Annotated in this window: 49 protein-coding genes, 1 tRNA gene and 2 other RNA genes (1 of these 52 only partly in view); 31 read left to right on the forward strand and 21 right to left on the reverse strand. The window is 70.2% G+C overall.

What is annotated here, in order from left to right; translation table 11 throughout:
• The first annotated feature begins 64 nt into the window (after positions 1-64).
• From AC0IY0_RS00015 to AC0IY0_RS00030, 4 genes are all read left to right on the forward strand, one after another.
• Positions 65-141 (forward strand) — tRNA-Met (locus AC0IY0_RS00015).
• Between the two features lie 759 nt (positions 142-900).
• A complete protein-coding gene (locus AC0IY0_RS00020) occupies positions 901-2,844 on the forward strand; it encodes an autotransporter assembly complex protein TamA (protein ID WP_471763011.1) in 1,944 nt (647 codons plus the stop codon).
• Between the two features lie 168 nt (positions 2,845-3,012).
• The gene (locus AC0IY0_RS00025) at positions 3,013-7,299 is read left to right on the forward strand and encodes a translocation/assembly module TamB domain-containing protein (RefSeq protein WP_471763012.1); all 4,287 of its coding nucleotides are present in this window, start codon (positions 3,013-3,015) and stop codon (positions 7,297-7,299) included.
• A gap of 429 nt (positions 7,300-7,728) precedes the next feature.
• A complete protein-coding gene (locus tag AC0IY0_RS00030; protein ID WP_471762736.1) occupies positions 7,729-8,046 on the forward strand; it encodes an HPr family phosphocarrier protein in 318 nt (105 codons plus the stop codon).
• Positions 8,047-8,055: 9 nt separating this feature from the next.
• Here AC0IY0_RS00030 and AC0IY0_RS00035 read toward each other — a convergent pair whose 3' ends face one another.
• The 4 genes from AC0IY0_RS00035 to AC0IY0_RS00050 all read right to left on the reverse strand — a co-directional run bounded on the left by AC0IY0_RS00035 (position 8,056) and on the right by AC0IY0_RS00050 (position 12,107).
• Positions 8,056-8,763 carry an endonuclease III domain-containing protein gene (locus AC0IY0_RS00035; protein WP_471762737.1) on the reverse strand — a complete coding sequence of 236 codons (708 nt, stop codon included), beginning with the start codon at positions 8,761-8,763 and terminating at the stop codon, positions 8,056-8,058.
• Positions 8,764-8,820: 57 nt separating this feature from the next.
• Positions 8,821-9,333, reverse strand: coding sequence for a hypothetical protein (locus tag AC0IY0_RS00040; protein ID WP_471762738.1), 513 nt, complete (start codon positions 9,331-9,333; stop codon positions 8,821-8,823).
• A 103-nt stretch (positions 9,334-9,436) separates the two neighbouring features.
• Entirely contained in the window at positions 9,437-10,525 is a 1,089-nt protein-coding gene (locus AC0IY0_RS00045) for a CobW family GTP-binding protein (RefSeq protein WP_471762739.1), read from the reverse strand.
• Positions 10,526-10,589: 64 nt separating this feature from the next.
• Positions 10,590-12,107, reverse strand: coding sequence for a D-alanyl-D-alanine carboxypeptidase family protein (locus AC0IY0_RS00050; RefSeq protein WP_147907481.1), 1,518 nt, complete (start codon positions 12,105-12,107; stop codon positions 10,590-10,592).
• 254 nt (positions 12,108-12,361) lie between these two features.
• Between AC0IY0_RS00050 and queE the strand changes: the two genes are divergently transcribed.
• Positions 12,362-12,994: a 7-carboxy-7-deazaguanine synthase gene (gene queE, locus AC0IY0_RS00055; protein WP_471762741.1), complete on the forward strand. Its 633-nt coding sequence runs from the start codon at positions 12,362-12,364 to the stop codon at positions 12,992-12,994.
• A gap of 146 nt (positions 12,995-13,140) precedes the next feature.
• Here queE and AC0IY0_RS00060 read toward each other — a convergent pair whose 3' ends face one another.
• From AC0IY0_RS00060 to fumC, 4 genes are all read right to left on the reverse strand, one after another.
• A complete protein-coding gene (locus tag AC0IY0_RS00060) occupies positions 13,141-13,758 on the reverse strand; it encodes a ParB-like protein (protein ID WP_471762742.1) in 618 nt (205 codons plus the stop codon).
• An 81-nt stretch (positions 13,759-13,839) separates the two neighbouring features.
• The gene (locus AC0IY0_RS00065; RefSeq protein WP_471762743.1) at positions 13,840-14,070 is read right to left on the reverse strand and encodes a ribbon-helix-helix domain-containing protein; all 231 of its coding nucleotides are present in this window, start codon (positions 14,068-14,070) and stop codon (positions 13,840-13,842) included.
• A gap of 25 nt (positions 14,071-14,095) precedes the next feature.
• Complete coding sequence (locus tag AC0IY0_RS00070) at positions 14,096-14,299, reverse strand: DUF4169 family protein (RefSeq protein ID WP_471762745.1); 204 nt, start codon at positions 14,297-14,299, stop codon at positions 14,096-14,098.
• Positions 14,300-14,407: 108 nt separating this feature from the next.
• Positions 14,408-15,823 (reverse strand): class II fumarate hydratase, encoded by a 1,416-nt coding sequence (fumC, locus tag AC0IY0_RS00075; protein WP_471762747.1) that lies wholly within the window; start codon positions 15,821-15,823, stop codon positions 14,408-14,410.
• Positions 15,824-15,944: 121 nt separating this feature from the next.
• Here fumC and AC0IY0_RS00080 point away from each other — a divergent pair, with 121 nt between their 5' ends.
• Entirely contained in the window at positions 15,945-17,351 is a 1,407-nt protein-coding gene (locus AC0IY0_RS00080) for a cytochrome P450 (protein ID WP_471762748.1), read from the forward strand.
• 574 nt (positions 17,352-17,925) lie between these two features.
• Here the strand turns inward: AC0IY0_RS00080 and AC0IY0_RS00085 are convergent.
• The 3 genes from AC0IY0_RS00085 to ssrA form a co-directional block, all read right to left on the reverse strand.
• A complete protein-coding gene (locus AC0IY0_RS00085; RefSeq protein ID WP_471762749.1) occupies positions 17,926-18,111 on the reverse strand; it encodes a hypothetical protein in 186 nt (61 codons plus the stop codon).
• Between the two features lie 37 nt (positions 18,112-18,148).
• A complete protein-coding gene (locus tag AC0IY0_RS00090) occupies positions 18,149-18,763 on the reverse strand; it encodes an SspB family protein (protein WP_147907472.1) in 615 nt (204 codons plus the stop codon).
• A 66-nt stretch (positions 18,764-18,829) separates the two neighbouring features.
• Positions 18,830-19,211: a transfer-messenger RNA gene (gene ssrA, locus AC0IY0_RS00095) on the reverse strand.
• Here ssrA and AC0IY0_RS00100 point away from each other — a divergent pair.
• The 7 genes from AC0IY0_RS00100 (at position 19,203) to AC0IY0_RS00130 (ending at position 25,865) form a co-directional block, all read left to right on the forward strand.
• Positions 19,203-20,048 (forward strand): CPBP family intramembrane glutamic endopeptidase, encoded by an 846-nt coding sequence (locus AC0IY0_RS00100; RefSeq protein WP_187278422.1) that lies wholly within the window; start codon positions 19,203-19,205, stop codon positions 20,046-20,048. The two genes, ssrA and AC0IY0_RS00100, sit on opposite strands and share 9 nt — an antisense overlap.
• A gap of 92 nt (positions 20,049-20,140) precedes the next feature.
• Positions 20,141-20,935, forward strand: a complete 795-nt coding sequence (locus AC0IY0_RS00105; protein ID WP_461231845.1) for a thymidylate synthase — start codon at positions 20,141-20,143, stop codon at positions 20,933-20,935.
• Positions 20,932-21,423: a dihydrofolate reductase gene (locus AC0IY0_RS00110; protein ID WP_147939379.1), complete on the forward strand. Its 492-nt coding sequence runs from the start codon at positions 20,932-20,934 to the stop codon at positions 21,421-21,423. Before AC0IY0_RS00105 ends, AC0IY0_RS00110 begins: the two co-directional genes overlap by 4 nt.
• A 292-nt stretch (positions 21,424-21,715) precedes the next feature.
• The gene (gene hflK, locus AC0IY0_RS00115) at positions 21,716-22,909 is read left to right on the forward strand and encodes an FtsH protease activity modulator HflK (protein ID WP_471762750.1); all 1,194 of its coding nucleotides are present in this window, start codon (positions 21,716-21,718) and stop codon (positions 22,907-22,909) included.
• A complete protein-coding gene (hflC, locus tag AC0IY0_RS00120; RefSeq protein ID WP_147857461.1) occupies positions 22,906-23,859 on the forward strand; it encodes a protease modulator HflC in 954 nt (317 codons plus the stop codon). The genes hflK and hflC overlap by 4 nt, the downstream gene beginning before the upstream one ends.
• 107 nt (positions 23,860-23,966) lie before the next feature.
• The gene (locus AC0IY0_RS00125) at positions 23,967-25,517 is read left to right on the forward strand and encodes a Do family serine endopeptidase (RefSeq protein ID WP_187193716.1); all 1,551 of its coding nucleotides are present in this window, start codon (positions 23,967-23,969) and stop codon (positions 25,515-25,517) included.
• Between the two features lie 183 nt (positions 25,518-25,700).
• Positions 25,701-25,865: a hypothetical protein gene (locus AC0IY0_RS00130; protein WP_471762752.1), complete on the forward strand. Its 165-nt coding sequence runs from the start codon at positions 25,701-25,703 to the stop codon at positions 25,863-25,865.
• Positions 25,866-25,935: 70 nt separating this feature from the next.
• On the opposite strand, the gene serB is transcribed toward AC0IY0_RS00130, so the two are convergent.
• Positions 25,936-26,829, reverse strand: coding sequence for a phosphoserine phosphatase SerB (gene serB / locus AC0IY0_RS00135; RefSeq protein ID WP_471762753.1), 894 nt, complete (start codon positions 26,827-26,829; stop codon positions 25,936-25,938).
• A gap of 26 nt (positions 26,830-26,855) precedes the next feature.
• On the opposite strand from serB, the gene miaA reads away from it, so the two are divergent.
• The 5 genes from miaA (at position 26,856) to AC0IY0_RS00160 (ending at position 34,859) form a co-directional block, all read left to right on the forward strand.
• Positions 26,856-27,758, forward strand: a complete 903-nt coding sequence (gene miaA, locus AC0IY0_RS00140) for a tRNA (adenosine(37)-N6)-dimethylallyltransferase MiaA (protein WP_471763013.1) — start codon at positions 26,856-26,858, stop codon at positions 27,756-27,758.
• A gap of 157 nt (positions 27,759-27,915) precedes the next feature.
• Entirely contained in the window at positions 27,916-29,274 is a 1,359-nt protein-coding gene (locus AC0IY0_RS00145) for a hypothetical protein (protein WP_471762754.1), read from the forward strand.
• On the forward strand, positions 29,238-30,806 hold the full coding sequence (locus AC0IY0_RS00150; protein WP_471762755.1) for a hypothetical protein: 1,569 nt from the start codon (positions 29,238-29,240) through the stop codon (positions 30,804-30,806). Before AC0IY0_RS00145 ends, AC0IY0_RS00150 begins: the two co-directional genes overlap by 37 nt.
• Positions 30,803-31,291 carry a hypothetical protein gene (locus AC0IY0_RS00155; protein WP_147939376.1) on the forward strand — a complete coding sequence of 163 codons (489 nt, stop codon included), beginning with the start codon at positions 30,803-30,805 and terminating at the stop codon, positions 31,289-31,291. Before AC0IY0_RS00150 ends, AC0IY0_RS00155 begins: the two co-directional genes overlap by 4 nt.
• Before the next feature lie 4 nt (positions 31,292-31,295).
• On the forward strand, positions 31,296-34,859 hold the full coding sequence (locus tag AC0IY0_RS00160; protein WP_471762756.1) for a tubulin-like doman-containing protein: 3,564 nt from the start codon (positions 31,296-31,298) through the stop codon (positions 34,857-34,859).
• 154 nt (positions 34,860-35,013) lie between these two features.
• Here the strand turns inward: AC0IY0_RS00160 and AC0IY0_RS00165 are convergent, their stop codons facing one another.
• A complete protein-coding gene (locus AC0IY0_RS00165) occupies positions 35,014-35,919 on the reverse strand; it encodes a DUF6925 family protein (protein WP_471762757.1) in 906 nt (301 codons plus the stop codon).
• Positions 35,920-36,185: 266 nt separating this feature from the next.
• Here AC0IY0_RS00165 and rfbC point away from each other — a divergent pair, with 266 nt between their 5' ends.
• From rfbC to rfbA, 4 genes are all read left to right on the forward strand, one after another.
• A complete protein-coding gene (gene rfbC / locus AC0IY0_RS00170; protein WP_471762759.1) occupies positions 36,186-36,737 on the forward strand; it encodes a dTDP-4-dehydrorhamnose 3,5-epimerase in 552 nt (183 codons plus the stop codon).
• 109 nt (positions 36,738-36,846) lie between these two features.
• Positions 36,847-37,896, forward strand: coding sequence for a dTDP-glucose 4,6-dehydratase (gene rfbB, locus AC0IY0_RS00175; RefSeq protein ID WP_471762760.1), 1,050 nt, complete (start codon positions 36,847-36,849; stop codon positions 37,894-37,896).
• Entirely contained in the window at positions 37,896-38,801 is a 906-nt protein-coding gene (rfbD, locus tag AC0IY0_RS00180) for a dTDP-4-dehydrorhamnose reductase (protein ID WP_471762761.1), read from the forward strand. The genes rfbB and rfbD overlap by 1 nt, the downstream gene beginning before the upstream one ends.
• Positions 38,798-39,688, forward strand: a complete 891-nt coding sequence (rfbA, locus tag AC0IY0_RS00185; RefSeq protein ID WP_419830321.1) for a glucose-1-phosphate thymidylyltransferase RfbA — start codon at positions 38,798-38,800, stop codon at positions 39,686-39,688. The genes rfbD and rfbA overlap by 4 nt, the downstream gene beginning before the upstream one ends.
• 59 nt (positions 39,689-39,747) lie before the next feature.
• Here rfbA and AC0IY0_RS00190 read toward each other — a convergent pair whose 3' ends face one another.
• Entirely contained in the window at positions 39,748-40,014 is a 267-nt protein-coding gene (locus AC0IY0_RS00190; RefSeq protein ID WP_147907458.1) for a hypothetical protein, read from the reverse strand.
• Between the two features lie 160 nt (positions 40,015-40,174).
• Between AC0IY0_RS00190 and AC0IY0_RS00195 the strand changes: the two genes are divergently transcribed.
• The 4 genes from AC0IY0_RS00195 to AC0IY0_RS00210 all read left to right on the forward strand — a co-directional run bounded on the left by AC0IY0_RS00195 (position 40,175) and on the right by AC0IY0_RS00210 (position 44,805).
• A complete protein-coding gene (locus tag AC0IY0_RS00195) occupies positions 40,175-41,272 on the forward strand; it encodes an OpgC family protein (RefSeq protein WP_147907457.1) in 1,098 nt (365 codons plus the stop codon).
• Positions 41,233-42,117, forward strand: coding sequence for an SGNH/GDSL hydrolase family protein (locus AC0IY0_RS00200; RefSeq protein ID WP_471762762.1), 885 nt, complete (start codon positions 41,233-41,235; stop codon positions 42,115-42,117). Before AC0IY0_RS00195 ends, AC0IY0_RS00200 begins: the two co-directional genes overlap by 40 nt.
• Before the next feature lie 190 nt (positions 42,118-42,307).
• Positions 42,308-43,663 (forward strand): lipopolysaccharide biosynthesis protein, encoded by a 1,356-nt coding sequence (locus AC0IY0_RS00205; protein ID WP_471762764.1) that lies wholly within the window; start codon positions 42,308-42,310, stop codon positions 43,661-43,663.
• Positions 43,660-44,805, forward strand: coding sequence for a GNAT family N-acetyltransferase (locus AC0IY0_RS00210; protein ID WP_471762765.1), 1,146 nt, complete (start codon positions 43,660-43,662; stop codon positions 44,803-44,805). The genes AC0IY0_RS00205 and AC0IY0_RS00210 overlap by 4 nt, the downstream gene beginning before the upstream one ends.
• A gap of 56 nt (positions 44,806-44,861) precedes the next feature.
• Here the strand turns inward: AC0IY0_RS00210 and AC0IY0_RS00215 are convergent, their stop codons facing one another.
• On the reverse strand, positions 44,862-45,146 hold the full coding sequence (locus AC0IY0_RS00215; RefSeq protein ID WP_147939368.1) for a hypothetical protein: 285 nt from the start codon (positions 45,144-45,146) through the stop codon (positions 44,862-44,864).
• Between the two features lie 173 nt (positions 45,147-45,319).
• On the opposite strand from AC0IY0_RS00215, the gene AC0IY0_RS00220 reads away from it, so the two are divergent.
• The gene (locus AC0IY0_RS00220) at positions 45,320-45,574 is read left to right on the forward strand and encodes a hypothetical protein (protein WP_419830316.1); all 255 of its coding nucleotides are present in this window, start codon (positions 45,320-45,322) and stop codon (positions 45,572-45,574) included.
• A gap of 13 nt (positions 45,575-45,587) precedes the next feature.
• Here the strand turns inward: AC0IY0_RS00220 and AC0IY0_RS00225 are convergent, their stop codons facing one another.
• The 6 genes from AC0IY0_RS00225 to AC0IY0_RS00250 all read right to left on the reverse strand — a co-directional run bounded on the left by AC0IY0_RS00225 (position 45,588) and on the right by AC0IY0_RS00250 (position 54,129).
• Complete coding sequence (locus AC0IY0_RS00225; RefSeq protein WP_461231841.1) at positions 45,588-47,918, reverse strand: PAS domain-containing sensor histidine kinase; 2,331 nt, start codon at positions 47,916-47,918, stop codon at positions 45,588-45,590.
• A gap of 179 nt (positions 47,919-48,097) precedes the next feature.
• Complete coding sequence (gene pepN, locus AC0IY0_RS00230) at positions 48,098-50,719, reverse strand: aminopeptidase N (RefSeq protein ID WP_471762767.1); 2,622 nt, start codon at positions 50,717-50,719, stop codon at positions 48,098-48,100.
• A gap of 93 nt (positions 50,720-50,812) precedes the next feature.
• Positions 50,813-52,018 carry an MFS transporter gene (locus AC0IY0_RS00235; RefSeq protein ID WP_471762768.1) on the reverse strand — a complete coding sequence of 402 codons (1,206 nt, stop codon included), beginning with the start codon at positions 52,016-52,018 and terminating at the stop codon, positions 50,813-50,815.
• Positions 52,019-52,022: 4 nt separating this feature from the next.
• Positions 52,023-53,318, reverse strand: a complete 1,296-nt coding sequence (locus AC0IY0_RS00240; RefSeq protein ID WP_471762769.1) for an arsenic transporter — start codon at positions 53,316-53,318, stop codon at positions 52,023-52,025.
• 27 nt (positions 53,319-53,345) lie between these two features.
• Positions 53,346-53,786: an arsenate reductase (glutaredoxin) gene (gene arsC, locus AC0IY0_RS00245; RefSeq protein WP_471762770.1), complete on the reverse strand. Its 441-nt coding sequence runs from the start codon at positions 53,784-53,786 to the stop codon at positions 53,346-53,348.
• Positions 53,779-54,129, reverse strand: a complete 351-nt coding sequence (locus AC0IY0_RS00250) for an ArsR/SmtB family transcription factor (RefSeq protein ID WP_147907448.1) — start codon at positions 54,127-54,129, stop codon at positions 53,779-53,781. The genes arsC and AC0IY0_RS00250 overlap by 8 nt, the downstream gene beginning before the upstream one ends.
• A 50-nt stretch (positions 54,130-54,179) precedes the next feature.
• Between AC0IY0_RS00250 and arsH the strand changes: the two genes are divergently transcribed.
• From arsH to rsmH, 4 genes are all read left to right on the forward strand, one after another.
• Positions 54,180-54,926: an arsenical resistance protein ArsH gene (gene arsH / locus AC0IY0_RS00255; protein ID WP_471762772.1), complete on the forward strand. Its 747-nt coding sequence runs from the start codon at positions 54,180-54,182 to the stop codon at positions 54,924-54,926.
• A gap of 129 nt (positions 54,927-55,055) precedes the next feature.
• Positions 55,056-55,496, forward strand: coding sequence for a VOC family protein (locus tag AC0IY0_RS00260; protein ID WP_147907446.1), 441 nt, complete (start codon positions 55,056-55,058; stop codon positions 55,494-55,496).
• A gap of 52 nt (positions 55,497-55,548) precedes the next feature.
• Positions 55,549-55,947: RNase P RNA component class A (rnpB, locus tag AC0IY0_RS00265), an RNA gene on the forward strand.
• A gap of 404 nt (positions 55,948-56,351) precedes the next feature.
• Positions 56,352-56,860: the 5' end (the start) of a 16S rRNA (cytosine(1402)-N(4))-methyltransferase RsmH gene (rsmH, locus tag AC0IY0_RS00270; RefSeq protein WP_471762773.1), read on the forward strand. 559 nt of this gene lie beyond the right edge of the window; only the first 509 of its 1,068 coding nucleotides appear in the window; the start codon lies at positions 56,352-56,354; its stop codon lies beyond the right edge, outside the window.

A 56,860-nucleotide genomic window follows, 5' to 3' on the forward strand; every position in this document is an offset into this window, starting at 1 on the left:
ACCACGACGGCCCCGGAGCGCGCCCAGCGGCGCCAGCCAGACCGGATCAGCCGCACACACTTGGCGCGGGGTGGAGCAGCCCGGTAGCTCGTCAGGCTCATAACCTGAAGGTCACAGGTTCAAATCCTGTCCCCGCAACCAAACACACACAGACACGATCACCACGATCCAGCCAAACAGCCGGTCCGCTCACGCGGACCGGCTGTTTCGTGTCTCCCCATTAAATCCCTAACCCATTTCCGATCGTCGCCAGAGTTTCCAGTGCTCGACTTCGCGCGCCTTTCCGGGGAAGGGGAGGGTAGGCGGCGTCCGGGCGATCCCTGAATCAGGCCGATACGATCCTGATCGTTTAGACCTGTGCGCCAACCAGGCGATCGAGGGTGCCCGGTCGGGCGTATCGATGCCGGCCTCGCCTGACTGCCGTCCGGGCTCATCCGCGACAACGTGGCTCCGGGATTGACGGTCAGGGAGCTGCAGGCTCCCTCGTTCCATGTTCTAGAAAATCACGCACTCACAGGCCCCGGTCCCCGGCGACCGCTGTTGTGCGTGCAAATGACGGTCATCGGGATTGCTCGGGGCAATGCCGCAGGATCGGCCGCGATGCAGGTTGGCCTACATTGCCCGCCTACGTAACCAGCGACCTTAAATCCTGCCGCGGCGCCTATGCCATGATGCGACAAACTTCATCCCCGGTCGATCGCTGAGCTGTCATTGGCCTCGGGTCGCAGGACCGTTAAGGAGGATTGGGGTACGCTGCATGGCGTGTAGGGGGGAGTTCAATGGACTTTACAGCGAGCGGCACGGCCAACCGTCATCGGGGCTGAAGAGCGCGCTTTGCGCCTGTCCGCTCGCCTGAGTCAATTGAGCTCCACCGGTGCGCGCAATGCGCTGCCGCGGTTGATGCTTGCCGCGGCGATGGCCGTGCCGCTCGGCGCGGGGCTTGCCGAGCCGGCGCACGCCTTCGACCTCTTCGGTCTGTTCGGCTCGGAGCCCGAGCCGCCGGCGCCGAGTGCGACGGCGCTGCCCTATGCGGTCCGCATCACGGGGACGGACGATTCCGACGTCCTTCAGGCACTTCAGGACATCTCGACCCTGTATCGGCTGCGGCAGGACCCGCCGCCGGACGGGGAGGGGCTGCTGCGCCGGGCCGAGGTGGACCTGCCCAAGCTCGCCGACGTGCTCTCCGGCTACGGCTATTATCAAGGCGCGGCGGCAATCCGGATCGATTCGGTTCCGGTGGCGGGGCAGGCTGGAGCTGCGGCCGCCGTCGGAGCCGCCGAACGTTGGCGCAACCGCGGCCTCGTGCCGGTGCGGATCACGATCGATCTCGGGCCACGCTACACGTTGCGCCGGATCACGGTGCGGGATCGTGCGGGCCGACTGTTCCCGGAGGATGTGCTGCCGCCGCGGATCACCCGGGTCGACGACGATGTTCCGGCTCGGTCGGCGACGGTGCTGGCCCGCGAGGCCCGGATCGTCGACCAGTTCCGGGCGCAAGGACACCCCTTCGCGAAGGTGGTGGCGCGCGATCCGGTGGTGGACGACACCGCCCACGTCATGGATGTGACCTTCACGATGGAGCCCGGTCCCGTCGCCGGGCTGGGGCCGGTGACGGTCAATGGGGCGCCTGGGATCGACCCGGCGACGATCCGATCCTTCATCTATGCGGAGCCTGGGGACCCGTATTCGCCCCAGGCCGTGGCCGCGATCCGCCGGTCGCTGACGCGCGTCGAGGCGATCGGCGCGGCGCGGATCCGCGAAGGTACGGCGCTCGACGCCGACGGAAACCTGCCGCTCTTCGCAGAATTGAGCGAGCGCGAGCGCAATCTCGTCGGCATTTCCGCACGGTATTCCACCGTCGATGGCCCCGGCGTGCGCGCCTACTACGCCAACCGCAACCTGTTCGGCGGCGGTGAGACGTTCCGGCTCGATGCCGACATCTACTATCTCGGGTTGGGCAACGACCCGTTCGCGACCCAGCGCAAGATCGCCGGGATCGGCACCAACGGATTGGGCGGGCGCCTGTCGGCGACCTACGTTCAGCCTGCCCTCGGCGGCACGCGCAACGACTTCCTGGCCAACGCTTTCATCACGCGCGAGGTGCAGCAAAGCTACCTGGTGGATGGCGGCGGGGTCTCGGCCGCGATCCGGCACCGGTTCTCGGATACCTTCTCGGCGCAGATCGGGCTGGACGCGCAGGCCGGTCGCTCGAAGGACGCGCTCGGCACGGTCAATTACCGGCTGATCGGCGTACCGGCCTCGGTGACCTACGATTCCACCGACAGCCTGCTCGATCCGACCAAGGGGTTCCGGGCGATCGCGTCGCTGGCCGCCTATCCCGGGGCGATCTCCTCGCCCGGGATCGTCGTCGCGAAGGCGCAGGGCTCGACCTACTATTCGTTGGACGACGAATCCCGCTACATCCTCGCCGGGCGGATCGGCTTCGGCTCGGTTTCGGGTGCGCCGCTCGGGGACATCCCGGACAATTTCCGGTTCTTCGCGGGCGGCGGCGGTTCGGTGCGGGGCTATCCGTACCGGACGCTCGGACCGATCGGTCCGTTCAACCTGCCGATCGGCGGCCGCAGCCTGCTGGAGGCGTCGCTCGAGGCGCGGATCAAGATCACCGACACGATCGGAGTGGTGCCGTTCTTCGATGCAGGCACCGCCTTCGCCTCGGCCGTGCCGGATTTCGATGAGAAGATCCGGAAATCGGTGGGCATCGGGCTGCGCTACTACACCGGCATCGGCCCGATCCGCGCCGATCTCGCCTTCCCGCTCGATCCCTACATGGGCGGCCATGTCCGCCCGGCCGTTCTGTATCTCAGCCTGGGGCAGGCGTTCTGAATGGCTGGTTTTTTCGGGAGACTGAGCAAGATCGCCATCTGGCCCAACACATCACCGGGCGTGGCGCGGGTCCCCTCTGCCGTGCCGGAAAGGGGAAGCTTCGCAGCCGTTCCGAACCGGGTCTCGTGCGTTGCGCCCCTCGGCATTGAAAAAGCTATCGCGCTCGCGCTGACCTGCCTTCTCCTCCTCGCCACCCTCTCGCTGACGATCATTACACCGACCCGCGCGGACGACGGCGAGAAGACCGTGCTCGGCGGGTTGCTCTCCCGGGCGCTCTCGACACCGTCCTCGCGCGTGGCGATCGGGGCGGTGGACGGTGCGCTGTCCTCGGACGCCACAATCCGCGACGTGGCGGTGAGCGACCGCGACGGCGTGTGGTTGAAGCTCGACCGGGCCCGGATCGTCTGGCGGCGCCTCGCGCTGCTGTCGGGCCGACTCGAGGTGGACAGCCTGGAGATCGGGCGGATCGACGTGCTGCGCCGGCCGATCCCCGGCCCGACCCCGCCGGAGGCCAAGCCGGACGGGAAGCTGCTGCCGGACCTGCCCGTGAAGGTCGAGATCAAGGGCTTCAAGCTGGCCGAGCTGGTGCTGGGCGAGCCCGTGGCCGGTCAGCCGGCCCGGCTCTCGGCGGAGGGCAAGGCGCGGCTCGGCGCGGCCAGCGAAGGGCTCGACCTGCAGGCCCGGGCCCAGCGTCTCGACGCGGCCGGACGCTTCCTGCTGTCCCTCGTCTACGTGCCGCAGGGCGACCGTTTGGAGCTGAAGGCCAACCTGGTCGAGCCGGCCGGCGGACTGTTATCCAAGGCGGCCAACGTTCCCGGCACGCCTCCGATCGACTTCGACCTCGCGGGCACCGGCACGCTGGATGCCTGGAACGCCCATCTCGATTTCACCGCCGGCCCGGATATCGGCGCGAAGGGCGGCGCCAAGATCTCCCGAATCGGCGCCGAGCGGCGGCTCGCCCTGGATCTCGCCGCGCGCATCGAGGGCCTCGTGCCCGGTCCAGCCGCATCGGTCTTCGCTGGCACGACCAAGCTCGACGGCGGCTTCGCCTTCGCGGATAGCGGCGCCTTCCGGATCGACCGGCTGGAGCTGACCTCGCGGACCGCGCGGCTGGCTGCCAGCGGCAGCCTGACCAAAGACCGGATCGCCGACCTGACGCTCCAGGCCCGCGCCCTGCCCACCGAGGGCGCGGTCACCAAGGCCGGCGAGGCCGAGATCGGCGCGTTGGTGTTCGACGGCAGCGTGAAGGGGCCACTCGCCGCGCCGACTGTGCGGGGTACCCTCGAGGCGGCCGGCCTCCGCAGCCGGGATTCCGCGCTCGACCGGATCGAGGCGCGCCTCGGGATCGATCCCCAGGGCGACCCGTCCGCCCAGCATTTTTCCATCACGGCGGACGGCAAGATCGACGGCCTGCGGTTGGCGGACCCGGCCCTGCGTCGCGCTCTCGGCAGCCGCGCGCAACTGACCCTGCGGGCGGCCTCCGGGCCGGACGGGGTGATCGACGTGTCGAGCCTCCGGATCGAATCCGACACCGCCAAGGCGAACTACGCCGGACGGGTCGGACAGAACACGCTGACCGGCACCCTCGACGCCGCGCTGCCGGACCTGGCGATGTTCTCCGGCCTCGCCGGGCGCGGGCTCGCCGGGAGCGTCGATGCCAAGGCGCGCCTCAGCGGCGACCCGGCCCGGAAGGCGCTGGCGGCAGACCTGACCGTCACCAGCGCCGGCCTTGCCACCGGCATCGCGGCGGCCGACCGCGCGCTCGGCCGCGCGCCGACGCTGCAAGGGCGGGTGTCGCAATCCTATGACGGCTACGGATTCGATCATCTGCGCCTGGAGGGCTCGGGCGTGACCGCGACCCTGCAGGGCGAGGCGACCTCGGCCAGCGCGGATGTCACCGGGCGGATCGACCTCAAGAGCCTCGCCGACCTAGACGGACGCCTGACCGGGCGCGCCGGTATCGACGCGCGCATGACCGGCTCCCTCGAGCATCCCCAACTCGCCGCGAACGTCACGGCGCCGGCCGCGACCGCGGACGGCAAGCCGATCCGCGACCTGCGGGCCGAAGCCATCCTCTCCGACGCCCTGCTGGCGCCGGACGGTACGCTGACGCTGTCCGGCGACGTCGCCGGCAAGGCGCTGCGCGGCGGCGCCCACGTGGCGAGGACGGGGCCCGACTGGGTGCTCGACCGGCTTGACCTCAACCTCGGCTCGGTGGCCGTCTCGGGCAACACCATCGTGGCGGCCGAGACCTGGCTGTCGGCCGGTACGCTATCCGTGAAGGCGGCCAATCTCGCCGACATCTCCCCGCTCGCCCCGGAGCCCGTGGCCGGCCAGCTCGATGCCACGGTCACCCTCTCCCGGGACGGCGGCCGCCAAGATGCCGCGATCCGGGCGACCGGTGCCGCGCTGCGCTACGGCGCCTATGGCCTCAATCGCCTCGACGCCGACCTGAGGGGCCGCGACCTGCGCGCCCATCCCGTCCTCGACGGACGCCTGGACGCCGACCGGCTCCTCGCCGCCAGCCAACAGATCGATACGGTCCGGCTCGCCGCGATCGGCAGCCCGACGGGCAGCGACGTGACGCTCACCGCCAAGGCGCGTGGCTTCAACCTCGACGGCGCAGTCCGGGTCGTGCCGGACGACGACATCCGCATCGAGATTCAGCGCCTCTCGGCTGCCCGCGGCGGCGACCGCTTCGCCCTGACCGGGCCGGCCTCCGTGACCTTGCGCGACGGCGGCGCGGTGATCGACGGGTTGTCGATCGCGGCGGGCACGGGCCGGGTCACGGTCTCGGGCCGGGCCGGGCGGGATCTCGACCTGAAGGTGGCGATCCGCGCGCTGCCCCTGTCGTTGGCCCGGATCGCCGCGCCCGACCTCGCCCTCTCCGGCACGGTGGACGGCGATGCGGACCTCCGCGGCCCCGCGGCGAGCCCGGAGGGTCATTACGCGCTCACCGTCTCCAAGCTTGTGGCACCCCAGTCCCGGCAGGCCGGCCTGCCGCCGGTCGATGCCAGCGCCAAGGGTGCCCTGTCGGACGGGCAGGCCAGCCTCGACGGCCGGATCACGGCCGGGCGCGGCGTCGCCCTGACGGTGGCGGGCTCGCTGCCCGTGGAGACCGGAGGCCCGCTGAACCTGCGCGCCCGCGGCACCCTGGACGCGTCCCTTGCCAACACGCTGCTGAGCACCGGCGGGCAGAGCGTCACAGGGCGGGTCGCCATCGATGGCGGCGTCACCGGCACCCTGGCGGCGCCCAAGGCCCAGGGTTCGGCGGTGCTGAGCGGCGGCAGTTTCACCGACCCGGTCAACGGCATCCGGCTGACCGCGATCGACGGGCGCGTGACCGGCCGCGGCGACAGCCTCGTGGTCGAGAGCCTGACGGCGTCCGCCCGGAACGGCGGCCGCCTCTCGGTCACAGGGCGGGTCGCCCTAGAGCCGGATTTCCCCGGCCAGTTCCATATCACCGCCGACAAGGCGGAGCTGGTCTCCAGCCCGCTGATGAATGCGGTGTCGAGCGTCGATCTCACCCTGGCCGGCCCGCTGGCCCGGACGCCGCGGATCGCCGGCCGGATCGACATCGTGTCGATCGACGTGGCCGTGCCCGATCGGCTGCCCTCAACGGTGAAGCCCCTGCCGGGCGTGCGCCACGTCAACACGCCGCCCGACGTCCGGGCGCGGCTGGCGCTGCGGGCCGACCGCAAGGCGGCCGTCACACCCGGCAAACGGCAGAAGAAACCCGCCGTGCCGTTCGATGCCACCCTCGACGTGCGCATCGAGGCGCCGAGCCGGATCTTCGTGCGCGGGCGCGGCATCGATGCAGAGCTCGGCGGATCGCTCCGGGTCACCGGCACGTCGCGCGCGCCGAACGCAGTCGGTGGCTTCGGCATGCGCCGCGGGGTGTTCCAACTGGTGGGGCAGCGTCTTGATTTCAGCCGCGGCAACCTGACCTTCGCGGGCAGCCTGACCACGCCGGAACTCGATTTCGCCGCCGAGACCAAGGCCGGCGACGTCACCGCCCGGGTTGCGGTGAGCGGCTACGCGGACGCGCCGCAATTCAGCCTGACCTCCGATCCGGTCCTGCCCCAGGACGAGATCCTGTCGCGCCTGCTGTTCAAGAAGGCCGCGGGCGGCCTGTCGCCGTTCCAGGCACTCCAGCTCGCGCAGGCCGTGGCGCAGCTCTCGGGCGGCGCGGCCGGGCCGGACGTGTTCGAGCAGGCCCGTAAGAGCCTCGGACTCGACAGCCTCGACGTTTCCACGGGCGCCAGCGGCGGCCCGGCGCTCGGCGCCTCGCGCTACATTTCGGACCGCGTCTCCGTCGGTGTGAAGGCGGGCGCCAAGCCCGCCGACACCGCAGTTGGCGTCGATTTCGACGTGACGCGCCGGATCAAGCTGAAGGGCGAGGCGGGGAGCGATGGGCGCACCAGTCTGGGTGTCGGTGCGGAATACGAGTGGTAGGAGCGGGGCGTTCCTTGCTCCTCCGCTTGAAGCGACTGGCGTGCCGTCGATGATGGGCGCAATGCCTCACCCGTTTGCGGGCTGACGGATCCACGGATCGAGCTGGGCGATACGTGCGCAGGACCAAGCGAGGCTCCGTTCTCCAGTGCGGAAGAGGCGGCACGTCGCATCCTCTGAAAGCCGATATGGGAACATCGGAGTCCGCAAAGGCGGAGGGGGGTGCGGACCTCCGGGTTCGCTTCTCCTGCGTGACCGATCGATCAATGACCGGATCACCGTCCACTACATCACGGTGTGCCCTCACCTTCAAAACCCACACCCCTTCAAACACCTCGGGCGAAGATTTGTTGGCCGGGCGCGACAAGTCTGCTTAGGTGTCGAAGTAAGCCGCGCGGTCAGCCGCGGTTCGGGTGGGAAACGCGAAGGGCGATGGACGAGCTTTTCGAGGCGGATGACGATCCGGAGGTCCCGGAGGGCGGCTTCCTGCGGATGCTGCCGATCATCAACCGACGCGGCCTCCACGCCCGCGCCTCGGCGAAGTTCGTGCAGACCGTGGAGCGCTTCGACGCTGTGGTGACCGTCACCCGGGCGGGCGAGACCGTTGGCGGGCGGTCGATCATGGGCCTGCTGACGCTGGGCGCCGCCATGGGCACCCGCATCGCCGTTACGGCGGTCGGCCCGGATGCGCAGACCTGCCTCGACGCCATCGAGGCCCTGCTGGCCAACCGGTTTGGCGAGGACGAGTAGGAGGCCCGCTCAGGTCTCCCGGCCGGGCCACGTGCACAGGTCCGAGACCGGGCAGCGCGGGCAGGCGGGCTTGCGGGCCGTGCAGGTGTCGCGCCCGTGCCGGAACAGCCAGACATGGGCGCCGTCCTTGAACCGCTCCGGCACCGCAAGGGCGAGGCCGTCGGCCACCGCGTCCACCGTGCCGCCAGGGGACAGCGGGATCCGGTTCGAGACCCGGAACACATGGGTGTCTACCGCGACCACCGGTTCGTGGAACGCGAAATTCGCCGTCACCTCGGCGCTCTTGCGGCCGATGCCGGGCAAGCGGCGCATCTCGGCCGCGCTGCGCGGAACCGTGCCGCCGTAGGTCTCGATCAGGGTCGCCGACAGCTTGACGATGTTGCGCGCCTTAGACGGCCCGAGCCCGACCGGCCGGATGATGTCGGTGATCTCCCCCTCGCCCAGTGCCCGCATCTCCGCCGGATCCTTGGCCAGGGCGAACAGCGCGTCGGCGATGCGCGCGACCGTTGGGCCGGTGGATTGGGCCGAGAGCAGCACGGTGACCAGAAGCCGGAACGGATCGGTGTCGTCGAACCCCGCCTTCGGGTCCGGATCGGCCGCGGCGAAGCGCGCCATCACGGCCTCGACCCGCTCAGGTGTTCCGGGGGATGCGGGCGCCGCGGGGCCCTTGGTCCGGCGGGGTTTGGGCCGGAGGCCGTGGAGTGTGTCGCGCGCCATGGGAACCAGCTAGGGTCGCGATGGCCGGACCGACACGCGGCGGATTGACGGCCCCGCTCAGCCCCGCGCCCGGCGCCAGGCCACCGGGCCGGCGCCGAAGTTGAGCATGCCGACCGCGATCGCATCGACACGGCGCAGCAGTGCAAGCCGCAGCACCCCGCTCCGGGCGGTGAGGCGGCCGGCCAACCCGATCCGCGCGGGCTCGGATGGTGCGGTGGCGGCCGGAGCGCGATCGTCGAAGACCGGTACGGAAACGGCCTGGGGCGCCCAGCCAGCGGGCCGTACGCCGAGGAGGCGGTCGGCCGGGATCGTCCGCGTAAGGCGCGCACGTTCCGCAGGCCGAACCGGCGCCGCGACGAGGCCGCCACCGCGGACCGGACGGCCGAGAGTTGCCAAGCGGGTGCGGATCGCACGATCCACCACCTCTGCGGCATCGTGCGGCGCGAGGGGGCCAGCCTGCGCGTCCCGGCTCCAGGCCAGGGCGAGGCCGGGATGCGGCCGCTCCGAAGCGGGCTCCCGCTCCGCCGTCCCGGTGAGGCCGCCCTGTATCACGGTGAAGCGTTGCGCCATCGCCTGTTCCGATCCTTCGACCAACCGTCCCGTTTCGGGACGCGGGGGCGCCCCGAAGGCGCCGTTCGGGTCGATGGCTTCAAGGACGGTGCCGCCCGGCGGATCAGCCCCCCGGGATCGCCAGCGGGTTGTCGGTGAGCGCGGCGGCGTCGGGCGCGTCCACCCGCGGCCGGCCCAGGAACGCGTCCCAAAGCCGCTGGACGAAGGCCGGGTCGAGGTCGCGCAGGATCAGCACGAGCCGTGAAGTATGGTCGGGGTCGGGCCAGGCCGGCAGGGTCAGGGGGGCGTGGAACACGTGCTGGACCCCGTGCACCACGATCGGGTGCTCCGGGTCGTCGGCCAGCGCCACGATGCCCTTAAGCCGGAGCAGCTTCGGGCCGTGGCCGGAGCGCAGCAGGTCCATAAACATCTCGAAGGCCGGGCGCGGCACCGGCGCGGCGCTGGTCAGGCACACGGCCTGGATCGCCGCATCGTGGCGGTTCACGTCGGCCTGGTGCGGGAGCTCAAGGGCCGCGTCGCCGAGCCAGGCGCGCACGTCCGCGCCCTTGCCGTCGAGGCCGAACAGCCCGCCCAGCAAGTCCTCGGCCGGCGCGTCCGGGGGCAGGATCGGGGCCGCCGGGTTCAGGGCCGCGAGCCGCGCCCGGATCGACGCGGTGTCGCCGGCGATATCCGCCTTGGTCAGGACGATGCGGTCGGCCACCGCGGCCTGGCGCACGGCCTCCGGGTGGGCGTCGAGGGAGGCGGCACCGGTCGCCGCATCCACCACCGTCACCACCGCCTGCAGGCGGTACCGCAGCACCAGGTATGGGTGATAGATCAGCGCGTGCAGGATCGGCGCAGGATCGGCGAGGCCGGTGGTCTCGATTACAACCCGGCGAAACGGTGTGATCCGCCCGTTGTCGCGCTTGCGCAGCAGGTCCTCGAGGGTGGCGATCAGGTCGCCCCGCACCGTGCAGCACAGGCAGCCGGCGCCGAGCAGGACCATGTCCTCGTCGATGGACTCGATCAGCAGATGGTCGAGCCCGATCTCGCCGAACTCGTTGACGATCACCACCGTGTCGGCGAGTGCCGGATCGCGCAGCAGCCGGTTCAGCAGCGTGGTCTTGCCGGCTCCCAGGAAGCCGGTGAGCACGGTGAGTGGGATGGGCTCCGGGCGGCGCGGATCCGAGACGGGCGAGGCGGTCGATGACATGGCCGCCGAGATGGGGTTTTTAGGGTCCGGAGGCAACGCGTCGGCGTGCGATGCCGGGCTGCCGCTACTCCTCGGCGGCGGCCTTCTTGCCCTGAGGCTTCTTCACCTCGGCCTTCCGGGCCTCGGGCTTGGCCGACGACCGCTGGGCTGCGGGCTTGGCGGGGGACTTGGCGGCGGGCTTCGAGAGGCCCTTGCCGGGCTTGGCCTCCGGCATGCCCGGTGTCTCGACGGACGTGTAGGCGCTGGCGTTGCGCGGCAGGCCGTGGGCCGGCTTCGCGGCGACCTTCGAGGCTGGCTTGGCCGCGGCCTTAGCGGCGCTCGCCGCCTTGGCCTGCTCCAGCCGGGTCTCGCGGGCCTGCTTGGCGGCCTGCAGCGCGGCCTCGCGCTTGGCCTTGGCGGCTTCCAGCTTGGCGGCGCGCGTGTTGGCGGCTGCGGATTTCTGGGCGTTCTCCTGGGCCTCCAGGATCTGCTGGCCCTCCGCCGGGTTGCGGCCGACCCAGACCGCGATCGGCTGGAGCGGTGCCCGCGGCGGCAGCGTCCGGGCGCGCAAGGCCGGGCTGGAGAAGGCCGCCATGGCGAGGGCGGGGGAATTGGCTGCGGAACCGCCGATGAGCTGCGCCGCCGAGCCCGGAGCGCTGACCGCGCCGGCGCCGTCGTCGATCGCGGGGGGCTTCTTGCCGCCGCAGACGTAGGGGCGGATGTCCGGCGGCGCGCCGAGCGCGGAGGCCGGCAAGGCATCGAGGGTCGGGCTGGTCCAGCCGGCGCTCTGGGTGAAGGCGTAGTCGAACAGGTCGGCAGCCTTCACGTCGCGCTCGCGGGGGCTCGGCTGGCCCATCACGATGGTGATGACCCGGCGGCCGTTGCGCGAGGCGGTCGCCACCACGTTGAAGCCGCCCGAGCAGATGAAGCCGGTCTTCATGCCGTCGGCGCCGGGATAGCGGCCGAGCAAGCCGTTGTGGTTCGCCATGACGGCGCGGCCGAACTGGATCGCCGAGATCGAGAACAAGTCGTGGGAATCCGGGAAGTCGCGGATCAGCGCCCGGGCCAACACCGCCATGTCGCGGGCCGAGGTCCACTGGCGCGGGTCGGGCAGGCCGTTGGGATTGGTCCAGCGGCTGTCGCGCATGCCGATCCGCTGCGCGGTCTCGTTCATCTGGTCGGCGAAGCCTTCGACCGAGCCGCCGAGCGTCTCGCCGATGGCGTAGGCCACGTCGTTGGCCGACTTGACCATGATGATCTTGAGGGCGTTGTCGAGGGTCAGCTGCGTGCCCGGCTTGAAGCCCATCTTGGAGGGCGGCTCGGAGGCCGCCGCCGCCGAGATCGTGACCATCGAGTCGAGTGAGACCTTGCCCTGCCGCACCAGATCCAGGGCGACGTAGGTGGTCATCAGCTTGGTGATCGAGGCCGGGTACCAGGGATCGGTCGGCGCCTGGGCGTAGATCACTTTGCCGGAATCGACATCGACCACAAGGATCGGGGCAGTGACCGCATTGGCGGCCTGGATCCCGATCAGGCTCGTGCCGAGAAGACCCGTCAACGCCGCGAGTCCGACGGTTACGCGCCGGAGGAGAGAAGAGGACATTCGAGCCCGACTCGTCAGAGGATCGCCAGGGTCGGCGCCGAGGCACCGGACGTCCGGCCGGCAGGCCGGGATTCTCGCGGCCCGGACCGCTGGAGGCGATCGTCGTGCTGCATCACGGCATGAACGTCGCTACCGTGGCAAGAGCAAGGCGAGACGCGACCGCGGGTCTGCCTGGCCCGGCGGTTAGTGGTCCGCGGGCCGTCCGCCGCTTATGTGCGGGATGGCGGTGAGGCGAGAAGAGTTCGGGAACAGCGGTGGCTTACGCGGTCAAGGAAATCTTCCACACCCTGCAGGGGGAGGGCGCCCAGGCGGGACGCGCCGCGGTGTTCTGCCGATTCGCCGGCTGCAATCTGTGGTCGGGTCGGGAGGCGGATCGCGCAGCCGCGGCCTGCCGGTTCTGCGACACCGACTTCGTCGGGTTGGACGGGGAGGGCGGCGGACGCTTCGCCGACGCGGCGGCGCTGGCCGGCGCCATCGCGCGGACCTGGTCCGGGGGGCCGGAGAGCCGCTACGTCGTGTTTACCGGCGGCGAGCCGCTGCTCCAGCTCGACACGCCCCTGATCGAGGCCGTGCACGCCGAAGGCTTCGAGATCGCCATCGAGACCAACGGCACGCTGCCCGCCCCCCCGGGCATCGACTGGATCTGCGTCAGCCCCAAGGGCGCCAATCCCCTGGCGCAGAAGACCGGGCACGAATTGAAGCTCGTCTATCCCCAGGCCGACGCCGACCCGGCGGATTTCGTCGGCCTCGCCTTCCGGCACCGCTTCCTGCAGCCGATGGACGGCCCGGAGCAGCGCGCCAGCACCCAGGCCGCCATCGCGTATTGCCGTCAGGACGCCCGCTGGCGCCTGTCCTTGCAGACGCACAAAATCATCGGGATACCGTAGGGAGGCCGGACGCGCCGTTCGCCACGCCGACCGTCGGGCCTGCCTTGGCTGAACAGGGCCATGATCTCCCTTTCCGAGCCGATACCAAGAGGAGTGGCGCTGTGGCCGACGCCCCATGCGGCGCGATCCGGGCTGCGCTCAACGCATCACCCCTCCGAGGGGCCGCACCAGCCGGGCAGGTAGCCGGCGTCCTTGGACTTGGCCAGCGCCATCGCCTTCTCCAGCGCCTCGGAGAAGTCGGCCTCGATGCGCTTCTCCTTGATGTTGCGGCGTAAAAAGTCCGCCCACAGGAACTCACTGAACGGCGTCGTGTCCTTGGCGAAGCCGCCCGCCCGGCGCAGCTCGCCTGCGAGGCTGCGGAACGGATCGTCGACGAGGTCCCCGATCGCCTTCGGGATGGCCTTGAAATCCTGGCGGACACCCGCGGCGTCGTAGGGGTAGACCCAGGATTTGTGGTCGCAGACCGTCCAGAACGCATCCTTCTCCAGGTGGTGCAGGTCGGCCAGCACCGTGACTAGCACGCTCTCGACGCCCTCTTCCTGCAGGGCCCGGGAGAGATGGTGGTGGTCCACCACGTAGTGGCGCTTCTTCGGGCCGAGCACAGTCGGGATCATGTGCGCCCCGAGGAACGCCTTCTTCTTGTCGCCGTCGTAGCTGCGCCAGCGCCGCCGCTTCTCCTCGACCTCCCGGTAGCCCACCGTCATCTGCGTCGGGCGCAAATCGGCGATCGAAATCGGCTTCAGAAGCGGCTCGCGGACGGGCATGACCTGGGCTTTCTGCGTTGTTCTGTCGCGCAGATCACACAGACGGTCGTGCAGCGGAAGTGCGACGCGGCCGGATCACGCTCACGATTTGCCGAGCGGTCCGGCGTGCACAGCGTCCAGCACGAACACCCTGATCGCCGAGGACAGGTTCTGGCCGCCGCGCCCGGCATCGATCGTCCCGACGAGCGCCTGGACCGACTGGCCGCGCGCCTCCGCAACCTCCCGCAACGCCGCCCAGAACGGATCCTCCAGGGATACGCTGGTGCGGTGCCCGGCTATCACCACGGAGCGCTTGCTGATGCCGGCGCTCACGCCGGGTCGGTCACGAACGAGGCAGTCATGCGGTCGCGTCCGGATCCGGCTCCGCGCGCTCGAGCCGGTGGCCCTCGTGGCGGTCGGTCTCGAGGGCCTTGCGCCGCTGCTGCAGGGTCTTGGCCTTCTTCGGCCGCCCGAAGGCGATCCGGTTCTCCTCGGCCTTGGCATCCTCAGCCGCGCGGGCCTTGGCTCTGCGGACCTGGCGCAGGTTGATGATCTCGGCCACGGACCGCCTCCCAGTTCTTGGTCGGGGGCAGGGCCCCCAAGTCACCGGGGCTCCGTCCCGGACCCCACGAGGTCCCGGACCTTGTGGGGTCCGGGATGTGTCAGCGACTCAATCGGCGCTGGGGGCCAGCATCGTCTCCGGCCGAACGACGCGCTCGAACTCCGCCTCGGTGACGTAGCCGAGACGCAACGCCTCCTCCTTGAGGGTGGTGCCGTTCTTGTGCGCGGTCTTGGCGATCTCGGCGGCCTTGTCGTAGCCGATCGACGGGGCGAGGGCGGTCACCAGCATGAGCGAGCGGCTCATCAGGTCGGCGATCTTGTCCTCGTTGGCCTTGATGCCGACCACGCAATTGTCGGTGAAGCTCACCGCGGCGTCGGCCAGCAACCGGATCGATTGCAGCACCGCGTTGGCGATCACCGGCTTGAACACGTTCAGCTCGAAATTGCCCTGCGAGCCGGCGAAGCTCACCGTGGTGGCGTTGCCGACGACCTGGCAGCAGACCATGGTCAGCGCCTCGCACTGCGTGGGGTTGACCTTGCCGGGCATGATCGAGGAGCCGGGCTCGTTCTCGGGCAGCGACAGCTCGCCGAGGCCGGAGCGCGGGCCGGAGCCGAGCAGGCGGATGTCCTGGGCGATCTTGAACAAGCCGGCAGCCAGCGCCGCCAGCGCGCCCTGCGTGAACACCAGCGCGTCGTGGGTCGCGAGCGCCTCGAACTTGTTGTCGGCGCTGGTGAATTCCAAGCCGGTCAGCGCCGCGACCTGAGCGGCGAATTTCTCCGCGAAGTCGGGATGCGCGTTGAGGCCGGTTCCGACCGCGGTGCCGCCCTGGGCGAGCGCCAGCACGCCGGGCAACGTCGCGGCGACGCGCGAGCCACCGAGCGCCACCTGGGCTGCGTAGCCCGAGAATTCCTGGCCGAGGGAAACCGGGGTCGCGTCCTGCAGGTGGGTCCGGCCGATCTTCACGATCGATGCGAACGCCTGCGCCTTGGCGTCGAGCGCCGTGTGCAGGTGCGTGAGCGCCGGCATCAGCCGGCCACTGATCTCCCGGGCCACGGCGATGTGCATGGCGGTCGGGAAGGTGTCGTTCGAGGATTGGCCGCGGTTGACATGATCGTTCGGGTGGATCGGCGTCTTGCCGCCGCGCTGGCCCCCCAGGGCCTCGTTGGCGAGGCTTGCGATGACCTCGTTGGCGTTCATGTTGGACTGGGTGCCCGAGCCGGTCTGCCAGACCACGAGCGGGAATTCCGCGTCGTATTGGCCGGCCACCACCTCGGCGGCGGCCGCCGCGATGGCGTCGGCGAGCTTCGGCTCCAGGGCGCCGAGGTCCTTGTTCACCAGCGCGGCGGCCTGCTTCACAAGGCCCAGGGCGTGGACCAGCGGGGCCGGCATGCGCTCGGTCCCGATCTTGAAGTTCTGGATCGAGCGCTGCGTCTGCGCGCCCCAGTACCGGTGGGCCGGGACCTCGATCGGCCCGAAGGTGTCGGACTCGGTGCGGGTGGCGGTTCCGGTCTCGGTGGGCGACATCGTGGCCTCTACGTTTGGTGCAGTGCGGTGCCTACTTAAATGAGGCGCGGATGAATCGCGATGCCGGTTTTCCCCGGCGCCGGACAAGAGTGGGGCTCTGTTCCCGCCGGATAAGGAGCCGATGAGCGCGACGATCGACCGAACCGACCGCGATCTGGCCGAGGGCGCGTCCGCCCGGTTCCGCCCGCCCGTGCCGCGCCCGCTGCGCGAGCCGCTGGGCCTGTTCGACTTCCTCCGGGCCGCCCGCAAGAACCCGATCACGACTTGGATGGAGGTGCACTTCAAGGAGCCGATCGTGGCCGCCGATGGCGCCATGGGCCGGATCACCGTGGTGAGCGACCCGGCTTTGATTCGCTACCTGCTGGTCGAGAATGTCGAGGGTTACCGCAAGGACGATCTGCAGCGCCGGGTGCTGGCGCCGGGCCTGGGCAACGGGCTTCTGAGCGCCGAGGGCGACGAGTGGCGGCTCCAGCGCCGGACGCTTGCCCCAATCTTCAACGCCCGCACGGTGCAGGGCTTTTCCGACGCGATGAACGCGGCCGGGGCCAAACTGGGGCGCCGCCTCGCCCGCCGGGGCGGCAAGCCCGTCGACGTGGCGCTGGAGATGACCCGCGTCACCCTCGACGTGCTGGAGCGGACGATCTTCACGCAAGGCCTGCCGGGCGATCCGGACGCGCTGGGGCGCGCCATCACCCGGTTCCTCGAGGCGGTCGGGCCGATCGATCCGCTCGACGTGTTCGGCGTGCCCGACTTCGTGCCGCGCATCGGCCGCCTGCGGGCACGGCCGGCCGGGCGCTTCTTCGCCGAGGTGGTCGACGAACTCATCGCCCGGCGCAAGGTGCTGATGGGGAAGGACGAGGCCCCCCGCGACCTGCTTACCCTCCTGCTCGCCGCGCAGGATCCCGAGACCGGCAACGGCCTTTCGGACCTCGCCGTGAAGGCCAACATCGTCACCTTCATCGCGGCCGGCCACGAGACCACGGCCAATTCGCTGACCTGGGCACTCTACTGCCTGTCGCAGGATCCCGCCGCGCAGGCTCGGGTGGAGGCCGAGGTCGACGCGGCGGGCGCGGACGATTTCGCCGTGGAGCAGCTGCCCTACACGCGGGCGGTGATCGAAGAGGCGATGCGCCTGTTCCCGCCGGTGCCGTTCCTCAGCCGGCAGGCAACCCGGGACGACCGGCTCGGCCGGATCAAGATTCCGCGCGGCTCGCTCGTGATGGTGGCGCCCTGGGTACTCCACCGCCATCAGACGCTGTGGCAGAATCCGGAGGCGTTCATCCCGGAGCGCTTCCTACCCGAGAACCGCGACGCGATCCCGCGCTTCGCCTACTTGCCCTTCGGGGCCGGCCCGCGGGTCTGCATCGGCCAGAGCTTCTCCATCCAGGAAGCCGTGATCGTGCTGGCCCACGTGGTCCGGGCTGTGCGCTTCCACCTGCCGGCGGACCACCCGCCGGTCAGCCCACTTCACCGTGTGACGCTGCGGCCTGAGCACGGCCTGCGGATGGAGGCCGAGCTGCGGCGTTGAATGGGTTGCCGGGGTACCCGGTAATTCGCACCTTCTGGGTCGGCCGGAGCGAGCCCTCCCGATGTCCAACACCGCAGCGCTCGCTACGCTGGACTACGCCGGGCAGGTCGCCCGCGTCCTGCGGTCCAACACCAAGACGGAGAAGTTCGTAGCGGAGCAGTCGAAACTTCAGGCCGAGACCCTGAAGGTCGGTCGGGGTCGCATGCTTACCCCGCTTTCGATCGGCTTCGCCGGCATGGCCGCGTTCTTCGGGCCGGTGCCGCTTTCGTCAAACTGCTCGGCCTGTGATGACTGCCTCGTAAGGAGACGGACTGGCCCGAGTGCTTCGCCATATCGGACTGATTTTTGGGCGTATGCTTCAATCGCCCCAGCGTGCCTCAAGCCGGCGTGTGTTGCAATCATAGATGCGCGCAGCCACGAAGAGCCCCCCAGACCAAGCGCCGACATGGCGACGGCGATCGTTAGGATTTGAAAGGCGTAGCTCTGGGGCATCCCGCTACGCGTCTGGGCGCACGAATAACCGGATCGCGATCCGCCAGATCAAATGTCGGATGGGAGACGCGAACAGGAAAGCTTAGCCGCTATTGACGAAGACATCTGCGGGATGCTGAACCAGCGGACTGATGAACGTCGTTCCGAGCGTGAGGAGCGCCGTAGCGTCGAAGACGGTCGCGACGAGCTTCACGCCCTCATCGAAGCGTTTCGCACGATGCTTGCGCTCGGCCGCCGACAAGAGGGGCTCCGCAAAGGTCTCGTCCACCGGCGAATCCCCGAGCCGTCGACTCGGCCCGGTGAGTTCAGCTCTTCTTCCGGAACGCGTCCAGGCTCACGACCTCGGCGCTGCCCTCTTCACCGTCCTTCTTGGCGGCGGGGCGGGGGGCCTTCTCGTCGGGCTTGTCGCCTTGCGCGGCGGGGGCCGGCAGGCCCTTCGGGGCGGCCGAACCGATCGTGGCGAGCCCGGACCCCTTGGGCCGGACCTCGGTCGGCTCGGAGCCGGCCCCGCGCGGGCCGGTCTTGGCCTGGGTGGCGTTGGCCTCTTCGGGCGCCTCGCCGGCCTCGCTGAGATCGAACTTCAGGCCGAACTGCACGGAGGGGTCGAAGAAGCCCGACAAGGCGTCGAACGGCACCAGCAGCCGCTCCGGCACGCCCGAGAAGGACAGGCCGACCTCGAACGTGTGCTCATGGACGCTGAGGTCCCAGAATTGGTGCTGCAGGACGATGGTCATGTCCTGCGGGTATTTCTCGCGCAGGGCCTGCGACATCCGCACGCCGGGCGCCTCAGTCCGGAACGAGACGTAGAAGTGATGGTCGCCCATCAGCCCGTCCCGGGCGGCATCGGTCAGCACCTTGCGGACGACGCCGCGGAGGGCGTCCTGCACCAGGAGATCGTAGCGAATCAGGTCGTCTGCCATCTGCGGTCGCGCTCTAGCCCGGTCTGCGCCCGGCGCCCCGCCGCGGATGGCCGGACCGAGGAAATGAGTGACGGCTTCTGGTGCCGGGCGCCTTCATGCCCCGCCTCCACGATGCGAACCGCGAGGACTTGAGACCGATCTTGGAAACCGCTTACGCGGCCACCGCCACCGAAGCAAAAGTGTCGTTGGCGACTCTTGCAAAGGCCCGATAACGGCGGAACCATACCGAACGAAAGATCAACCTTTACGCCTTCGTCGAACCTGCTTCGCCCCCGCCTGAGACCAGTCCAACTCCGTCGGCCTTGCGGCCATCGGTCCTGGGCTCAGGTGGAGGCGCCGGGTACCGCCCCCGGGTCCGATCGGTTTATTGCGAAGATCGTTTATCGCCATAGCCGGCCTCGCGACCGGCTCCCAAGATATAGAGGGGATCGGTCCGGTTTTGAAGCCCGATCGTGTCGCGCCACTGTCTCAGGGCGAACCTCTTGACCAGGCTGTTGCCGGAAGTGCGCAGTTGAGCCGTCCCGCGCCCATGCTCGACCGGATCTGGGGGGTGATCTGGCGGCTCGCACTGCTGGTCGGCCTCGTGATCGTCTATCTCGGCGCCGCGAGCCTGCTCTCCCTGGTGACCGTCCGGGTCGGGTTCGACCTGTGGGCGGGGATCGATCCGTTCCTGCCGACCGAGCGCCGACCGTTCCTTGGCGCCGTGGAACTCGCCCACCGCGCGTTCGCGGTCGATGCCCTGCGCCAAATCTACCTCGCCGCCCTGGTTCTAGGCGGCGCCTGGTGGCGCGACCCCGCCGGCTGGCGCCGACGCCTCGCCCTCGACCGCGAGCGCCCGAACGGGATGCGGCCGGTCGCGCTGCTGGCGCTCCTCCTGGTCTGGCCGGTGCTGCACATCGCCTGGGTCACAGGCACCGCCGAATTATTCGGCGCGAGCTTCGGCCAGCGGGTGCGACTGTCGCCGTTCATGAGCCAGAGCGCGGTCGCGGCCTGGTTGCTCTATCTCGCGGTGCTGGCGCCCGTTGCCGAGGAGCTGCTGCTGCGCGGGGAGGCCTTCGCCCGCGCCCGGGACGCCCTGGGGCCTTTGGGGGCGGTGCTGATCACGGCCGTGATCTTCGCGGCGGCCCATGTCTCGTCCTGGGGGCTCGCCCGGCCGGTCTCGCTGCTGCCGCTCGCGCTGGTGCTCGGCTGGCTGCGCTGGCGCACCGGCCGGCTCTGGCCGGGCATCGCGCTCCACGGCTGGTCGAACCTCGCTTTGGTGACCTACGTGCTTTGGCCGACCTGAGCGCGTGACAAGGGCGGACCGGGTCCGGCGATGACGGTGGATAGGCGGGCCGCGCGCTTGCCGGCGGCGCCGCACACGCGCAGGAATACGGGATGGACGCCTATCACAACCTGTTGCGGCGCATCCTCGACGAGGGCGTGGCCAAGGACGACCGCACCGGCACCGGGACGATCTCGGTGTTCGGCCACCAGATGCGCTTCGATCTGTCCGCAGGCTTCCCGCTGGTCACCACGAAGCGGCTGCACCTGCGCTCGATCATCCACGAGTTGCTCTGGTTTCTGACCGGCGACACCAACGTGGCCGCCCTGCGGGCCAACGGTGTGACCATATGGGACGAGTGGGCCGACGAGCACGGCGACCTCGGCCCGGTCTACGGCCGGCAATGGCGCTCCTGGGCCAAGCCCGACGGCGGCAGCGTCGACCAGATCGCCTGGGTGCTTGAGGAGATCCGGCGCAATCCCGATTCCCGCCGCCTGATCGTCTCGGCTTGGAACCCTGCCGACCTCGACCGGATGGCCTTGGCCCCCTGCCACTGCCTGTTCCAGTTCTACGTGAGCGATGGGCGACTATCCTGCCAGCTCTACCAGCGCTCGGCCGACGCCTTCCTGGGCGTGCCGTTCAACATCGCGAGCTACGCGCTCCTGACCCACATGATCGCCCAGGTAACCGGGCTCGGGGTCGGCGACTTCGTCCACACCTTCGGCGACGCGCATCTCTACCGGAACCACATGGAGCAGACCCGGATCCTGCTGGACCGGGCACCGCGCCCACTGCCGCAGGTGCGGCTCAACCCGGAGGTCCGCGACCTGTTCGCCTTCCGGTACGAAGACATCACCATCGAGAACTACGACCCGCACCCGGCCATCTCGGCCCCGGTGGCGGTATGAGCACGACCATCTCGCTGGTCGCCGCGATCGCCCGCAACGGCGTGATCGGCCGCGACAACGGACTCGCCTGGCAGCTGTCCAGCGACCTGAAGCGGTTCAAGGCCCTGACCATGGGCAAGCCGATGCTGATGGGCCGACGGACCTGGGCCTCGATCGGCCGTCCGCTTCCGGGCCGCCGCACCCTGGTGCTCACCAGGGATCGCAGCTTCCGCGCCGAGGGCGCCGAGGTGGTCCACGATTGGGATGCCGCCGCGGAGGCCGCGGCTGCGCCGGAGCTCATGGTCGTGGGCGGGGCGGAGATCTACGCTCTGGCCCTGCCCCACGCCGACACGCTCCACCTGACGGAGGTCGAGGCCGAGCCGGAGGGCGACGTGCGCTTCCCCGCCTTCGATCGCACCGCGTTCCGCGAGACGTTTCGCGAGGCGCACCTGGCCGGCCCGCGCGACGAGCACGCCTTCGCGTACGTCGATTGGGCGCGTATCCGCTGAGGCGCGCCGCCGCGGTTGTGTTCCGGCCTGTGCGTGCCCACCTGCCAGCCTTGACAGCATGGGGCGCACACCCGCAGGTGCCTGTCGGGCGTGCGATCTCATGGGGCTCCGGGCCTCGTGAGAAGAGCCGCCCGCGCAGGCGTTTAGCCAACAAACCGACCTACCCGTCCCACGAACGGGCCGGTGGGCGGGATGAGGTGGGCGAGCGTGGCCGTTCAGGCAGGGAGACGCGGTCCGGGGAGCATGCTCAGTGTGCGGACCGGGTGCGGGCAGGCAGGAGACGACGGCTAGGATGCTTTGGAGCAATCAGAGCGGCGGTGGCGGCGGCGGCCCGTGGGGTCGGCCCGGCGGCAACGGCGGCGGCCCGTGGGGTAACGGCGGCGGCGGCAAGACCCCGCCCAACCTTGAGGACCTGCTCCGGCGCGGGCAGGATCGCCTGCGCGGCCTGATCCCGGGCGGCGGCAACAGCAACAACGGCTATGGCGGCGGAGGCCCGAGCGGAATCGGCGGCGGCCGCAGCGCCGTGGTGATCGCGGGGCTCGCGGTTGCGGTCTGGCTCGCCACCGGCTTCTACACCGTCTACCCGCGCCAGGTCGGCATCGAGACGATCTTCGGCCGCTACGTCGGCACCAAGGGCGAGGGCCTTCGCTACAATTTCCCCTATCCGATCGGCGGCGTGGTCAAGCCGGATGTCGGTTCGCAGAACTCGATCCAGATCGGTTTCCGCGCCGGGCCCGGAAGCCAGGGCCGCAACCGCGACGTGCCGGACGAAAGCCTGATCCTCACCGGCGACGAGAATATCGTCGATCTCGACTTCGAGGTGCAGTGGCGGATCAACCCGCTCAAGGCCTCCGACTTCGTGTTCAACCTCCAGAATCCCGAGGGCACCATCAAGGCGATCTCCGAGAGCGCGATGCGTGAGGTGATCGGCCGCCGCAACATCCAGGCGATCCTGACCAACGAGCAGTCGAGCATCGCCCAGGAGGTGAAGGAGATGGTCCAGAAGGCGCTGGACGAGTACGGCGCCGGGGTGCGGATCGAAGTGGTGCAGCTCGTCTCGGTGAACCCGCCGCCGGAAGTCCGGCCGGCCTTCATCGACGTGAACGCCGCGCAGCAGGACGCCGACACGGCGCAAAACGAAGCCAAGACCTACGCCAGCCGCGAAGTGCCGCAGGCAAGGGGCCGGGCGTCGCAGATCTTCCAGCAGGCCGAGGCCTACCGGACGAAGGCGACGGCCGACGCAACCGGCCAGGCCGCGCGCTTCAGCGAGGTTTACGCCTCCTACAAGGCCGCCCCGGCCATCAGCCGCGAGCGGCTCTTCCTGGAGACGATGGAGAAGGTCCTGGGCTCCGTGAACAAGGTGATCATCGACCAGAACGGCGCACAGCCGGGCTCGGGCGCCGCGGCAGGCGTCCTGCCGGTGCTGCCCCTCACCGAGTTCGGGGCCCGCGCCCAGTCCCCGGCCGCCACGGGAGCCGCCCGATGAAACAGGCTCTCCGCACCGGCCTGATCGCCATCGCGGCGATCGTCGCGATCGGGCTCTACGCCTCGATCTTCACCGTCGGCCAGATGCAGCAGGCCCTCGTCCTGCAATTCGGCCGCGTCCGCGCGGTGCTCAACGCCACCGGCGAGGAAAAGCCCGGCCTCTACTTCAAAGTGCCGTTCGTCGAGAACGTCGTGATCTTTGACAAGCGCGTGCTCGACCTCGACCTGCCGGTGCAGACGGTGCTCACCGCCGACCGGCAGAACCTCGAGGTGGACGCCTTCGCGCGCTACCGCATCCTGGATCCGCTGCGCTTCTACCAGGCGGTGGGCAATATCGGGCTCGCCAACCAGCGGCTCGCCAGCTTCACCAATTCCGGCCTGCGCAACGTGCTCGCTCGCTCGACCCGCGACGCCATCGTCAAGACCGAGCGCGGCCAGCTGATGCACCAGATCCAAGAGGACGTGAATCGGCAGGCCAAGGCGCTGGGCATCGAGATCGTTGACCTGCGCATGACCCGGGTGGACCTGCCCGCGCAGAACTCGGCTGCAGTCTACAAGCGGATGAAGACCGAGCGTGAGCGCGAGGCCGCCGACATCCGCGCCAACGGCGACCAGAGCGCCGCCACGATCCGGGCCAAGGCCGACCGCGAGGTCACCGTGATCCTCGCCGAAGCGACGCAAAAGTCCGAGCAGCTGCGCGGCCAGGGCGACGCCGACAAGAACCGGATCCTCGCCGAGGCGTTCGGCAAGGACCCGGACTTCTTCAGCTTCTACCGCTCGATGCAGGCCTACGAGACCGGGCTGAAGGGCTCCGACACGCGACTGGTGATCAGCCCCAGCTCGGACTTCTTCCGCTACTTCAGCGACCCGCAGGGCCGGGCGACGGCTTCGGCGCCGCGCACACCGCGCGGGCCCACGGACCCGACCGCTTCGACGGGCGCGACGCGCTGACCGCTGGCGCCCCGGCGCCAGCAGACTACGATTCAAGAAAATGCGCGGGCGGCCGATTCCGGTCGGCGGCCCGCGAAACCGGAAACGCGTTCTTGAAGAGGTCGACCATGCACCCCGTCGTGAGCGCCCCCCGGGCGTCCTTCGGCCGCGCGCAGGCGCAGCCCCGTTCCCGCACCCGCTCGTTCATGGCGGCGATCCTGGTCGGCGCCTCGTTCGCGACGGCGTCCCTTCCGGTCACGGCCTTCGCCAAGGGCCCGGCCTCGCTGGCCGACCTTGCCGATCAGGTCACCGACGCGGTGGTCAACATCTCCGCCTCTACCACGGTCGATGCGCGCAGCAGCCGCACCATGCCGCAGCTGCCGCCGGGCACGCCCTTCGAGGACCTGTTCGAGGAGTTCTTCAACCGCCGCGGCGGCAAGGGCGGTGACAAGGGTGGCGAGCGGGGCGACAACGACTCGCCGCGCCAGCAGCGCAAGTCGAACTCCCTTGGCTCCGGCTTCATCATCGACACGTCCGGCATCGTGGTGACCAACAATCACGTCATCGGCGACGCCAACGACATCCAGGTGATCCTGCACGACGGCACCAAGCTGAAGGCCGAGATCATCGGCAAGGACTCGAAGATCGACCTGGCGGTGCTGCGGGTGAAGCCTACTGCCGAGCGCCCGCTGAAGGCAGTCCCGTTCGGCAAGTCCGACACGATGCGCCCGGGCGACTGGGTAATCGCCATCGGCAACCCGTTCGGCCTCGGCGGCTCGGTCTCGGCCGGCATCGTCTCGGCGCGCGGCCGGAACATCGAGTCCGGTCCCTACGACAACTACATTCAGACTGACGCGGCCATCAACAAGGGCAATTCCGGCGGCCCGCTGTTCAACATGGACGGCGAGGTGATCGGCATCAACACGGCGATCCTGTCGCCCACCGGCGGCTCGGTGGGCATTGGCTTCGCGGTGCCGTCGGATACGGCCAAGCCCGTGATCGACCAGTTGCGCGACTTCGGCGAGGTCCGCCGCGGCTGGCTCGGCGTTCGCATCCAGAATGTCGACGACGCCACCGCGGAGGCGCTCAACCTGAAGGGCGGCGCGCGTGGCGCCCTGGTGGCCGGCGTCGACGAGAAGGGTCCGGCCAAGACCGCTGGAATCGACGTCGGCGACGTCATCCTGAAGTTCAACGGCGCCCCGGTGAAGGCGTCGGCCGACCTGCCCCGGATCGTCGCGTCGACGCCCGTGGGGCAAAAGGTCGACGTGGTCGTGGTCCGCAAGGGCGAGGAGCTGACCAAGCCGGTCACGCTCGGCCGGCTCGAGGACACCGACAAGCCGCAGCTCGCCAACCTGCGCCAGCCCGAAGCCGAGAGCACGACCCGTCAGGCTCTGGGGCTGAACCTCTCCGGCATCACCGACGAGCTGCGCAAGAAGTACTCCATCAAGGACACCGTGAAGGGCGTGGTCGTCACGCGCGTCGATCCGAACTCGACGGCCGCCGACAAGCGTATCCAGCCCGGCGAAGTCATCGTCGAGGTCGGCCAGGAGGCGGTCAGCACGCCCGCCGAGGTGTCCAAGCGGGTCGACGCCTTGAAGAAAGACGGCCGCAAGTCCGTCCTGCTGTTGGTTGCGAGCGCCACCGGCGATGTGCGCTTCGTGGCGATCGGGCTCGAGTAAGCCAGATCTGACCGAGTGAGCTTGAAGGCCGTCGCTCCGGAAGGATGCGGCGGCCTTCATTTTTGCGGCTAGGCTCAATGGCTCATGGAGACTCACTCCGCGGCGCTTTCCCGCTCGGTCCCAGGTCGCGTTAGCCTGCGCACTGCGCGAGAAGCGAAGGGGCCACTCGAGTAGGCCAAGGGCTTGGCGGATGCGCGGGTCGATGAAAAGCTCATCACCAAAAGCGACATCCGCGACGTTCAGGCCGGCATCGAGGCTCTCAGCCTCAAGATAAAGTCAGACATCGGTACGACCGAAGGCGCAGTCACTTCCGCAAAGAGCGAGATGGTGCGCCGGATTTTGGGTTAGACAGGCCTTCAGGGCCAAGCCCGGCCGGGTGCCATCGTCATGCTCGACGGCATCCGCATTCACGAACCCGTCAAACCACGAACTCGGCCGCCGCGAAGCCCTGTAGGTACAGCAGCGCGGTGAGGTCGCCGTGCTCGATCCGGACCCGGGCGGCGGCCGCGACCGCAGGCTTGGCCCGGAAGGCCACACCGAGGCCGGCCTCGTCCAGCATGTCGAGGTCGTTGGCGCCGTCACCGACCGCCAGGGTCTCGGCGGGGCTGAGCCCGAGGCCATCGCGCAGCTCGATGAGCGCCGCGCGCTTCTCGGCCTTGCCGACGATCGGATCCACCACCACCCCGGTGAGCCGCTCGTCCGCGACGCCGAGCACGTTGGCCCGGTGCTCCTCGAACCCGATCATCTTGGCGATCGGCCCGGTGAACAGGGTGAAGCCCCCCGAGACCAGGCAGGTCCGGGCACCGTGCGCGCGCATCGTACGCACCAGCGTCGTCCCGCCCGGGGTAAGGCTGAGTTGCTCGGTGATCAGCCCGTCCACCGCGGCGACCGGGATGTTCTTCAGGAGCGCCACGCGCTCGCGCAAAGCCGGCTCGAACGCGATCTCGCCCCGCATCGCCCGCTCGGTGATCGCCGCGACATGATCCTTGAGGCCCAGCGTTCCGGCGAGCTCGTCGATGCATTCCTGCTCGATCATGGTCGAATCCATGTCGGCCAGGAACAGGCGCTTGCGCCGATGCGCATCGGCCGGCAGCACGGCGAGGTCGATCGGCTCGCCGGAGAGCGCGATCCGCAGCCGCTCCGTGAGGGCACCGGCGTCGGTGGGATCGCCCGGCACCAGGATCTCGGCGGCGACATCTCCGTGCAGGATCCGCGGCGGATGCTCCGTCCCGAGCACGGCGCGCGCCTCAGCCAGCACCGCGTCGGTGATGGACGGCCGAGCCGGGTTTGCTATCAGGACCGCGACCAGCATCGTGGAGTTTCGCCTTGCCAGACCGGATGGAGGCCGGGGGGCGCCCGGCGGCGATCCTCATCGCAGGGCCTACCGCGTCGGGCAAGTCAGCGCTGGCCGCCCGGCTGGCGCAGCGCCACGGCGGCGTTGTGATCAACACCGATTCCATGCAGGTCTACGGCGACCTGCGCCGGCTCACCGCCCGACCCGCCCCCGACGAGGAGGCGCGGGTGCCCCACCGGCTCTACGGCCATGTCGACGGGGCCGTGAACTACTCGGCGGGGCAGTTCTCCCGGGATGCCGCCGCCCTCCTGGCGACGCTCGACGGCCGGCTGCCGATCTTCGTCGGCGGCACCGGCCTGTATTTCCGGGCCCTGGAACAGGGGTTTTCGGAGTTGCCACCGGTGCCGGAGGCGGTACGCATGCAGGTGCGCAGCGAGGCCGAGGGCCGCCCGACCGAGGCCCTGCACGCCGATCTCGCCCGTCATGACCCCGACGGCGCGATGCGCCTGCGCCCGAGCGACCGGATGCGGGTGATGCGTGCCCTGGAGATCTTTTTGGCCACCGGCCGCCCAATCGCCAGTTTTTACGGCGACCCCGTGCCTGGGCCGCTGGCCGGCCAAAGCCTCGAGAGGCTTTTTCTGGCGCCTGACCGCACGGTCCTGCGCACCCGTATCGACGCCCGCTTCCGCACGATGGTCGCCGAAGGAGCCCTGGACGAGGTTTCTCGCCTGCGCGCCCGCAAGCTCGATCCCATGCTTCCGGTGATGCGCGCTCACGGTGTGCCGGGACTGATCGCCCATCTCGACGGGGCATTGGATCTTGAGGCCGCGATCGCCCGGGGCCAGGCCGACACGCGGGCCTACGCCAAGCGGCAGGTCACATGGTTCCGTCACCAGATGGGGACTGGATGGCGCTGGCTGGACCCGGATACGGCAGCTGAACTGTGACGAATACGATGCGCTGCGCTCCCGCGTCCTGACGGGCTCGGATGTCCGGGGATCCGTCCTCGATCAGTGACATGCACGCGCCTTTCCCGCACGCCCTTCCCATCCCGCGAAAAATCGGGAACGATCCCGTCGCTTTCCCATCCATGGACCGGTGCCTGTGAGCTTGGACGACCCATCGCCGCTCGCCCGTACCGCACCGGAGAGCGTCTGGCCGATCGATCCGGACCCGCGTCTCACGAGCCTCCCCGGTCGCCAGCTCTGGCGCTTCACGGGCGGCCGGCCGGTGGCGGCCGAGGTCGCGGGGGTCACACTCGCCGCCGGGGACGCCCGGATCGCCCATCTCGGCATCCGCCGGGATGGGGAGGGTTGGCCGTTCCCGGCCGCGTTCGCGTACGCTCCCGGGACCGGCGCGGCCCTGGGGCCGCCGGTTCCGGTGCCGGCCCCGGAGATCCTCGACGTCGCGGCTGAGAGCGTCTTTGAGGTGCCGCTGCCGAGCGGCGTACCCCTTCTGATCCGGGCCGGGCATCCGGCCGCGCTCTACCTGTTTCAGGAGAACCTGGGCGCGTTCGAGGGCTGGGACGGAAGCAGGTTCGTCGGCCTCGGACGGCTGCCCCCGGCACCGGTGGGGTCGGGCCTGACGGCGGGCCGCCGGGGTATCGCCTATGCCACCGCCGATGCGCTGGTCGGCGTGCGACTGCCGCAGCTCGGGCCCCACTCCGACCATGCCGAGGCCCGGATGCCGGGCCTGCGCTTCCGATCCGCGCCGTGCTGGCGGGGCGGGGACATCCTCGCCCTGGGCGAGCGGCATGGACGTCTCGTTCTGTGCCGCATGGCGGCCGCATCGAACGTCCTCGTACTGCACGACCTCGACGCCCCCGCGCCGGATGCGGACTTCGCTGGCCCCTGGATGAACCGGCTCGGCGATTCGTTCTGGACGGGTCCGGATGGGTTTGTCGCCTGCCGGACGCTCGATGACGACACCCGGGTCACGCCCTGGCCGGACGGCTTCGCGCCGGTGGTCGCCCAAGCACCCTGGCGCGACCGGGCCGATTTGCACCATCAACTCGGCATGGTCGCGGGCCGCTACCACGTCGCCGCCCTGGCACCGGATCCAGGTCTCCACGGTCTCGACGGGCCGCATCTCGCGGCGGGACCTTGCACCTATGCCGGCGCGGAGCGGTTCGATGTGCCCTGGCAGGCCTCCGAGGAAACGCTCAACCTTGGCGCCCATGCCGGCAACTTGCTGGTGCCGCGGCTGGCGATGACCCGCGACACGATCCTGCTCGCCCTCGACATTCCCGGCCCGCGCGGGGGCTTCTTGCGCGGCGAGAGCCTACCGGCGCCCGTGACCGGGCACGTGCTCCACCACGCCCACGGGGCCGGCCTGCGCCGGCTGCCGGTGGGTCTGACGGTGTCGCGGATCGGCGATGCGCGGGCGCTGCTGCACGATGGCATGCTCTACCTGTGGAGCCGGTCGGAATGCCGCTGCCACGCCCTGCGGCTGCGCGCATCATGAGCCGGGCGCCCCTGCGGGCCTTGCTGATGCTCGCTCTCTTGCTCGGTGGACGCGCCCTGGCCGATGCGCCGGTGCGGCAGGTCTTCCTGGTGCAGGATTCCGGTTGGATGGAGCCGTTCCTGACCGCCGAGGGCTCTCAGTTCCGACCCCTCGTCGAAGCCCTTGTGGCATCCGCGGCCCGGGGCCCGGGGGCCGACGTGGCGGTGGCGACCTTCGACCAGGACGGACAGGTGCCTGGCCGGCCCTCGCCGCGGATCCTGTATGAGGGGGCCTACGATTCCGCCCGGGTCCGGGCTGCTGTCGCGGCGATCGACCTGCCGCGCAAGGCCGGTGGCGGCGCCTATGCCGATGCCGACTTCAACGGCGCGCTGCTCGGCGCGATCCGCATCGGCCTGCGCGGCCGGGACGGGGTGATCTGGATGGTCACCAACAACAAGAACTCCCCGGGCAACAGCGCCGAGGTCGAGCGCAACACCGCCGCCTTCTACGCGGCGCTGCGCGGGTCCGACGCGATCAGCCGGATCGTCGCCTACCCGGTTCGGATGCCCCTGAAGGGTCGCAACTTCTCGGAGGGCGGCTTCGTCATCTACGGCATCGGCTACGGCGCGGCCGGGGGCCGGGCACTCGAGGCCGCCTTGGCCACACCCGGACTGAAGGCCCTGTTCAATCATCCGCCGGTGAGCTTGAAGCCGGTGCTGGCCGGCGGCCTTACGCTGCGCTTCGACCGCCTCGACGCCGGAGGGTTGCAGGCTGGGCTGGAGAACGGCGTGCTGGTAGTGCGCGGGGCCGACGCGGCGGCGGGGACGGTCCTGCGGCTCACCGCCCACCTGGGGAACGGCCTCTATCCGCAGCGGGTCGCGGCCGCCCGGCTGGCGCTGCGCTGGAACGAAGAGGGGGCCGGGACCGGGCTGGCCCAGGCAGCGGTCTCGCCGTCCGACATCACCGATCTGGCGCCCCAGGCCGAGAGCGGGCCGCTCGCGGTGGTCCTGACCCTGCCGCCGATCCCGCGTCCGGTCGGCCTCGCCGGTCTGGTGTCCGACGGCCGCACCGTGGATGGCACCCTGACTTTGCGGCTGGCGGACTTGCGCCTGGCGCTGGATCCGGCCTTCCTGGAACGGGTGCGGCCGATCTTCGGCAGCGGATTGTTGTCCGGAGACCAGATGGGCGGGCCGGTAGGGGATGCGAGCGCCGTGGAGGGCCGGCTGCCCGGCCTGTTCCGCGATTATCGCGGAGTCTCGGAAGCCTCGGTGAGTCTGCCGGTGCGAATCGAGGCGGCGTTCTCGCCCTGGCCGCTCATCGCTGCCGCCGCGGCTGCCCTGGGACTCGCTGCCGCTGCCGGCCTCGGGGCGGTGGCCGCTACCCGGGCAAGGCAGCACACCGTGACGCTCGGCACCGTCCAGAAGCGGGTGAGCCTCAGGCCGTACCGGGCCCAGACCGTCCGTGCCCCGGACGGCAGCCGCTGGCAGGTGCGGGCGGGCCTGTGGGGGCCGGCCCGAGCAACCCGTCTCCAGGAGCCCGGAACCGGCGCATGATGTTTTTGTATCGCGATGGCGTTGGGCCATCCGGGATCGTCCGCGTCCAGGCCCGGACGGGCCAGGATTTCACCATTCCCGCCCCGCAGAACCCGGCCCCGCAAGCCGATCCGCTCCAGACCGTGCCGCCGCCGGCCCAATCCAGCACTGCGGCGAACCCGTTCAGCGGGCTCGAACGGGGGCCGACCACCACAGAACTCGCGCTCGGCGCCGCCGCGGTGGTGGTGCTGGCGCTGCTGTTCCTGTTCGTCCGCCAGGGCGTGCGCGCCCACCTGATCAACCGCCGCGCGACGCTGGACGCCGCCAACGGCGCGAGCTGGATGCTGTTCTCGGCGCTGATGCTCACCGCGTCGATCCTGGTGAGCGCCACGGTCGGCCGGCTGTGGCAGGCCTGGGCGGGGCTGGCGGCCGGCTTCGCGCTCTGCATCGTGCTGTTCGGCGCCGCCCTGGTGCTGTTCCTGCGCGCACCCGACCGGAGGCGCTGAGACCATGGCTGATGCCCGGCCCGCCGCCGAGACCGAAACGCTTCTGAAGGTCCGCCCGACCGTGTTCGTGGCGCTTGGCGGCACCGGCATGGAGGTGCTGCTGCGCCTGCGTCGCCGGATCCTCCAGGCCGACTGGAACGGGACGCGAATCAGCGCCCTCGACCAGTTTCCGGCGGCGTCCTTCCTGTATTTCGACACCGACACCCTGGAGGCCCGCGAGGCCGGCCGGGCGGCGGCCACCGACGCGCTCTCGGCCAAGGTCGCGTTCCGCGAGGGCGAGACCCTGCAGAAGGCCGTCAACCTCGCTCGCTACCAGGCCGAGCGGCGCAGCTATCCGCACATCAATTCTTGGCTTCCCGCTCGGGACCTGTCGCGCATCGACGCCTCGAAGGGTGCGGGCCAGATCCGCGCCATCGCGCGGCTGCTGTTCTTCGACGAGGTCCGCAATTTCACCGGCCGGCTCACCGCCAAGGCCGGCGCGGTGCTCGCCAACGTCTCGAACGAGGCGCAGTTGCGTGCGCTGGGCCTCGACACATCAACCGACCTGCGCGTCGTCGTGGTGGCGTCGGTTGCCGGCGGCACCGGCTCGGGGGCGGTGATCGATGCCGGCTACGCGATTTCCTCGCTGGAGACGCCCAAGCGCCCGGACGCGGTCGACCTCTTCCTGGTCCTGCCCTCGGGCTATGTCGGGGCCAACAAGGACCGGGTCTTCGCCAACGGCGTGGCCACCCTGTCCGAACTCGAATACGCCATGCGGGGCAATCCGGAGCCGCCCTATGTCGAGAGCTGGGGCGACCACGCTCGGGTCTCCCGGGCGGTCGAGCGGCCGTTCAGTGACGTCTACCTGTTCGACACCCAGAACCTCGCCGATCAGCGCACAGGCGCGATCGGCGACCTCTACGACATGATGGCGGACGTGCTGTTCGAGGATTTCGGCAATTCCGAATTCTCCGGCCGCAAGCGCTCCACCGGGGTCAACCAGACCCAGCACAAGATGCGCAAATGGGCGCCGCCGAGCCCGGACCGCGCCAGCCGTGCCGCCCTGTTCTCGCTGAACTACTCGGCCCTGGGCCAGGCGGTGCTCGCCACCCGCGGCAGCCTCGAATTCGAGGAGCACGCCGCCAGGGCGGGCCTCGGCATGGTGGAGGCGTTCTTCGGCGTCGCCCGCGGGCAAGGGGAGCGTCTGGCGGAGCGCAACATCCCCACCGTGGAGGAGCGCGACCGCTTCGCCGCCGACCGGCTCGCCCTGCGCTTCTCCGCCTTCGAAGCGTTTCCGAGGGTGCTCCAGCCGGCGCCGCCCGGCATCCCCGAATACGACCTCGTCGGCACGCTGCTGCAGCGGGCGGACGGCTCGTCGATCCAGGAATCGGTGGCGCTCGGCGTCGAGGAGGCGGTGGACGCGATCAAGGCCGAGATCGCCAGCCCCAGGGACTGGGCGCCGAACCTGCGCAAGGCAGCCGAGCGCCTGCGCGACGACATCCTGGGCCGCACCGGCTCGGGCGCCGCCTACGGTCCCCGCGGCGCCGAGGTGCTGGACGTGCGCGCCAAGCTCGAGGCGGCCTGGCTCTCCGACCGGGACGGCGCTCTGCCGGCCGCGTTCTATCGCCTCCTCGACGACCAGGAGCGTGGCGGCCTCGACTACGCGCGGGCGTTGATCGAGGGCGTCAAGGACCTGATCGAGGCCGATGGCGGCGCGCTCGCCCGGCTCACCGCCGCCGCCGACACCTACGCTCGCCTCGCCGACGAGATGCTGGCCGAGCACTTCTCCGCCTCGCTGAGCCGGCTCGATCAGGTCCGCCCAGGCTTGATCTTCTCGCACCGGCGCGACGCCGAGCGCTACCTGGAACAGGCCCGGGAGGATCTGCGGGGCTCCTGCGTCCTGCGCATCCGCGCCGTGGCCGCCCGGGAGGGGGCCGAGCTGCTGCGCCGGGTCTCGGCCAGCCTCGGCGCCCGGACCGGGCGCGACCCGGAGACCGGCGCCGCCCGCTACGACGGCCTGCTCGGCGCCCTGAACCAGGGCCACGAGGATGTGGGTCGACTGATGCGCGAGCTGCGCCTCGACATCGCCGAGATCCGCAACGCCATCGAGCGCCCCTCGGGCGGTACCTTCCTGGTCCTGCCCTCCGGCGACCTACCGGACAAGATCGCGGTCGCCCCGGCCGAGCAGCTCGCCTGGGCCCGCGAGGCATTCCGCGCCTATGGCGGGTCACGCGCGATCTTCGCGCTGCTGCGCGAGGAGGAGCCCCGGGCCGACCTGCTCAACGCCGTGCGCGAGATGGCCCGGCGCCGACTCGGGCCGCACCGCGCCCGCATCCCGTCGGCGCTCGACGCCCTGCGCGAATTGCCGCCCGCAAAGCAGCGCGAGACGCTGGAGCTGATGCTGCTGCGCTGCATGCCGTGGATCTACGCGCGGTTCGACGCCTTCAGCCCGGGCGGCGACCAGTTCAAGACGATCCTGGCGGTGGAAGGCTCGCGTGCCTTCCAGGCGGAATTCGGCCCGATCCTGCGGGCGAGCCTGCCGCCGGTGCTGGGCGCCGGAGAGATCGGCTTTCTCGAATCGAGCCAGCGGGGCCGCATCGTCTGCTACTGCGAGCTGTCGGGCGTACCGCTCGACGTGCTCAATCCCCTACGCCGCGATTGGCGGACCGCCTACGCGCAGGAGCTGGACCGCCTCGACGCGATTCCGCTCCACAATCACAAGGACTATCTTCGCTTCCCGGACCCGGTTGCCCCCTCGGCCGAAGAATCGGATGCCCTGCGCGAGACCCTGTCGCTGTTCCTTCGCGCCGTCTGCCTCGGCCTGCTCCAGCGGGCGCCGGAGACGGGGCTGTGGCGCTTCGCGTTCGAGCCCGGCGACTGGCGCAGCGTCGGGTCCGAGCGGACCCTCAGGCGCAAGCTGTTCGACAGGGTCCAGCGCGCAGCGATCGAGGCCCAGCTCGCCGAGGCCGAGGCGGCCCTGTCTCCGGTCCAGAACCTCGCGATGGCGGCCCTGTTCGCCTGGACCGCCAAACGGGCCTACGCACCGCGGCGGGAGACAGTGAACTTCGACGCCGAGGCCAGGGTCGGCGGCGTCGGCAATGCCGTCGCGGCGTCGCTTGCCCTACGCTGGCGACAGGCCGCCGTTGAGGCCGGCGGCCTGCCGGTGGATCCGGACCGGTTGTTCGACACGCTGCTCGCCCGGGTCGAGGACTGGACCAAACCGATCTCGGGGAGCCTCTCCGACGTGTCGGCCGAAGAGGCCAACCGCGACCCGTCCGATCCGCCGGCCCTGCGGGCCGTGGACAAGCGGGTGATCGAGCCGGCCGCCTTCACGACCGAGGCCCTGCTGCGCCTCGCGAGCCCGGCCGCGCCCGCCCCGCCGCCACCGCCGATCAATCTCTTCTACGTCTACCGAGACACGGTCGAAGGCCCGTTCCCGCTGGCCGAACTCGTCGCGCAGGCGCGCACAGGCACCCTGAGCGCTACCACCCAGATCCACCCGCAGGGAGGCGCCTGGATCGCCGCCGGGGACCACCCGGCGCTCGCCCCGCTCCTGGCTCCGCCCCCGCCTCCACCTCCGGTCCGCTGAAAGGACTTTCGATTTGTGCGGGTGGCTGGCCGAAGGAGTGACATGGCCACACGGACCTTGCGCGCGCAGCCAAGCAACTCAGTGATGCGCCACGTCTTAAAATCGCGCGCGGCCTTAAGTAGCTTTCCTGCACCCGCAATGAGGGCCGTGGCGCTCAGCTACGCATCGCTACAACCTGCGCCCACGCCGCCCGGATCGCCGATCGGGCGAAACGGCTATTCGCCGAAACGGGATCGGGTTCGCCGCCGGCCAGCACCGTCCGCCGAAGCGCGGTGAGCGCCGGGTCGCCCCAGGCGTTGAGCAGGCTTCCGAACGCGGCATGGCGGGCGGCGTCAAAGCCGGCCCGGCGGCCCGTCGCGTCCTTGGCCGGGTGCGCCGGATGCAGCGCCGCGCAGGGCACGAGACCGGACGGGATCGGTGCGGTGGCCGCGTGCGTCCGGCCGAGCCGCAGGAGCTGGGGCAGGATATGCGTGTGCGGCCCCGATGCGCTTGCGCCGCCGGCCGGCGGGATCGGCGTATAGACCTCGACCCGGCCGAAGCGGGCCGAGAAAACCCGATGCGGGCTCGCCTCCATCAGGAGGGCCCCGATCGCAGTGCCGGGCGCGAGGATCGGTCGTCCGCACGCGGCTCTCAGACGGTCGATCAGGTCGGGAGCGGCCACCCGCACGCAGGCATCGACCGCCCGGAGCCCGAGGCCGAGATCGAACAGGATCGCCCCGCGATCCTGCACCCGCGACGCGGCCTCATCCGGTCCGAGCTCCGTCAGCACGACACGGCGGCCCATGGCACAGGCTTGAGCGGGCAGGCACAGGGCGACCGCTTGGCTCCACCCGCCGGTGAAGCCGGTCTCGTAGGCGAACGGCACCAGATCCGGACTCGCGGTGAGGGCGATCGCCCCCCGCGGCGTCGCGAGCCCGATCCGGCCACCCTCGCAGAACGCGGCGGACTCGGCCGGATCCCGCGCGAAGGCCGCCACCGCCCCGTAGGCACCGAGGCTCCAGGTGCAGGCCGGGTCGGCAAGGTGATCGCGCAGCAGGAACTCAACCGCGACGGGGGGCATCGGCTCTCCTTGAACCGGCTTTTTCTTGCCAGATCGTTTTGGCCAAACCCGTTACGGGCAAGACTGACCCTGGAAAACAACGGCGAAGACCGCCGGTCGGCCGGCGGCCCGCAACCGACACGCCTTGACACGGCCGGCGAATGACCGGAAGTCGCGCTTCGATCATCGAGGTTGATCTCGGCGCAGCCGGCGCGATGCCCGGGACGTCCGAAACGGAGAGGTCCGCGGGGCTGCCCGGCAGCATCGGCGGTGAGGGGCGCGCTGGCATGGACGTGTTCGAGACCGAAATCCCGGACGTGAAGCGCATCAAGCCGAAGCGCTTCGGCGATGCGCGCGGCTGGTTCTCCGAGACGTTCCGTGCCGACGCGATGGCCCGGGCCGGGATCACCGCCCCGTTCCTGCAGGACAACCAGTCGTTCTCGGCCCCGCAGGGCACGATCCGCGGCCTGCACTTCCAGATCGCCCCGCAGGCCCAGGCCAAGCTGATCCGGGTGCTCCAGGGCGCGATCCTCGACGTCGCGGTGGATATCCGCAGCGAATCGCCAACCTTCGGCAAGTACGTGGCCGTGACGCTGGACGCCGAGAGCGGCGAGCAGCTCTACATTCCGCACGGTTTCGCCCACGGCTTCTGCACCCTCACCCCGGACGTCATGGTCGCCTACAAGGTCGATGCCTATTACAGCCCGGAGCACGACCGGGCGCTGGCCTGGGACGATCCCGAGATCGGGATCCCGTGGCCGGTCGCGGGCGAGGCCGCGATCTTGTCCGACAAGGACCGCCGCGCACCCCGGCTCGCCGATCTCGGCCGGGTTTTCTGAACCCGCGTTTCCGGCCGCCGCACGGTCGGGCCGTATTTTCGTCACGCCGGGCGGTCTTTAGCTCCCGGCAGCTCATTTCCGCACGCGAACGATCCGAAGGGGACCCACCATGCGCATTCTCGTGACCGGAGGCTGCGGCTTCATCGGCTCGGCGCTGGTGCTGCACCTCGTCAACGATCTCGGCCACGAGGTGTGCACCCTCGATGCGATGACCTACGCGGCCAATCCGATCTCCCTCGCGCCGCTCGCCGACAACCCGCGCCACCGGCTGGTCGAGGCCGACATCTGCGACCGCGCCGCCGTGCAGGCCGCCATGACCGAGTTCAAGCCGCAGGCGGTGATGCATCTGGCCGCCGAGAGCCATGTCGACCGCTCGATCACCGATCCGGGCGCGTTCGTGCGTACCAACGTCATCGGCACCCAGACCATGCTGGACGCCGCCCGGGGCTATTACGAAGCCCTGCCGGACGCCGAAAAAACGTCCTTCCGGTTCCTCCACGTCTCCACCGACGAGGTCTACGGCTCACTGCCCCCGGGCGCGTTCTTCACCGAGGACAGCCGCTACGACCCACGCTCGCCCTACTCGGCCTCGAAGGCGGCGTCCGATCACCTGGCACGCGCCTGGCACGAGACCTACGGGCTGCCGGTGCTGGTGACCAACTGCTCGAACAATTATGGGCCACGGCACTTCCCGGAGAAGCTGATCCCGCTGATGATCCTCAACGCCCTCGAGGGCAAGAAGCTGCCGGTCTACGGCGACGGCCTGAACGAGCGCGACTGGATCCATGTCGAGGACCACGCCAAGGGTCTGGTCGCGGTGCTGGAGCGTGGCCGGATCGGCAACACCTACCTGCTCGGCGGCCGGGCAGTGCGCAACAACCTCGCGGTGGTGAAGGCGCTCTGCGCGGCGTTCGACCGGCTGCGGCCGGAGCAGGGCCCCCATGAGCAGCTGATCAGCTTCGTCGCCGACCGGCCGGGCCATGACCGGCGCTACGCCATCGACTGCACCAAGGCCGAGACCGAACTCGGCTGGAAGCCGCAGAAGACCTTCGAGCGGGCGTTGGAAGAGACCGTGGCCTGGTACCTCGACAACGAGAGCTGGTGGCGCCCGATCCGCGAGGGCCGCTACACGGGCGAGCGCCTCGGGCTGACCCGCTGATGGATATCCTGGTTCTCGGCGGCGGCGGACAGGTCGGCACCGAGCTGCAGGCCCTGGCTTGGCCGGACGGCGTTTCGGTGCACGCGCCGACCCGGGCGGAGCTCGACATCACCGATTCGGGCGCAATCGCCGGCGCTCTGGCCGCGCGCGATTACCGGGCGGTGATCAACGCCGCCGCCTACACCGCGGTCGACAAGGCCGAGTCCGACGTGGTCGAGGCCTGGCGCCTGAACGCGCTCGCCCCGGCGATCCTGGCGGCCGCGACGGCCCAGAAGAAAATCCCGCTCGTTCACGTCTCGACCGACTACGTCTTCGCCGGGACGAAACCCGACGGCACCTACGCGCCGGACGCGCCGATCGACCCGCAGAGCGTCTACGGCGCCAGCAAGGCCGCGGGCGAACTCGCCGTACGCAGTGCCAACCCGCGCCACGCGATCGTGCGCACCGCCTGGGTGGTGAGTCCGCACCGTGGCAACTTCGTCAAGACGATGCTGCGGCTCGCCGGCGAGCGCGACGCCCTGACGGTGGTCAACGACCAGCACGGCTGCCCCACCTCCGCGGCCGACCTCGCCGCCGCCCTGGCGACGATCGCCCGGCGCCTGGCCGAGGATTCGGACGCGCCCACCGGGACGTTCCATTATGTGAATGCCGGCGCCACCACGTGGCACGGCTTCGCCGAGGCTATCGTGGCAGGGTCCGCCCGGCGCGGCGGCCGGTCGATCCCGGTCACCGGCATCCCGACCTCCGCCTATCCGACACCGGCCCGGCGGCCGGCCAATTCGCGCTTGTCCACCGACAGCCTGACGGACGCCTACGCCATCGCGCCGCGGCCCTGGCAGGCGGCGCTCGACGACATCCTGGACCGGCTCGTGGGGCCGGTTCGAGAGGGAGCTTCCAAGCCATGAAGGGCATCGTCCTGGCCGGCGGATCCGGCACGCGCCTGCATCCGGCCACGCTGTCGATCAACAAGCAGCTGCTGCCGGTCTACGACAAGCCGATGATCTACTACCCGATCTCGGTTCTGATGCTGGCCGGCATCCGCGAGATCCTGATCATCTCGTCGCCGGAGCACCTCGACAACTACAAGCGCCTGTTCGGCACCGGCGAGCAGTTCGGCCTGCAATTCACCTACGCGGTGCAGCCGCGGCCAGAGGGCCTGGCCCAGGCCTTCGTGATCGGACGCGACTTCGTCGGCACCGACGACGTGGCGCTGATCCTTGGCGACAACCTGTTCTTCGGCGCCGGCATGAGGGAGCTGCTGCACCAAGCGCGGTCACGCAAGGACGGCGCGACGGTGTTCGCCTACCACGTCGACAATCCGCAGGCCTACGGCGTGGTCAATCTCGACAAGACCGGGCGCCCGACCAAGATCGTCGAGAAGCCGCAGAATCCGGAATCCACCTGGGCAGTGACCGGCCTGTACTTCTACGACAACCAAGTGCTCGACATCGCCGCCGCCGTGAAGCCGTCGGCCCGGGGCGAGCTGGAGATCACCAGCGTCAACGAGGCCTATCTCGAGCGCGGTCAGCTCTACGTCGAGCGGATGTCGCGCGGCTATGCCTGGCTCGACACCGGAACGCACGACAGCCTGCTGGAAGCCAGCGAGTTCGTCCGCACCCTGCAGAACCGCCAGGGCCTCCAGGTGGCTTGCCTGGAGGAAATTGCCTTCCTCCAGAAATTTATCACCCGCGAACAGTTGATCGCCCGCGGCGAGATGTTCGCCAAGACCAATTACGGCCAGAACCTGCTCCGCCTCGCCCGCGAGAGCGAGGACGAGTTGGCTCTGCGGTAACGCGCGCCGTAAGATTCCGGGGCCGGATGGCCCCGGAGCGCCGTGAGGCGCGGAAAAACCTACTTCGGCGCACAGCCGATGCAGATGCCCTGCGAGATTTTGTCGTCCTCGATCTGCTGGCGGGTGCGGTCGCGGCGGTCGTTGACCGTTGCGGCGCCCGCGCCGGAGGCGGGCGGCATCGTCTGGCCGACCGACGAGGTGTGCGGCGCCGTGATCGTAGAGGTCGGTCCCCCGCCGGTTCCGGTCTGAGCCTGTGCCGAGGCGGCCGAGGCGGCCAGCACCGGCAGCAGGGCCGATAGGCCGAGGATCGTGATCGTGCGGGTCATCGTGACGGGTCTCCTTGCCCGGACCTAACGCGAGCGTGACCGCCCGGTTCGCATGCACCCGCGAACTCACCCTTTGTTCGCCTTTGCAGAGTCGGTCCGGCGCCGTATCAGGGGCCGCCGACCCCCGATCCCGTGCCGAAACCCCGGAGCCGCCGCGACGATGCGCGACCCCAACGCGATCGACTTCTGGCGCGGCTTCGCCCTGGTGACGATTTTCATCAACCACGTCCCGGGCAACACCTTCGAGCGCTACACCTTCTCGCAATACGGCATCTCGGACGCCGCCGAGCTGTTCGTGTTCCTGGCGGGCTGGTCGATCGGCATCGCCACGCGCGGACGCGACGGCAAGCCGGAGGCCGCGGGCAAGAGCGTGGTGCGGCTGCTCGCCCGCACCGTGGAGGTCTACCGGGCGCAGCTCACCGTCATGCTGCTCGCGCTGGCGCTCATCGCCGGCGCGGCGCTGCTGCTCGACAACCCCCTGATCCTCGAATGGCACAATGCCGGCGGGTTCTTCGCGGACCCGATCCAGTCGGTCTGCGGCATGGCGCTGATGACCTACCAGCTCGGGTTCTTCAACATCCTGCCGCTCTACGTGGTGCTCATCGGCATCGCGCCGATCTTCGTGCTGGTCGGCCGCCTCAGCCTGCTGGCGACGCTGGCGCTGTCCGGGGGCGTCTACCTCGCGAGCCTCGTGTTCGAGTGGAACGTGCCGTCCTGGCCCGGGGAGGGCGATTGGTTCTTCGATCCGTTCTGCTGGCAGGTGCTGCTAGTGCTGGGGTTCGTGCTTCAGGGCTGGAGCCTGCGCTCAGACACCCTCCGCCGGTGGTCGCGGCGCCTGATCCCGGCCGGCTTTGCCATCGTCCTCGTGGGCGTCGTGCTCGCCGTGACCGGTCTCCGGCCGGATCCGCTGATGGTGCCCGAGCCGCGGCTGCTGTTCACGTTCGAGAAAACCTACCTGACACCGGCGCGGCTTCTTCATTTCCTGGGGGTATTGCTCGCCTTCGCGCCGCTTTACGCAGTTCTAGCTCCCCGAATCGGGGTCGTCGGGCGCTATCTGAGTCAGCTGGGCCGGAACTCCCTGGCGGTCTTCTCGATGGGGTCGATCCTGAGCCTGTTCGGGCAGCTCGTGCGTTTCCAGACCGGCGGAGGCGTGCTGGTCGATATGCTGGTCGCCGGAAGCGGCCTGGTGGGTCTGGGGTTCACCGCATGGTTCGTCGAATGGCGCACCCGCAGCAAGTCGTCCCGGCCCCGGCCGTGAGGCGCACGCGCGTCTCCGGGATTCGCCGGGTGCTGACCGGCCTGATCCTTGGTCTCGCGGCGCCGATGGCGGCAGCGGCGGAGCAACCGGCCGATCCGGGTCCGGGCGATCAGCCCAGCCTGTCGCAGGAATGCCGGGTGCCGGGCGCGCAGCTCTACACCATGGCCAAGCTCAGCGCGGTCCGGACCGCGCTGAGCGAGAATCGCGCCCTCAAGATCCTTGCGATCGGCGGCAGCTCAGCACCGGGCGCCTCGGCCTCGTATCCGGCCAAGCTCGAAGCCGCCCTGGAACGGGCCTTGCCCAAGATCGACGTGACCATCGACCACCGCGGCCTACCGGGGGAGATCGCGTCAGGCGCCTCCGAGCGCCTGCGTACCATGGTGGCGGAGGCGGAGCCCGACCTCGTCGTCTGGCAGGTCGGCACCCACGACGCCATCGCCCGGGTCGATGCCGACGCGTTCGCCAGTTCGCTGAGCGAGGCCGTCACCTGGATCCGCTCGCACGGGATCGACGTGGTTCTGGTCGATCCAATCTACACCGCCAGCATGGCGGCGGATGTCGACTACAACCGGATTGTCGACGCGGTCCGTACGGTGGCGAACCAGCAGCAGGTGCCGTTAGTCCGGCGCTACGAGGCCCTGCACTACCTCTCGAGCCGCACCGACAAGGGCGAGAGCCACATGCTCGGCCGGCAGTTCCGGCTGAACGATCTCGGCCTGCGCTGCATGGCCGAGCACGTGGCGTTGACCATCGCCACCTCGCTTGCCCGGACCGAAGCCGCCCCGGAACCGGCAACCGCACCTGGCCCCGCGCCCTTAACCGAGCCGCAAGGCGCACCGGGCTAGACACCTCATCCCGAGACCGTTCTTCGGCGGTTACTGGAACAACGTTCTGGATACAGGATCCGAAGATCCCGCATCCGAGGATATCAGGTTCCTGGCGCCGCCTTCACGGGATCGATGGGCATCATCCGGCTTTGAAGGCCGACCCCGCTTTCGGGATGATGCGCGAGAATAGCCCGGTGCGGAGCGCGTAGTGTCAACCACGGCCGTCCCAGCCCGCCCCCTGCTCGCCGCCGCCGCTCGGCGCCTCGACGCCCTGCGGGCCGGGCCAGGGCGGGCGGCGCTCACGGTCTTCGCAATCCGGGTCGGCGCCGCCGGTTTCGCCTACGCGGCACAGGTGCTCGCCGCCCGGTTGATGGGCTGGGACGCCTACGGGGTCTTCGCGTCGGTGTGGGTCTGGACCGCGATGCTGGGCCACACGCTCACCCTCGGTCTGTCGCAGGGCGCCTGCCGGTTCGTTCCGGGCGACCAGGCTCGGGGCGATCTCGACCTGGCCCGCGGCTATATCCGGGTCGGTGCCCTGGTGACCGGCGGGGCAGCCGTCAGCGTGGCCGGTCTCGGCGCGGCCCTGCTGTGGCTGGAGCCGAGCTTGTTCGCATCGGCATACCGCGCGCCGATCGCGGTGGCTTTGTGCGTGATGCCGCTCTTCGCCCTCCAGGATTACCTCGAAGGGGTGGCGCGAAGCCAGAACTGGGTCGGGCTCGCGATCGCGCCGCCCTACCTGCTGCGCCAGAGCCTGATGATGGCCTGCATGGTCGGCGCCGTCCTGCTCGGAGCCCCGCCCCGGGCCGAAGTCGCGATGGCCTGCATGCTGGTCGCGGCCGCGATCGCCACCGCGCTTCAGGCCGCCCTGCTCGTGGCGCGCCTGCGGGCGGACCTGCCGGCCGGGCCGCATCGCTATCATTGGCGGACTTGGCTCGGCACGAGCCTGCCGATCGCCGGGATCGACCTGGCCAATGCCGGCTTCACCTTCGTCGACGTGATCGTGCTCGGCGCCCTGGTGAGCCCGGCCGAGCTCGGCCTTTACTTCGCGGCGACCCGGATCCAGCAATTCGTAGTGTTCGTGCACTTCGCCGCCAGCGCGGCGACGCTTCAGCGCTACAGTGCCGCCAATGCCCAGGCCGACCGCCCGCTGCTCGCCGACCTCGTCCGCCGCCAGGGCCGGCTGACCGCCGCCGCCACCCTGCTGGTCGGGGCCGGGATCGTGGTCGCAAGCCCCCTCCTGCTAGCGATGTTTGGCCCCGGGCTCGGCTCCAGCGTCCCGATCCTGGCCGTGCTGGTGGCCGGGAGCGTCGCCGCCAGCTTGTTCGGCCCCGGCGAGGACCTGCTGACCATGCTGGGCGGGGAGCGCCTCTGTGCCGGCATCACCGCCGCCATGCTGGTTGCCGCCGCGCTCCTGTGCTTGGCCCTGATTCCGTCCTTTGGAACCCTGGGCGCCGCGCTCGCAGTGGCGCTGGCGACGATCGCCCGCGCCATGCTGCTGGCCGCCGCCGCGGGACGCCTGCACGGGCTGCCGACCCCGATCTGGTCCACAGGAGCGACGCGATGATTGTCCACGCGGCCGCCGCGCGCGTGAGAGCGTCCGACCTGTCGGTCTCGGTCGGCGCGGCACCGGAGCCAGAGGCGTGGGACGCGCTGTTCGCCGCGAGCGCCACGCCCCACCCGCATTACGCACGCCAAACGATCGCCGCGCACCAAGCCGCCGGGATGCTTCCGGCGGCTGTGAGCTTCGTCACGGTTCACCGCGGGGATCGCCTGTCCGCGCTCCTGCCGTTCGCGTTCCGGCGCGACCTCACCGGCCTCGGTGGCCGGGTCGCACGGCCGTTCCTGTCACCGCTGGTGACGGCCACGACGCCCCTGGTGATCGACGGACCCGAGCGCGCCGCGACCGTCGCGGCCCTGGTCACCGGCCTGGATCAGGCGTCCGGCGGCCGGGCCTGGCGCTGGCCGCTCCTGCCGGTGCAGGACGGAGTGATCCCGGAGATGCTCGCGGCCATGCGCGCGCGCGGTTGGGCCATCGGCACGGTGGCGGCGTTCGAGCGCCCGGTGATGGAACGCCGGGAGGACCACACCGCCTTCCTGGCCGGGCACCCGAACCGCTCTCGGTTCAAGGATCTGCGTCGCCGCGCCCGTCGGCTCGGCGAGATCGGTAGCCTCGCGCATGTGAGCGCCACGCATGGCCCGGATCTCGCCGCGTTGGTCGCGGCGTTCCTCGCCCTCGAACGCCGGGGCTGGAAGGGCGAGGCCGGGACCGCCATGGCCTGCCGGCCCGAGACCGAGACGCTCGCCCGCGCCCTGTTCACCGATGTGTCCGGCCCGGTCGCGGTCCGGGCGGATGCGTTGACGCTCGATGGCCGGCCGATCGCGGTCAGCCTCGCCTTGGTCTCCGGTGGCACCGCGACGCTGCTCAAGACAGCCTACGACGAGGATCTGCGCAACCATGCCCCCGGCCTGCTGCTGGAGGCAGACATCGTGCGCGTCTGCCACGAGACCGGCTTCGCCGACAGGCTCGACTCGGCGACGCTCGATGGCTCGGCCCTCGAAGACCTCTACCGCGAGCGCACGCAGGTGGCCGAACTCATCGCCCTGCCGCCGGGGGATCGGACCCTATCCCTCGAGCGGCGCCTGCGGCTGGCCCGGTTCGAGCACGAGGCGCGCGCCGCAGCCAAGAGAGCGTTGCGGCGGCGCTGACGTTCACGCCATATGCGGCGTCATCTATCGGACGCCGGGCGCTTCGGGACGATGCCCTACCGGCTGCGGTATGGACCCTCACCCTGGACCTGGTCGTAGACGCCGTGCCCGGTTCGGGCTCGATAGGCCCGTCCCGCGATCTGGCCGGGCGTCGGCGGCGTGCCGGGCTGGGCAAAGCTGGTCTCGGGCCGGTAGGCCGGCCCCCAACCGATCTCCTCGTCGCCGGCCGGGTCCTTACCCGGAAAGCCGGTGGCGTAGCCGACGCTCTGGGCCAGAGCCGGGGCAGTCGCCAGACCGAGCAGGGCGGAGAGGGTGAGGCGAAGCGTAGTCCTTGAACGCATCGTTGATGTCTCCCGAAGTTCGATCCGGAAAGCGGATCCTTTGCGAGGGAAACGCTGGATCGCGACACGCGTTCTGTGGGGGCGATTCCGTGTCGCGGGCGAGCCCCGGGCCCACCGGCCGGCGACCAACGACGGTTCGCCGCATAGGTTCGGGTCGGCACGGGGAAGTCGCCATGGAGGATTGGAAGGCGGAGTTCCGGGCCGAGCTGCGCGCCATCGAGATCGCCACCGCCGACGCGGCCTCGGCGCTGCTGCCGGACCTGCTGCGGCGCCTGCGCCGTCACGAGGCCGGACTCGGCGGATGGGGATACCTCTCGCCCTATCGCCGCTGGCGGATCCGACGCCTCACACGCGCCGTGGCCGATGCCCGCTGGCAGGTCGAGCAGGGTCGGCTGGCGCGGATGGGCGGCCTCGACACGAGCCGGTGACGCGCCGGCCGGCTCAGGCAGCGGCCGACTTGCGACCGTCATTCCGGGGTGCGGCGACAGCGCGGCCGAGGCGGTCCGTCTGCTCGGGGGCCGGGGCTGGCAGGCGCACCAGGACGACAGTGCCGACCGTCTCCTCGGAGCGGATCCGCAGGGAGCCGCCGTGCAGCTCGACCATGGAGCGGGTGATCGCCAGCCCCAGCCCCGAGCCCTTGTGGCTGCGGGTCATCTGCGCCTCGACCTGGGTGAATGGCCGGCCGAGGCGGGCGAGGTCGGCGCGCGGGATCCCGATGCCGCTATCCTCGACGAACAGGTGAGTGCTGGCCCCCGCGCGGCGGACGCGCACCGCAATGCGGCCCCCGGCCGGTGTGAACTTCACGGCGTTCTGCACGAGGTTGGCCAGGATCTGCTGCATCGCACTCGGATCGGCCAGCAGCTCGATCCCGGGCTGCACGTCGATGCCGACCGCGATCCCCTTTTCCCGGGCGGCCGCCTCGACGAGGCCGAGAACCGATGCGACGGCGGCATCGGCGGGAATCGTCCGCGGGTTCAGCCGCACCCGCCGCGCCTCGAGCCGGGCCATGTTGAGGATGTCGTCGATCATCGAAAGCAGGTGCGAGCCGCTCTCGCGGATGTCGCGGCAATACTCGGTGTAGCGAGGGGTGCCGAGAGGTCCGAGAACCGCGTTCTCCATAACGTCGGCGAAGCCGATGATCGCGTTGAGCGGGGTGCGCAGCTCGTGGCTCATGTTGGCCAGGAACTCGGACTTGGCTTGGCTGGCGGCCTCGGCCGCGGCCTTCTGGTCGAGGTAGCGCTCGGCCAGATCGGCGAGCTGCTGGGTCTGGAGTTCGAGGGTACGGCGGGAGCGTTTGAGGTCCTTGACGGTCTCGATCAGTTCGCGCTCCGAGGCCTGAAGCTGCTCCTGATGGCGCTTCAGGCTGGTGATGTCGGTGCCGACCGAGACATAGCCGCCGTCCTTGGTCCGGCGTTCGCTGATCTGCAGCCAGCGGCCGTCGGTCAGCTCGGCCTCGAAGGTCCGGGCCGCTAGCCCGGTAAGCGCCAGGTTGGCCTCGGGGGATTCGCGTCGGACCTGGGGCAGCACGCCCCGGCCCATCACGTCGATGTAGCTCCGGCCCGATTGCGCGTCCTCGGGGCTGAGGGCGTGGAGGTGGCGGAACTTCGAATTGCACAGGACGAGGCGGTTGCCGGTATCCCAGAGCACGAAGGCTTCCGAGATCGCCTCGACGGCGTCACGCAGGCGCATGTCGGAGGCCGCGTTGGTCTCCTCCAACGCCCGCTGCTCGGTGATGTCGGTGGCGATGCCGACGAGGTGGCGGCCACCATCAGTGGCATCCGGCATCACTTCGGCCCGGGCGCGCAGCCAGACATAGGCGCCGTCGGCCCCGCGCATCCGGAAGGCATGATCGACGCAGGTCTGGTTGGCGGCGAGGCCACGGGCCAGGCTGTAGAGGTCGCCGTCGTCGGGATGGACCAGGGCGTTCACGGCCCCGAAGGAGAGATATTCGTGCTGCCGCTGGTAGCCGAGCAGGGCGTACATGGAATCCGACCAGTAGATCCGGCCCCGGGCGATGTCCCAGTCCCACAGCCCGCAGGCGCCGCGGCGCAGGGCGGTCTCCAGGCGGCCGCGGATCTGTTCGCGGGCACGGTCGGCGCGGGTCGCCTGCCGGCTCTGCAACCCATAGGCGAGGCCCACGCCGACGATCACCAGGATCGCGGCGGCGACCAGGACGATCTGGTCCCGGGCCCGCGCGCTCCAGCCGCGCATCAGCGGCTCGATCGGCTGAAGTACGGCGACCTGACCGGCCCCGTCGGGCAGGCTGTGGATGGCCGCCAGCACGCTCTCGCCGCCGGGCAGGTCGAGGGCCATGGCACCGGCGCGCTCGCCCAGGCCCGAGAGCGGCTCGCTCTCACCGAGCACCTCGGCCAGGGTCGTCGAGCTGGCGGGCAGCGGCGGGTGGGCGGCGGCGATGCGGGCATCGGGCCGAAGCAGCAGCAGGCGGCGCCCCGGGTGCCGCTCGCTCTCCGGCAACAGCGCACGCAGATCGCCCGCCCGGCCACCGGCCGACGTGATCGCCCGGGCGGCCAGCCGGGCGAAACCCTCGACCTCGGCCTTGGCGCCGGCCAGGATCTCGGCCTTCTGGCCCTGGATGTGGAGTGCCGCAAGGCCGATCAGGCAAGCGAGGAACACCGCCAGGATGCCCGGCACGGCGTAGCGCAGCCACCGCTCGACCAGACCGAGCCGCGGATCCTGGACGCGCATCGGCCAGGAAACGGCAAGACTCGATTCCGCACGCGCGGAGAAGGAAGCGGAAGCCGCCTCCGGCATGGCCGAACCTCACCCTTGGGAACTGCGATCCGTCCGCGGCGTCTCGCGCGCCCCGAATCTGATTGAATACAACCATCTTCGAGGGGCGCTTGTCCACGGATTTTTTACCATTCGGCCTTGACGCACCCCCTGGGTTCGGACTCGGCCAGAGAATCGTTTTCTACCGCAAGTTCAGTATCTTAGCCGCCTCCGAGGGTGCGCGCGACGATGTCCGCGGAGTCCCGCGAGAGGCCCGGGATGGCCTTGATCCGATTAAGCATTTCGCCGGCTTTGGCAGCCCGCGATTTTTCCAGCCGACGCCAGGATCCGAAGGCCGTCAGGAGCCGCGCAGCAACCTGTGGGTTGGCCGAATCGAGGGCCGCGACCGTATCGGCGACGAGCGAAAAACCGGCGCCATCGGCCCGAGCGAACTGAGTCGGGTTGCCGAAGGCGAAGCTTCCCACCACGGCACGCACCCGATTCGGGTTGGTCATGGTGAAGGCCGGATGGGACTTCAGCCGGGCGATTCGTTCCAAGGTCCCGGATTCGGGGATCTGAGCCTGGATGGCGAACCACTTATCGAGGACGAGCGGCTCGTCGGCGAAGCGCTCCGCGAAGCCCGCCAGCGCGCCCTCCCGGGCCTGACCGGGGATCAGCGCCAGGATCCCGAGCGCTGCCAACCGGTCGGTCATGTTGGTGGCGCGCGCCAGACGGTCCGCGGCGCGCGATGCCCCGGTCTCGGGGTCGCCCGCCGCGATCAGGTCGAGGGCGGCGTTGCGCAGGGACCGGCGCCCGGCCGACGCCGCGTCCGGGCTGTACGCCGCGTCGTCGGCTGCCGCGAGGGCGGCGTCGAGCCGCTCCAGGCGCGGCCGCAGGACTTGGCCGAGATGCGCCCGCAGCGCGAACCGGGCCCGGTGGATCGCATCGGGATCGACGTCCGACAGCAGCGCGTCCGCGGCCTCGCCCTCGCTCGGCAGGGCCAGAACCAGGGCTGCGAAAGCAGGGTCGGACAGCGCCTCGCCGTCCAGGAAGCGCCCGAGCGCCTCCGCGAACGCGTCGGCCCGGGCAGGATCGGGGTTGAGGATGAGTCGGAGGGCCACGTCCTGCGCCGCCTGCCAGCGGTTGAACGGATCGTTGTCCTGCGCGAGCAGGCGCAAGCGCTGGGCGTCGGTCAGCGCGAAATCCAGGCGCACCGGGGCCGAGAAGTCGCGCATCAGCGACGGCACGGGTTCCTCGGTGACCCCGTCGAACACGATCTCGGCCTCTGTCTCGTCGAGGACGAAGATGCCGTCTCGCACATCCGGGCAGGTCGCGCCCGAAAGCGGTCCCGCGGCGCCGACCAGCCCGAGCGCCACCGGGATCACCAGCGGCGGCGTGTCCCGGCCGCCCTCGCCGGGCAGGCTCTGGGTGAACCGCAGGGTGCAGCGGGACGCAGCCGGATCGTACGCCATGGTCGCCGTCAGGCGCGGCGTTCCCGGCCGCTCGTACCAGCGGGCGAAGGCCGAGAGGTCGCGGCCCGTCACGGCCGCGAAGGCGGCCAAGAAGTCCTCGACGGTGGCGGCGCGGCCGTCATTATCGGCAAAGTAGCGGTCCATGCCGGCCCGGAACGCGTCCGGGCCGATCAGCGTGCGCAGCATCCGGACGATCTCGGCGCCCTTGTCGTAGACGGTCGCCGTGTAGAAGTTGTTGATCTCGGCATAGGCGCGCGGCCGCACGGGGTGGCGGAGGGGGCCGGCATCCTCGGGGAACTGCCGCGCCCGCAGGGACCGGACCTCGGCGATCCGGTGGACCGGCCGGGAGCGCATGTCGGAGGAGAATTCCTGGTCGCGGAAGACCGTCAGCCCCTCCTTGAGGCAGAGCTGGAACCAGTCCCGGCACGTGACCCGGTTGCCCGACCAATTGTGGAAATACTCGTGGGCGATGATCGCCTCGATCGCCGCGTAATCCCCGTCGGTGGCGGTCTCCGGACTCGCTAGAACGTACTTGTCGTTGAAGATGTTGAGGCCCTTGTTCTCCATGGCGCCCATGTTGAAGTCGGACACCGCGACGACGTTGAACACGTCGAGGTCGTAGGGACGGCCGAAGGCGGTCTCGTCCCAGCGCATCGAGCGGACCACCGCGTCGAGGGCGTAGCCGGCGCGGTCCTCCTTGCCGGGCTCGACGTAGACCGCGCAGGTGACGGCGCGCCCCTCCATCGTGGTGAAGCGCGTCTCGACCTGGCCGAGCCGGCCGCCGACCAGGGCGAACAGGTAGGCGGGCTTCGGGTGCGGGTCGTGCCAGATCGCAAAATGCCGATCGGTCCCGGCGGAACCGGATTCGACGAGGTTGCCGTTGCCGAGCAGAACCGGAGCCTCGGCCCGGTCCGCCTCGATCCGAGTGGTGTAGACCGCCATGACGTCGGGGCGGTCGAGGAAGTATGTGATCCGCCGGAAGCCGTCGGCCTCGCACTGGGTGCAGTAGACCCCGTTCGACCGGTAGAGGCCCATCAGCTTGGTGTTGGCGGTCGGGTCGATCTCGGTGACGAGGCGTAAGGTAAATGGCTGCCCGGGCGGTGCGTGCAGGCCGAAGCCCGATGGCGTGGCCGTGTAGGCATCCGCGGCGAGCGCCGTACCGTCGAGGGTGACCGAGACCAGCCGGAGGTCGTCACCGTCGAGATGAAGCGGCGCGCCCGCGCGGCCGCCGAGGTTCGGACGCAGGGCCAGGGTCGCGTCGATCCGCGTGGCGTGCGGATCGAGACGGATATCGAGGTCGACGCGGTCGATCAGATAGTCGCTCGGCCGGTATTCCTCCAGGCGGATCAGCGGCGGCGTCTCGGTGCGCATTCGGCTCTCTCCGGATCGGGGGCTGGCCCGTTCTGGTCCCTCGCGCGGCCCGGCGCAACGCGGTCGGGGCGTGAGGGCCCATGATCGGAAACCTCAGCGCGTCGTGCCGCACCTGGGACGATTCTGAGCCGCGCCCTTCAGCCGCCACAGCCCGCCGATCAGGCCGAGGTTGATGGCGGCGAGCAGCGCCAGCAGGCCCCACAGGGCGTCGGGCCCGATCCGCTCCAGCAGGAAGGCGCCGAGCGGCGGCGCAATAGCTTGAGCCACCAGCGCGGGCCGGGCCAGCCGGCCGACGAGCCCGGCATACTGGTCGGGCCCGAACAGCACGAGGGGTACGGTACCGCGCGCGATCGAGTAGACGCCGTTGCCGGCCCCATAGATCATCAGGGCGAGGCCGATCACCGGCTCGTGCGACGCCAGCAGCAGCAGCCCGCAGGCGACCAGCGCGAAGGCAGCGGTCAGCGTCCAGAGCGGGTGATGCCGGCCCCGGTTGGCGATCTCGATCAGCCGCGCGGCGACCTGCGACGGCCCGATCAGGCCGCCATACGCGACGGCGGTGGCGAGGGTGACGCCCCGGGCCTGCAGCAGGGTCAGCAGGTGCACCGAGACCAGCGCCATGATGGTGCCGCCGAGCACCAGCACGCCGGCCATCAGCAGGAAGGCCCGGACCTGCCAGTCCGTCAGCGGTACGACGGGCGCCCCTTGCCCGGTCGTCACCACCGCCGGGGGAGGGGCCGGCGGGATCAGCGCGAGGACCAGCGGCAGCGTCACCGTCATGTGCAGGCCGGCATAGGCGAAGCAGGTCCCCCGCCAGCCGACCTGCGCGACCAGGAACGCCGTGAGCGGCCAGCACACGGTGCTGGCGAAGCCGCCCACCAGCGTCAGAGCCGTGATCGCGGACCGCGCCTCGGCGCGGTACAGGCGTCCCAAGGTGGCGTAGGCAGGATCGTACAGGCCACAGCCCATGCCGACGCCGAGGATCAGCCAACCGGCCAGGAAGACCGGCAGGGTCGGGGACAGGCCCAGCACCGTGAGGCCCGCCGCCAGCAGCAGGGCCGCCAGAGCCAGGACCGGCCGCCCCCCGCGCGCCTGGATGACGCTCCCGACGCGCGGCGACACCACTGCCGCAACCAGCAGACCGAGGGACAGGCCGCCGACGATCCAGGCCAGCGGCCATCCGGTATCCCGGGCGATCGGCTCGGCCATCACGGCCGGGAGGTAGTAGGTCGAGCCCCAGGCGAGGATCTGCACGACGCCCAGCGCGGAGATCACCGGCCAGCGGCGGGTCCGATCTGCCACCGGATCATCCCGTCCCGAGCAGGGGCAGCCACAGGGCCAGGGCCAGCAGGGCGACGAGCAGCACCGGCACGGTGATGACGAGGCCAATCCGCATGTACTGGCCCCAGCCGATCCGCTGTCCCTTGCTCGCCAGAACGTGCAGCCACAGCAGCGTGGCGAGGCTGCCGATCGGGGTGATTTTCGGGCCGAGGTCGCAGCCGATCACATTGGCGTAAATCATCAGTTCGCGCATCAGCGGCGACAGGTCGGGCGCCTGCTGGATCGCCAGCGCACCGATGAGCACGCTCGGCATGTTGTTCATGACCGAGGACAGGATCGCGGCACCGAAGCCCGCCCCGAGCGTCGCCGCAAGCGGCCCGTAACCGGCGAGCCAAACCAGGGCGCCGGCCAGCGCATCGGTCAGCCCGGCATTCCGGAGCCCGTAGACCACCAGGTACATGCCGAGGCTGAACAGCACGATCTGCCACGGCGCGCCGGCCAGCACCTTGCGGATCGGGATGCGGCCGCCCGTCCGGGCGAGGAGCAGGAGCATGGCCGCGCCCGCGCAGGTGACCACCGAGACCGGCACCCCGAACGGCGCCGTGACGAAGTAGGCCCCGAGCAGCAGGCCGAGCAGCGGGAACGCCGCCCGGAACAGCAGCGGGTCGCGGATCGCGTCGCGGGGCGATTCCAGCTCGTCGACCGGGTAGGTGACCGGCAGCGCGGACCGAAAATACAGCCCCAAAACCAGCAGCGTGGCGGCGAGCGACACCAGATCGACCGGCACCATCACGGCGGCGTAACGCCCGAAGGTGATGGCGAAGAAGTTCGCCGAGACGATGTTGACCAGGTTGGAGATCACCAGCGGCAGGCTGGTGGAATCCGCCACGAATCCGCAGGCGACGATGAAGGCCAGGGCGGCCTGCGGCTTGAACGCGAGCTTCAACAGGATCGCCAGCACGATCGGCGTCAGCAGCAGCGCCGCCCCGTCATTGGCGAACACGGCCGCGATGGCGGCGCCCAGCACCACCACCAGGGGAAACAGACACCGGCCCCGCCCGCCGCCCCATCGGGCGACGTGCAACGCCGCCCAGTGGAAGAAGCCGGCCTCGTCCAGCAGCAGCGAGATGATGATCAGGGCCACGAAGGTGAAGGTCGCGTCCCAGACGATGTGCCAGACCTCCGGCACGTCGGCCGGCTGGATCACCCCCGTGGCGAGGGCCACGCCCGCACCGATCAGGGCACTCCAGCCGATCCCGAATCCCCCCGGCTGCCAGATGACGAAAATCAGGGTGACGACGAAGATGACGAGCGCGAGCATGCGGACGGGGATCTTTCCGGCGCCGGGTCAGGCGAGACCGACGCGGCGGCCGACTTCGTCCACCACCGGTTCGCCGCTTTCCTTGACGACCGCGCCCTGCTGCTGCGGCAGCAGCTCGAGCACCCGCTCGGACGGCCGGCACAGCCGGACACCCTTCGGGCTGACCACGAGCGGCCGGTTGAGCAGGATCGGGTGCGCCTGGATGGCATCCAGCAGCTGCGCGTCGGTCAGGGCCGGGTCGGCGAGGCCGAGTTCGGCATAGGGCGTGCCCTTCTCGCGCAGCGCATTCCGAACCGAGAGGCCGGCGCGGGCAAGGAGTTGCTCGAGCAGTGCCCTGGCTGGCGGTGTCTTGAGGTACTCGACGACGTGCGGCTCGATGCCGGCGTTGCGGATCATCGCCAGGGTGTTGCGCGCGGTGCCGCAATCCGGGTTGTGGTAGATCACCACGTCGAAGGCGCAATCAGGCATGGTCCACCTCGTTGGTTCCGGGGCCGCAGGCGGCGAGCGCGGGCGCGCAGATCTCCGGGTGTCCCTGGCAGCAATCCGTCATGAGGAATGCGACCAAACTGGCGAGAACCGGATAGGCGACACTATAAATGATCGAGCGCCCGGCACGGCGCGATCCGATCAGTCCAGCCTGCTGCAGCTCCTTCAGGTGGAAGGAGATGGTCGAGGCGGACACGCCGATGGCGCCGGCCAGCGCCCCGGAGGCCATGCCGTCCGGGCCGGCCTTCACCAGCGCCCGCAGCGCCCGCAACCGGTGCTCCTGACCAAGCGCCATGAAGGCCGCGAGGGCTTGCGGTTCGTCCATTTTCGTTTCTACAATCAAACGATCGTACGAACATACGAGAATGCCTGACCGTGGACAAGCCCGCCCAGCCCTTCGACGACAGCCTCCCGAATCTCAGCCGCCCCCATTTTGCGGTGCCGAGCGCGGCGCAGCTTGCAATCGCGCTTCCCTATGCGCACGCGCCGCGCTTCCTGATCCTGTACGGCTCGCTGCGCGAGCGCTCGTTCAGCCGGTTCCTGGCCCAGGAAGCGGCGCGCCTGCTCGAAGCCATGGGAGGCGAGGTCCGGATCTACGATGCGCACGGCCTGCCGCTGCCCGACGATGCCACGGCCGACCACCCGAAGGTGCAGGAACTGCGCGCGCTGTCGCTGTGGTCGGAGGGGCAGGTCTGGGTCTCGCCGGAGCGCCACGGCAATCTCACCGGCGTGATGAAGAGCCAGATCGACTGGCTGCCGCTCAGCGAAGGCTCGGTGCGGCCGACGCAGGGGCGCACCCTGGCGGTGATGCAGGTCTCGGGCGGCTCGCAGAGCTTCAACGCGGTGAACAGCCTGCGCCTGCTCGGGCGGTGGATGCGGATGATCACCATCCCCAACCAATCCTCCGTGCCCATGGCCTACCGGGAGTTCGACGCGGCCGGCCGGATGAAGGCGGGGCCGCTGTACGAGCGCGTGGTCGATGTCTGCGAGGAGTTGATGAAGTTCACGCTGCTGACCCGCGAGCGGGCCGACTATCTGGTCGACCGCTACAGCGAGCGTAAGGAGCGGAAGCCGGAGCGGCTGCGGGCGGTGGCAGACGATATCGGCATCGGCAAGCCATGACCGGCCCGGGTGGCCTACTCGGCCGGGGACGCGCGCTCTAGCTAGGACGGAGGCCGGCCCCGCCGGTCATGTTCGTTTCCGCTGAGGGCGTCGTGACGGCCCTCGCTCCGAAAGAGGGATAGCCGCCAGATGGAATACCTGCACACCATGGTCCGGGTGGCCGATCTCGACCGGGCGCTCGCCTTCTACGTCGGCGCGTTCGGGCTTAAGGAAGTCCGCCGCGTCGAGAACGAGAAGGGCCGCTTCACCCTGGTCTTCCTGGCCGCCCCAGGCGATGTCGAGCGGGCACAGGCGACCAAGTCGCCGCTGGTCGAGCTGACCTACAATTGGGACCCGGAGACCTATTCGGGCGGCCGCAACTTCGGGCACCTCGCCTACCAGGTCGACGACATCTACGCCTTCTGCACCCAGCTCCAGGACAAGGGCGTGACCATCAATCGCCCGCCCCGCGACGGCTACATGGCCTTCGTGAAGTCGCCGGACGGCATCTCGATCGAGATCCTGCAGAAGGGCGCCGCCAAGGAGCCGCAGGAGCCCTGGACGTCGATGGAGAACACCGGCAGCTGGTAATCCATCTGCGACTCTTGACCCGGACGGCGGCGCGGGCGCATCTGCCCGCGGATCAGCCGGCCGGGCGGCCGCTCCGGGTGCATCAGCGTCCGGGGAGGAAAGTCCGGGCTCCATGGAGAGACGGTGCCGGATAACGTCCGGCGGGGGCGACCCCAGGGACAGTGCCACAGAGAGCAGACCGCCCCGGACGCGTCCGGGGTCAGGGTGAAAGGGTGCGGTAAGAGCGCACCGCGGACGCGGCAACGCGGACGGCACGGCAAACCCCACCGGGAGCAAGACCGAATAGGGGCGGCGCGCCCTTCGCGAGAAGGGCAGGCCCGCTCTCCAGGCCAGTCGCCCGGGTTGGTTGCTCGAGGCGGTCGGCAACGACCGTCCCAGAGGAATGGCCGCCACGTCGGCGCGCGCGAGCGTTCCGGCCTTACAGAACCCGGCTTATAGGCCGGCTGATCCAACCACCCCCGGACCCCTCCGGCGCGGCGATCGCGGACGAGCTCTACAAGCTCCGCGAGGTGCCAGATTCGCGCCCGGCAAAAACCTTCGGTTAACCGTACCGGGGTCAGATCTGTCGGCTCGCCAGCGCCAGGCTCGCGCGTTGACGATCCTCCGAGGCCCATGATACCCGGCATCCTCCCGTCAACGGCGTGTATCGGATCGCCGGACGTAACCTGCACAGGTGCAGGTCCCGTCCGTGCGCGGCGTTTCGCGCGCTCCGCATCCGGTGCCGTTCCCGTCACGCGCGCCGCGCTCGCGCGGCCCGGCACAGGGCACCATGAGACGCACGAGCCGCATCCGCGCCGGAATCCCCGGATCGCGCCGAACCCCCGATTGTCTCCGCACCGGCCCGGCGAGGCGCGCATGATTCGGCGCCGCCCCCCGGCCGAGACGGCGTCCGCGCACCGCGAGGGACCTGCCGCATCCGCCCAGCCTCACGTGCCGGTACTGCTCGGCGAAGTCGTCGAGTCGCTCAAGCTCGAGGGCGGCCTCGCCGTCGACGGCACCTTCGGAGCCGGCGGCTACACCCGCGCGCTGCTGGCGGCCGATCCGACGCTCAAGGTGATCGGCATCGACCGCGACCCGCTGGCGATCGCCGGCGGGCAGGCCCTGGCCTGCGAGGCCGGCGGGCGCCTGCGCCTCGTGCCGGGCCGGTTCGGGGATCTCGACGCGCTGCTCACCGAGGCCGGCGAAAGCCACGTCGACCAAGTCGTGCTCGATATCGGCGTCTCGTCGATGCAGCTCGACGTCCCGGAGCGGGGCTTCTCGTTCCGCAACGACGGCCCCCTCGACATGCGGATGGGCAATGACGGCCCCAGCGCCGCGGACCTCGTGAACGAGGCCGACGAGACCGTGCTGGCCGACATCATCTA

This window comes from Methylobacterium sp. AC315, assembly GCF_979253755.1.

Coding starts and splice junctions, on each gene's coding strand:
- AC0IY0_RS00020 (WP_471763011.1), top strand. CDS start 901: ATGCTTGCCGCGGCGATGGCCGTGCCGCTCGGCGCGGGGCTTGCCGAG.
- AC0IY0_RS00030 (WP_471762736.1), top strand. CDS start 7,729: ATGGACGAGCTTTTCGAGGCGGATGACGATCCGGAGGTCCCGGAGGGC.
- AC0IY0_RS00035 (WP_471762737.1), bottom strand. CDS start 8,763: ATGGCGCGCGACACACTCCACGGCCTCCGGCCCAAACCCCGCCGGACC.
- AC0IY0_RS00040 (WP_471762738.1), bottom strand. CDS start 9,333: ATGGCGCAACGCTTCACCGTGATACAGGGCGGCCTCACCGGGACGGCG.
- AC0IY0_RS00045 (WP_471762739.1), bottom strand. CDS start 10,525: ATGTCATCGACCGCCTCGCCCGTCTCGGATCCGCGCCGCCCGGAGCCC.
- AC0IY0_RS00050 (WP_147907481.1), bottom strand. CDS start 12,107: ATGTCCTCTTCTCTCCTCCGGCGCGTAACCGTCGGACTCGCGGCGTTG.
- AC0IY0_RS00060 (WP_471762742.1), bottom strand. CDS start 13,758: ATGCCCGTCCGCGAGCCGCTTCTGAAGCCGATTTCGATCGCCGATTTG.
- fumC (WP_471762747.1), bottom strand. CDS start 15,823: ATGTCGCCCACCGAGACCGGAACCGCCACCCGCACCGAGTCCGACACC.
- AC0IY0_RS00080 (WP_471762748.1), top strand. CDS start 15,945: ATGAGCGCGACGATCGACCGAACCGACCGCGATCTGGCCGAGGGCGCG.
- AC0IY0_RS00090 (WP_147907472.1), bottom strand. CDS start 18,763: ATGGCAGACGACCTGATTCGCTACGATCTCCTGGTGCAGGACGCCCTC.
- AC0IY0_RS00105 (WP_461231845.1), top strand. CDS start 20,141: ATGGACGCCTATCACAACCTGTTGCGGCGCATCCTCGACGAGGGCGTG.
- AC0IY0_RS00110 (WP_147939379.1), top strand. CDS start 20,932: ATGAGCACGACCATCTCGCTGGTCGCCGCGATCGCCCGCAACGGCGTG.
- hflK (WP_471762750.1), top strand. CDS start 21,716: ATGCTTTGGAGCAATCAGAGCGGCGGTGGCGGCGGCGGCCCGTGGGGT.
- hflC (WP_147857461.1), top strand. CDS start 22,906: ATGAAACAGGCTCTCCGCACCGGCCTGATCGCCATCGCGGCGATCGTC.
- AC0IY0_RS00125 (WP_187193716.1), top strand. CDS start 23,967: ATGCACCCCGTCGTGAGCGCCCCCCGGGCGTCCTTCGGCCGCGCGCAG.
- serB (WP_471762753.1), bottom strand. CDS start 26,829: ATGCTGGTCGCGGTCCTGATAGCAAACCCGGCTCGGCCGTCCATCACC.
- miaA (WP_471763013.1), top strand. CDS start 26,856: ATGGAGGCCGGGGGGCGCCCGGCGGCGATCCTCATCGCAGGGCCTACC.
- AC0IY0_RS00150 (WP_471762755.1), top strand. CDS start 29,238: ATGCCGCTGCCACGCCCTGCGGCTGCGCGCATCATGAGCCGGGCGCCC.
- AC0IY0_RS00155 (WP_147939376.1), top strand. CDS start 30,803: ATGATGTTTTTGTATCGCGATGGCGTTGGGCCATCCGGGATCGTCCGC.
- AC0IY0_RS00160 (WP_471762756.1), top strand. CDS start 31,296: ATGGCTGATGCCCGGCCCGCCGCCGAGACCGAAACGCTTCTGAAGGTC.
- AC0IY0_RS00165 (WP_471762757.1), bottom strand. CDS start 35,919: ATGCCCCCCGTCGCGGTTGAGTTCCTGCTGCGCGATCACCTTGCCGAC.
- rfbC (WP_471762759.1), top strand. CDS start 36,186: ATGGACGTGTTCGAGACCGAAATCCCGGACGTGAAGCGCATCAAGCCG.
- rfbB (WP_471762760.1), top strand. CDS start 36,847: ATGCGCATTCTCGTGACCGGAGGCTGCGGCTTCATCGGCTCGGCGCTG.
- rfbD (WP_471762761.1), top strand. CDS start 37,896: ATGGATATCCTGGTTCTCGGCGGCGGCGGACAGGTCGGCACCGAGCTG.
- rfbA (WP_419830321.1), top strand. CDS start 38,798: ATGAAGGGCATCGTCCTGGCCGGCGGATCCGGCACGCGCCTGCATCCG.
- AC0IY0_RS00190 (WP_147907458.1), bottom strand. CDS start 40,014: ATGACCCGCACGATCACGATCCTCGGCCTATCGGCCCTGCTGCCGGTG.
- AC0IY0_RS00195 (WP_147907457.1), top strand. CDS start 40,175: ATGCGCGACCCCAACGCGATCGACTTCTGGCGCGGCTTCGCCCTGGTG.
- AC0IY0_RS00200 (WP_471762762.1), top strand. CDS start 41,233: ATGGCGCACCCGCAGCAAGTCGTCCCGGCCCCGGCCGTGAGGCGCACG.
- AC0IY0_RS00210 (WP_471762765.1), top strand. CDS start 43,660: ATGATTGTCCACGCGGCCGCCGCGCGCGTGAGAGCGTCCGACCTGTCG.
- AC0IY0_RS00215 (WP_147939368.1), bottom strand. CDS start 45,146: ATGCGTTCAAGGACTACGCTTCGCCTCACCCTCTCCGCCCTGCTCGGT.
- AC0IY0_RS00220 (WP_419830316.1), top strand. CDS start 45,320: ATGGAGGATTGGAAGGCGGAGTTCCGGGCCGAGCTGCGCGCCATCGAG.
- AC0IY0_RS00225 (WP_461231841.1), bottom strand. CDS start 47,918: ATGCCGGAGGCGGCTTCCGCTTCCTTCTCCGCGCGTGCGGAATCGAGT.
- pepN (WP_471762767.1), bottom strand. CDS start 50,719: ATGCGCACCGAGACGCCGCCGCTGATCCGCCTGGAGGAATACCGGCCG.
- AC0IY0_RS00240 (WP_471762769.1), bottom strand. CDS start 53,318: ATGCTCGCGCTCGTCATCTTCGTCGTCACCCTGATTTTCGTCATCTGG.
- arsC (WP_471762770.1), bottom strand. CDS start 53,786: ATGCCTGATTGCGCCTTCGACGTGGTGATCTACCACAACCCGGATTGC.
- AC0IY0_RS00250 (WP_147907448.1), bottom strand. CDS start 54,129: ATGGACGAACCGCAAGCCCTCGCGGCCTTCATGGCGCTTGGTCAGGAG.
- AC0IY0_RS00260 (WP_147907446.1), top strand. CDS start 55,056: ATGGAATACCTGCACACCATGGTCCGGGTGGCCGATCTCGACCGGGCG.